Genomic DNA, 42,778 nt, shown 5'->3' with positions numbered 1-42,778 from the left:
CTACGACGCCATCATCGACGCTGCCTGCCAAGCCTGGAACAACCTCATCGACCAGCCCCAAACCATCACCTCTATAGGAATGCGCGACTGGGCGCATATCGGTCAATCATGACAGCCGTTGGTATTATACGCTGTTAAGCGCATCGACAATGCTTCTGGAACGGCAGTTGCCGTCATTGTCGTGGAAGCGCGTGATCCAGAAGCCTTTTCGGAAGACATGCTGAAGAACGAGCTTCAATTTTCGTCTGAAGATTTTGGAAAGATGGTGGACACGCTGCGGGATCACATCCCCGAACCCAGCGAAGTGGAGGGGCTTCAACTCTAATGGGCGCGCTCAGAGACATCATTGCCTATATTATTGCGAACTATCCTGAACGGCTGCATGACGAGCTATCCAACGCGCGTCTGACAAAGATGATTTATCTGGCAGATTGGCATAGCGCTATCAAATCCCGCCAACAGATTAGCCCGATCCGGTGGTATTTCGACAACTACGGACCGTTTGTTCGGGATGTCGAGAACGAAATATCGGGCGATCCCAAGACCTTTGCCGTTGTGACTGGCACAAATATGTATGGGCAGCCGAAGAAAACTTTCTCCCTGCGAAAAGGAGTTGACCGGCTCGATTTGCAACCGGAGGAAAAAGCTTCTCTAGACCACATCATTGACATCACGAAGAAGCTGTATTGGAACGACTTCATTCGTCTCGTTTATAGCACCCATCCTGTGGCCAGCTCTGAACGATACACCTACCTTAATTTGATCGAGAAAGCCCAAGAATACCAGGCTTCTCGCGAATGAGCCAAAGTCAATCTCGCCACTCGGGCCGCAGATGGTCCTTCATCCGCTCGTTGGTGACCTGCCCATAGAACTTGTGGATCATATCGGGGCTGGTGCCGGTATTCCGGGCAAGCGGAAACACATCAACGCCATGGGCCAACTGCTGGCTGATGTAATAGTGCCGGAACGAGTATGAGGTGCGGCGAACACCGCGATAATCGACCAACAGGTCACACGCCTTGAGCAACTCGGCCAGGGCCTTTTTGGTCGAACCGAGCCGCTTCCCCTCGCGTGTCGCAAAGACCGGATCGCTGTCCTTGGGCGGCTTCTCCATGTTCTTGACCCAGAAATCCCATAGCCGATCAAACCACGGCAATGCCGCTTCCTGTGGCACGAAAGTCCGGCTCTTGGCCTTGCCATGCACCCGCAATCGAATGTCGCGTTTTCCAATGGGAAGTTTGCGCCCCTCGCGATAACCCAGAACATCACCCCAGTTGAGGTTCTTCATCTCGGTTGGCCGCATACCCGTATAGGCTGCGATCATGATCTGTGAGTGCAAGATCGTGCGATCCCAGCGCAGGTGCTCGTGGATATCAGGATCGGAAAGCCGTTTCAGGCTCATGTCGATCAGCTTCTTGAATTCCTGTGGCTCGAAGCTGGGCCTGTGGTTGGGCTTGCCGGGCTTGGCAATGGCAATATCGGGCACCTGCCCGTTGTTCATATAACCCCACTTAACTGCCTGCCGGAAAAGCTGGCGTAGGGTCACAGTTTCCGATTTCTGCCTGCTGACCGTTGGCATGCGCTTTTCACCAAGCGGGCGTTTAATGGTCTTGCCTTTGCGCTCATAGGTGATGTGGCTGATTTCGGCTCCCGGTCCTGTCAGCCAATACTCCTTGCGCCATTCGAGATATTTCTCGATGTCGGCCTCGGTAATCGCGCTGATGTCCTTGGTGCCGAAATAAGGGATGAAATAGCGCTGCACGACAGGTGGAATATCGCGGGCATGATGGGCTGAACGCTCTCCGCGTTCGGCTTCGCGTTCAACCAGCGCAATGAACTCCTCGGCTACCTTGGCGAATGAGCTGGGCCTGGCCTTCAGTCCATTCTTGGCTCGGTATTGCGCCTCATACCAGATCTCATGGGCTTTATGACGTGCCTCGGCTTCATCAGCCGTTTCCAGCGAACGCCTGATCTGACCTTCACCCTTGATCGAAAACCGCACCCACCACTTGGTGGTGCCTTCCCTGCGATAGACCGAATATGGCTGTGAAAAATTTGAGTTCATGGACCCCGCACCCCTTGCATCATGGAGGTAGCCGAACCGTGCTAAGAATGTGCTACCTCGCGGTCCAGCACATCCAGAAAACTCAATGATTTCAATGAGGGGAAATGGCCTGTGCCAGACCTGTGCTAGCTTAGTTTCTGGCTGCTACCAGAGCAACACCCTTGCTAAGTCATTGATTTTAAAGGGTCAATGGTAGCGGAGGAGGGACTTGAACCCCCGACACGCGGATTATGATTCCGCTGCTCTAACCAGCTGAGCTACTCCGCCCCGAAAGGCATGGCCGCTATTTAGGGTGGAGCGGCACGGCGCTTCTTATGGAGAGCGGGCGGGTCTGTCAAGCGGAACGATGGGGCAGCGGGCCCGGAATGTGGCGTGGGGCGGTGTTCGTGGATTTTGGATAATCAATTCGCTTGGCCACGGTTTTGGTCCTTGCCCGCCGCCCCTATGTTAGAGCGTTTCCAGAATAAGTGGCTACCACTTATTCGGTTCGGAAACGCGATAAATCAAAGACTTAGAGACCCTGTTTTGATTCCATCAAAACAGGAAAGGCTCTAGACGCGAACGAACACAGCGGCAGGGCGGAGAAAGCATCACGCTTTTTTCCTCGCCTTGCCGACACATCAACCAAGGATGGGAGGCCGAAATGGCGCTCGAACTTACCGGACTGCATCACCTCACCGCCGTCACCGCCAACGCGCGCGAAAACCTGCGTTTTTATACCAAAATCCTCGGCCTGCGGCTGGTCAAGCGTACCGTCAATCAGGACGATACCACCGCCTATCATCTCTTTTATGGCGACGGCAAAGCCTCTCCCGGTTCCGACATCACCTTTTTCGACTGGCCGACTGCTCCCGAACAGCGCGGCACCCATTCGGTGGTGCGCACCGCGTTCCGCGTCGAAGGCGAATCCTCGCTCCAATGGTGGAAGTCCCATCTTGAGGCCAATGGCGTCGCCGTCTCCGAGATCGCGGAGCGGGCCGGGCACATGTCGCTCGATTTCGAGGACCCCGAAGGCCAGCGCCTGCGCCTGGTCAACGATACGCGCGCCGGCGGCGCCCACCCCTGGGCCAGGGGCCCCGTGCCCGCCGAACGCCAGATCAAGGGCCTCGGCCCCATCACCATGAGCGTTCCCGATCTGCGCCGCTCCGAACCGGTGCTGACGATCGTCATGAACATGCGCAAGGTCCGCACCCACCCGGCCACCGCCGAACAGGGTGAAATTCACGTCTTTGCCATGGGCGATGGCGGCGCCTCCGCCGAGCTTCACGTGGCGGTCGAGCCCGATCTGCCCTTTGCCCGCCCCGGCGCGGGCGGCGTCCATCACGTCGCCTTCCGCACGCCCAACAAGGACGAGCTCGACAAATGGATCGCCCGCACCATGCAGGCAGGGCTGCAAACCTCCGGCGAGGTCGAGCGCTATTATTTCACCTCGCTCTATTTCCGCGAGCCCAACGGCATCCTCTTCGAGATCGCTACCGACGACCCCGGTTTCGATGTCGATGAGCCGATGGAAACGCTCGGCGAAAGCCTCGCCCTGCCCCCGTTCCTCGAGCCCAGGCGCGCCCAGATCGAGGCAGGGCTGAAGCCCATCGATTGAAACCTCTCCTCTTGCTGTCCCGGGCTCGACCCGGGACCCACAGCGAACCATCCACTTCCGCGGATCTTCAAGCATAGACCCCGGCTCAAGGCCGGGGTAGCGAAGGGGAGAAGAGGAAGGCGTCGGAACCGACACCTTCCGCCAAAGACAATCCCGCTATTCGAGGCTCGCCGCGATATCGACCAGCCGGATGAACTCCGCCCGCCGCCCGGTCTCGTCTTCCCCTCTGCCCGACTGGGCCAGTTGCCGGATAGCGTCCCAATCCATTCCGGCCAGATAGCCCGAGCCGCGCAGCTTCTGGCCGAACGCGGCTACCGCTGTGGCAAACCGCATGTCTTCGGGCAGATCGCTCATCACCTGATATTGCCCCGCAACCGGGATAGGCGCCTCGATCAGCTCGCTTACATCGGCGCCCGGCGCCTTGTAGCGGATTTTCAGGAAACCGTATTCGGCATCGTCCCCGGGCACCGCCACCGCGTCCTCGCCATAGCGCAGCGGATCGGCCGAGCCGGGCGCGCCCACGGGCACGATCTCGTAGATCGCGGTCACTGAATGGCCCGCCCCCACATCGCCGGCATCCACCGCGTCATTGTTGAAATCCTCGCGGGCGAGCGCGCGGGTCTCGTATCCGATCAGCCGGTATTCCGAGACCGTTGCGGGGTTGAACTCCACCTGCACCTTGACGTCCTTGGCCACCGTCATGAGCGTGCCGCCCAACTCCTCGACCAGTACCTTGCGCGCTTCCGAATAGCTGTCGATATAGGCCGCGTTCCCGTTCCCCGCCTGGGCGAGAGACTGCATGACGGCATCGTTGTAATTGCCCATGCCGAACCCCAGGACCGAAAGGAAAACACCTTTTTGGCGCTCAGCCTCGATCACCCTCTCAAGGCCATCGGGATCGGAAATCCCGACATTGAAATCCCCGTCCGTGGCCAACAGCACCCGGTTGGTCCCGCCCTCGACCATTGCCTGTTCGGCAAGCCTGTAGGCCGCCTCGATCCCCTGCGCGCCCGCCGTCGAGCCGCCCGGCTGGAGGGTTTCGAGCGCCGCGAGAATCTTTGCCTTCTCGCTCCCGCTGGTCGGCTCGAGCGCCACCCCGGCGCTGCCCGCATAGGTGACGATCGAGACCGTATCGTCCGGCCCCATCTCGTTGACCAAAAGCGTGAAGGCACGCTTTAAAAGCGGCAGCTTGTCGGGCTCGTCCATCGAGCCGGACGTATCGATCAGCATCACCAGATTGGCGGGCGGCACTTCGGAGATATCGAAATTTTCCGCCTTGATCCCGATATGGACCAGCCGACTGTTGGCGTTCCAGGGCGAAGGATGCACCGCTATGGTGGGCGTGAAAGGATCGCCCCCCGCCTCCGGCGCGGCGTAATCATAGGAAAAATAATTGATCAGTTCCTCGACCCGGACCGCCTCGGCCGGCGGCACCTGCCCCATTTCGAGCGAGCGCCGCACATAGGCGTAGGATGCGGTATCAACATCGATCGAGAAGGTCGAAACGGGCTCATTTGCCGTGAACTTGACCCCGCCCTCGTCGAACGCCGTAAACCGGTCGCCGCCCGGATAGGGGCTGTACACTGCGCTCCCCATCGGCGCCCTCGCAAGCGCAGGGCTCACCGCCTGCTGCTCGAACGCCATATCCCGCATCGGCACCGGAGCGGGGGCAGGCTGTGGCGCGGCGCCAAGCTGCTCGGCCTGCCGGGTCCGGGCGTCGGCAACCTCCATTTCAGCCACCGGCGCCTCTTGCGCCTTTTCGATCGGCGGCGGGGTGGGCAGCGAAAGATCGACAGGCGTCAGCGCCGTCTGGTTCATGAAATACCAGCCCATCGGCACGACGAGAATGGCGACGAACGTGGCACCGAGGGGGATGCGGATATCCATGGTCCAATTCCTTTTCCAATCGGAAGTTATGGACCTGAGACGCTCGCCCCACCCGATACCTTGGACGGGCCGCGCATTTTTTTCGCTCTGCGTTTCCCCTTCGCCCTCGTGAACCGCATCGAACGCCGTCATTGCCGCATCGAGCGCGCGTTCCCGTGCGGCAACGGAGGGGGCCGGCGCTTCGATATTTTTCAGCGATTTCAGGAACTCGTCATTCATCGCATTTTCCTAAACCATGTCCTTGAGGGCCTTTTTGGCCTCATGCACGTACCAGGAGACGGTGCTTTCCTTCACCCCCATGATCTGGGCTGTCTCGGCGTGGCTGCGCTCCTCGGCGTAAACCAGCAGCATCGCATCGCGCTGCTTTTCCGGCAGCTGGCGCACCGCGTCCCATAGCTGGCGCTCCGCCACCGCGCTTTCCTGATCCGGCGCGACGTCCGACGCTGAAACCTCGCGCAGTGCATCGGCCTGTTTGGCCCGCCTCGCGCCCTGCCGCTGGCGGTCCCGCACGGCATTGAGCACCACGCGGTAAAGCCAGCTCGTAAAGGCCGAGCGCCCGTCAAAGCTCCCCAACGCTCTGGCAAGCCGCACGCACACATCCTGCGCCACATCCTCGGCATCGGCCCGGTTCCCGCACCATTTATAGGCGGTGCGGAACATGAAATCGTAATGCTCGCCCACCAGCGCCGCAAACGCCGCCCGGTCCCCCCCGGCTGCGCGACGCACCAGATCGTTGTTTGAAAGGGGAACGTTCACGCTGTCCTTTGCATCGGGGGTTTCGGTACTGTGACGAATGGCCCGGCGATTTCCTTGGAAATTTTCTGGACAAAATCCTATGGAGGGTCAACCGCCATGCCTGCAGCGAGAACCCGGTATGACCGAACCCGAAAAGCCCGACTGGGGCAACCGCATCATCCTCCTCATCTTCGGCGTTCTGGCGCTGATCACCATCGGCGGCACGATCATCGCCACGACCACCGAATGGGACGCCGGCAATTTCCGCTCCGATCAGGAAGCAGCCGAACGCGCGCACGACGCGTCCTCGCCCCCGGCAACCGATTGAGCTGAGGCGTTCAGGTTTTGATGACCTGGCTCCGTCGCTGTCCCGGCCAAAGCCGGGACCCGTGCTCCAGTTTCAGCAACCGCGGATCAGGGTATGCAGGAACGGCCCCAGAGCAGACCAGTGTTTGACGGGATCGTCGAGGTTCCCGCGATTGCGGCGGGTCCGGTCTGGACCCCGGGAATGAATCCCGGGGCGACAGGCGGGCATGGGGCAGATATCGGCCAAAGCCACCAATGTCATTCCGGGACTTGTTCCCGGAAACCAGCGCGATCCAACCCCAACCGCCATGGCAGGCCGTTTCCGTCAAAACCTGAAACGATCTAAGCCGCCAGAACCGCCTCGGCGATGAACCCGCCCCCCAGCACCTGCGCGCCTTCGCCCGCGTCCGAATAAAGGACGCACGCCTGCCCCGGCGCGATGCCCGCCTCGCCCGAAACCAGCGTCACGAACACCTCGCCGTCGCGCATCTGGATCACCGCTTCCTGCGGCGCCCGGGTCGAGCGCACCTTGGCTTCGAGCGCGAACCCGTTGCCCGCCGCCATTTCGGCCAGCGGGCGCGGGCCGAGCCAGTTGAGATCGCGCAGGCGCACGGTATGGGTCTTGAGCGCCGATTTGGGCCCGACGATCACGCGCTGCGTTTTCGCGTCAAGCCGCACGACGTAAAGCGGCTCGCCCGAGGCGATCCCCAGCCCGCGCCGCTGCCCCACCGTATAGTGGATGATCCCCTTGTGCGTGCCCAGCACCTCGCCATCGATGCCGACGATCTCGCCGGGCACCTCGGCTTCCGGCATCAGCTTCTTGATGACATCGGCATAAGAGCCCCTCGGCACGAAACAGATGTCCTGGCTGTCCGACTTCTCAGAAATCGTCAGCCCCATCTCGCGGGCCATGGCGCGCGTTTCGTCCTTGGTCATGTTGCCCAGCGGAAAGCGCAGGAAGTCGAGCTGCCCGCCCGTGGTGGCGAACAGGAAATAGGTCTGGTCCTTGTCCCGGTCGAGCGGACGGAGCAGCACGCGCTTGCCATCCACCACCTTGGAGCGCACGTAATGGCCCGTCGCAAGGCAGTCCGCCCCCAGATCGCGCGCCACCTCCATCAGATCCACGAACTTGACCGACTGGTTGCACGCAACGCACGGGATCGGCGTCTCGCCCCTCATATAGCTCTCGGCGAACGGATCGATCACGGCCTTCCTGAACCGCTCCTCATAGTCGAGCACGTAATGGGGAATCCCCAGCGCCGCCGAGACCCGGCGCGCATCGTGGATGTCCTGTCCCGCACAGCACGAGCCCTTGCGGAACGTGGCTTCGCCATGATCGTAAAGTTGCAGGGTGACGCCGATCACCTCATAGCCCTCGCGGGCCAGCAATCCGGCAACCACCGAAGAATCGACGCCGCCCGACATGGCAACGACGACGCGGGTATCGGCCGGCGCGCGGTCGAACCCTAGTGAATTCATCATCTCTTTTCTCATCCGGTTGGGGTCAAGGGCCAGCGGATGCGCTTATTTACGAGCTTTACCCAAAACCCGCAACCGCCTCTGTTCCCCTTCTCCCCTCGTGGGATTGAGGAATGTCCCGTAGGGCAAATCGCTCCAGTGGAGCGATTTGAATGACGAAAGTGGCCGGAGCGTAGCGAAAGGTCGGATGAGGGGGCGCGATATCACAACCGGCTCCGGGCGGCACTTATTGCCGCTCCGATGGAGCATCTTGCCGTGTCCCACAGGTCCAAAGGCTTTACCCGTCATATCAATCCACTGAAATATAACGATATTCCCACCATCCGCCAACTTGGCAAGCCGCTTGCATCAAGGACGGTGAAGACGTCTGTCCAGTATCGAGTGATTTGCCGTGACAAACCCGATTTCCGTCGGCCCCGCCATCGCCAGCCCATCCGCTCCGGCCATCGCGCTGGAAAAATCGGGCGCATCCGGTGCGTCCGGGTTCGCCGTCCTGCTTGAAGGCGCGTCATCGCCGGCCCAGCCCAGCGCGGCCAAAATCATCGGCAAGACGCCCGCCGCCGAAACGCCGCTGCCCGATGCGCAGGCCATCGATCTCGAAGCCCTGTCCGACGCCCTCGGCGAGCTTCTTGGCCAGCTTGCCGGTCTCGAACGGGACATAGAGGACGAACTGCCCATCGAGGGCGGTGCGCTCGAAACCCTTGCAGGTCTTATTGAAACCGTCACCGATCTGCTCGACACCGGCGCCATCATCGACCCCGACTCCCCGCTCCTCGCCCAACTCCGCGATATCGCCAAAACGCTGGGGCTGGAGATGAAGGCCGACGCGGGCGATCCCGCTTCCGTTCTGGAAACCCTTGCGGCGCTGGCCACCCGCATCGGCGGCGAATTGCGCGAGACCGCGCCCGAGCTTGCCGCCGGGCTGACCGGCCTTGCCGCCCGCCTCGACGCCCAGGCCGCCGCCATCCAGACCGCGCTCGCCAATGCCGAGCCCGATGCGGCCACAAGGCTCAAGCTCGTCGAAAGCGAAGCCAAACCCAATCCCTCGGCCATGACCGGCGGGAACCCGGCCTCCGAAAACACCTCGGCGCCGTCCGGGAAGCCCGCAACGGATACTGGCCAGACCGGCCGCAGCCTCACCGGGGACACAGAACAGGTCTCCACCCCGGCAAGGGATGCCGCAACGCAAGGCAACGCACAGGCGGCGGCCGCCGCCACCGCGACAGGCGCTGCCAGCGCCCCCGATGCCTCCACCGAAGCGCCGGACGGCCTCACGCTGCCCACCGGCCCTGCCCAGCCATCGCCTCAAGCGCACGGCGCGGCGCGGCCCGAAGCTGCCGCCTATACCCGGCCCGAGCCGCGCATCAACGTGCCCCACATCGCCGTGGAAATCGCCCGCTCGATCCAGAATGGCGTCTCGCGCTTCGAGATCAGGCTCAATCCGCCCGAGCTTGGCCGGGTGGACGTGCGCATCGAGATGGACAATTCGGGCAATGTCGTCGCCCGCCTCGCGGTGGAAAGAAGCGAGACGCTGGACCTGCTCCAGCGCGACCAGCGGGCGCTGGAACGCGCGCTTCTTGATGCCGGGCTCGACGGCGGCAAGACCGATCTCGAATTTTCACTGCAGCAGGACAATGGCGGCCACGACCAGCCCGATGAACGCAACCGCTGGATGGCAAGCGTCGCCGCGGACCCCGGCACCGCCGAACCGTCCATTCCTTCACCTGGCACGATGCGCGGCTATGCCCGTCTCGACGCCGTCAACCTCTGGGTCTAGGGGAAGAGCGCCATGTCCGATGTTTCCGGCATTTCAGGCACCGGTGGGGGGCTCGATACCCAGCGCCGCACCATCGCCGACAATTTCGACACCTTCCTTGAGCTTCTCATCACCCAGCTCAAGAACCAGAATCCGCTCGAACCCATGGACACCAATCAGTTCACCCAGCAACTGGTCCAGTTCACCTCCGTCGAACAGCAGCTAAAGACCAACGAGTTCCTGCAGGCCATGCTGCAATCGACCCAGAACGCCACCAATTCCAACGCCGTCACCTATGTCGGCAAGACGGTGACCGCTTCCGGCGCCACCACCGAATTGCGCGATGGCAAGGCCAACTGGATCTTCAAGCTCGACAAGCCCGCCGAAAACTCGACCGTGACCATCAAGGACCAGAACGGCAACGTCGTTTACACCGAGAAGCTCGCGCTCAAGGCCGGTACGGACGAACTGGTCTGGGACGGCACCAGGAGCGATGGCAACAAGCTCACCAGCGGCCAGTTCACCATCACCATCGACGCCCGCGATTCAAATGGCACCTATATCCCCGCGACCACCGAACTGATGGGCGTGGTGGAGGCTGTCGACCTCTCCGGGCCCGAACCCCAGCTCATCATCGCCGGGCTGCGCATACCGCTTTCTGGCATAACCTCGGTCGGCGGCGAAATGCCGGCAGGGGATGCCCCTGAAGACGAAGCCGCCTGAGTTTTTTTCCTGAAGCATTTCAGGTTTTGACGGAATCAAGAAGGTCCGCGTCCGCGGAGGCACCCTTCTGGTCCCCGGCAATAAATGCCGGGATGACATTGGAGGGAGGGAGAGCTGGCAGAAAACACCACTGTCATTCCGGCATTTATTGCCGGAATCTAGCGCAATTCCTCCAGGATGGTGGAAGCCGGGTGTTTCCGTCAAAATCTGAAACGAGCTAAGAGCGAGGTTATGCTGCTCTTCCTCTCTCCCCGTCATTGCCCGGCCCCGTCCGGGCAGTCCAGTCCTGACGTTGAAATGACCCAGGCTTCCCCTCCCCACCCCCGCATTTTGTCAATTTGCAAGAAGACTTTAACCACCTGTAAGTTTCCCTTTAGCCAAATTTTAAGCCAGCCGCATTAGTGTGGATATTGGTTATGGTCAGGTTGAGTAGAGAGTAAAATGACCGTCCAAATGCGTCCGCGCGTGAAATACGTGATCGGTCCCGATGGCAGCCCGCTGACCATCGCCGATCTGCCGCCCAGCAATACCAAGCGATGGGTCATTCGCCGCAAGGCGGAAGTCGTCGCTGCGGTGCGTGGTGGCCTGCTGAGTCTGGAAGAGGCTTGTGAGCGCTACACCTTGAGCGTTGACGAGTTTCTCAACTGGCAGGCAGCCATCGACAAGCACGGCCTGGCCGGTCTGCGTACCACCTGGATTCAGCACTACCGCGAGGGTTGATCCCTCCGGCGCCGGACCCGGAACGCGCATCCAACTCCAAAGCCCGCCACGATCCTTCGCGGCGGGCTTTGTGTTGTGCCCGCCTCCCCGATCGCGCCTATCCTGCCCTGATGGAACCGCAACCTCCTTCCTCGCTGTCCCGGCGAAAGCCGGGACCCAGGCTCGGCCTCGACAACCATGAATGGCGCGACATGGACTCCGGCTTTCGCCGGAGAAGCGGAACAAGGAAGAGGCAGTGTCGGCAGAGCATGAATTTTGCTCCCCCCAAAAAAATAACTGAACGAATTGAACGCAATCCGTCCAATCCGTTCAATTAAGAGCGCCTTAGGGCACGCGGCTTGGCATTTCCTTCACCATTCGGCCCCTCCCGAGCGGCAAAATCTGCCCATTTTCGCAAACTGCGAGAGTTGGTTAACACCTTGTTTACCATCCGCTAGGCATATTTTGCCCACTGACGCGGCTGCTTCGGCTGACCCGCGCCGGGTATCGGGCTTTTGGGGTGCTGCGTGAATAATCTGGGGGAATTGCTGCAAAAGCTCGGGGTCGCCCGCATCTCCGCCATGGCGGTTGTTGCGGTCATGCTGGTGGGGTTCTTCGCATTCATCATCATCCGGTCCACCACCCCCCAGCTCGCGCCGCTCTATACCAATCTCGAGTTCGAGGATTCCGCCGCCATCATCGCCGAGTTGAGCGCGATGGGCACGCCGCACGAATTGCGCGCCGAGGGCGCCACCATCCTCGTGCCGCGCGACCAGATCACCGCCATCCGCATGAGCCTTGCCGAAAGCGGCCTGCCCCGGCGCGGGCAGGTAGGCTACGAGATCTTCGACCAGCAGTCGACACTCGGCGCCACGAGCTTCGTCCAAAACGTCAACCATATCCGCGCGCTCGAAGGCGAGCTTGCCCGTACCATTTCGGCCCTCGCCCGCGTCCAGAGCGCCCGCGTCCATCTGGTGCTGCCCGAGCGCGAACTGTTCCGCCGCGACGTCAAGGAGCCCTCCGCCTCCATCGTCCTCACCGTGCGCGGCCAGCTCTCGAGCGGAGAAATCCGCGCCATCCAGCATCTCGTCGCCTCGGCCATCGAAGGGCTCGTGCCCAACGCCGTCTCGATCGTCGACAGCTCCGGGACCCTGCTCGCCTCGGGGACCGGTTCCGACGAGATGAGCGTCACCGCCCAGGCCATCGAGGAACGCACGCTGGGGGTTGAAAACCGCCTGCGCACCCGGCTCGAGGAATTGCTCTCGAGCATCGTGGGTGCGGGCCGCGCCCGCGTGCAGGTCTCCGCCGAACTCGATCTCGACCGCCAGACCCGCACCTCGGAGGTCTTCGATCCCGAAAGCCAGGTCGTGCGCTCCGCCCAGACCCGGGAGACCGGCGACCAGTCGCAGGGACCCGGCAACCTCGGTGAAGTAACCGTTGCCAACGAACTTCCCGGCGCCTCCGAACAGGGCACCGAGGGCGCGGGCGGCACCTCGCATACGTCCTCGACGCTCGAGGAAACCTTCAACTACGAAATCTCGCGCACCACCGAAACCACCGTCACCGAGGCCGGGGCCGTAAAACGCCTTTCGGTCGCGGTGGTGGTCGATGGCATCTATACATACGACGCGGCGGGCAATGCCGATTACGCCCCGCGCAGCCAGGCCGAACTCGACCAGATCAACGCGCTCGTGCGTTCCGCCATGGGCTTTGATGCCGAACGCGGCGATCAGGTGGAAGTGGTCAACATGCAGTTCGCCCAGCGCCCCGACGTGACCGCTGGCACCGAGGCGCCGGGCCTGTTCGACTTCACCCGCGAAGACCTGATGCGCTTTGTCGAAATGGCTGTGACCCTGCTTATCGGGCTGGCGCTGGTGCTTTTTGTGATGCGCCCGCTGGTGAGAAAAGTGCTGGCCCCCGAAAGCCAGCCGCTGGCCCTGCCCCCGGCTGCCGCCGTTCCCGCCACCGAACTCGAAGACGATGCCGAATCCGACGCGGTCGCCGCCGCCAAGGCGCGCGAGGCGATGACCGAAGCCTGGCTCGAACAGGCCAAGACGCTGGGCGAATCCCAGGTCAAAACGCTCAGGATGGTCGGCGATCTGGTCGAGGAGAATCCCAAGCAGGCTTCGATGATCATCCGCGACTGGCTCAGTGAGGCCGCATGACCATGTCCCTGCCCGCGCCCGCCATGCTCGCCGAACCCGAAGGGCTTGCCAAAGGACTCCAGATCGGGGACCAGACCAACCAGCGCACCATGTCGGGCGACGAAAAGGCCGCCGCGCTTCTGCTTGCGCTCGGCCCCGATTTCGGCCGCCCGATCCTTGAGGAGCTCGACGAGGTGGAGATCCGCCAGCTCTCGCGCGCCATGGTTCGGCTCGGTCCGATCACCCAGGAGATGCTCGACGAACTGCTTGCCGATTTCGTCATGCACGTGTCCTCGACAGGCGCCATGGCAGGCAATTCCGACACCACCGAGCGCCTGCTGCTCTCCTTCCTGCCGCCCGACCGGGTGGACCAGATCATGGAGGAAATCCGCGGACCGGCGGGCCGCAACATCTGGGAAAAGCTCTCAAACGTTCAGGAAGACATCCTCGCAAGCTACCTGAAGAACGAATATCCCCAGACTATTGCCGTGGTCCTCACCAAGATTTCGCCCGACCACGCCAGCCGCGTTCTCTCCGTGCTCCCCGAGGAACTGGCCTTGGATGTCGTCCAGCGCATGCTTTCGATCGACCCGGTGCAAAAGGAAATCCTTGAAAAGATCGAGGCCACCCTCAGGACCGAATTCATGTCGACGCTCAGCCACACCCAGCGCCGCGACAGCCACGAGCAGATGGCTGACATCTTCAATGCCTTTGACCGCCAGACCGAAGCCCGCTTCATGACCGCGCTCGAAGAGATCAGCCGCGACAGCGCCGAGCGCATCAAGAACCTGATGTTCACCTTCGATGACCTGACACGCCTCGAATCCGCCGCCATCCAGACCCTGCTCCAGAACTTCGACCGCAAGGAACTGTCGCTGGCTCTGAAAGGCGCTTCGGACGCGGCCAAGGAATTTTTCTTTTCCAACATGTCGACCCGCGCCGCCAACATGATGCGCGACGACATGGAAGCGATGGGCGCGGTAAGGCTCAAGGACGTCGACGAGGCACAGGGTCGCATGGTCAATACCGCCAAGGACCTTGCCGCGCGCGGCGAGATTGTCATCACCAAGGGCAAGGCCGATGAGGAGATGATCCTGTGACCCCCGCCCCCGCACGTTTCAATTTCGACCTCGACCTCGCCGCCCCGGTCCGCAAGACCCGCATGGTACCCGAGGACACCCTTGAGGCCGCCATTGCCCAGGCGCGTCAGGAGGGGTTCGAGGAGGGTTTTGCAAAGGCGCGTGAAAGCGCGGGGGTCAAGTCCGCCGACGCCCTTGCCCGCGCCGCCGAAGCCCTTGCGGCGCAGGCGGCGAACGCCCTGTCGCTGGTCGCTGAAATGCAAGAGCTGCATCTTGGCGAGGCCGTATCGCTTGCCGGAACCATCGCCAAAAAACTTGCCGCCCATCTCATCGCCCGTCATCCCGAGGCCGAACTGGCCGCGCTGGTCGAGGAAAACCTTGCCTCGCTCGAAACCGCGCCGCACCTCGTCGTGCGCTGCCACCCCGATCTTTGCGATGCGCTCCGCGACGCCGCCGAAGGCCGCATGAAGACCTCGGGCTTTGCCGGCCGGCTGATCGTCATGGGCGACCCCGAAATCCGGCTGGGCGACGGCCGCATCGAATGGGCCGACGGCGGGCTGGTGCGCGACATCGGCGCCATTTCCGGCGATATCGACAAGCGCATTTCCGCCTATCTCACGGCGCGCAGCGCCAACACGCATAACGGAGGCTGACCATGGCCGATCCAGAAGACGGCGACGTCCAGACCCAGGGCGAAGGCATAACCTTCGAGGAAATGCTGGCCGGTGAACGCGGCGAAGAAACGGCGAGCGGCGAACGTACCGCCAGCGACCTTGAAGCCGTGTTCGATGTGCCCGTGCGCCTCTCGGTTGTCCTTGGGCGCACGCGGATGCCCGTCGCCAAGCTGCTCAAGATGGATGTCGGCTCCGTCGTGGAGCTCGACCGTCAGGTGGGCGAAGCCATCGACATCTACGTCAACGACCGGCTCGTTGCCCGTGGAGAAATCGTATTGGTCGAAGGTCGGCTCGGCGTCACCATGACCGAAATCGTCAAGGCCGCCTGAGGGAGAACGAGCTATGCGTCTGTTGATAATCGGGTCCCTTGAAGGGCAGTTGAGCGAAGCCAGCAAGATGGCCATGGATGGCGGGGCCAAGGTCGCCCACGCCGGAGGTATCGAGATCGCGCTGGCCGAGTTGCGCGCGGGTAAGGGCGCGGACCTGCTTTTGGTCGATGTCATGGTCGACATCCCCGCGCTGATCGCCGCGCTCGAGGCCGAGCGCATCCATATCCCGGTGGTCGCCTGCGGCACCGAGACCAACGCCGCCGCCGCGGTCAACGCCATTCGCGCCGGGGCCAAGGAATATATTCCGCTCCCCCCCGATGCCGAGCTGATCGCCGCCGTCATCGCCGCCGTCGCGCGCGAAAATTCCGATTTCCTCTTCCGCGACCCGGCCATGGCCAGGGTCGTCAAGCTCGCCGATCAGATCGCATCGTCCGATGCCTCGATATTGATCACCGGCGAGAGCGGCACCGGCAAAGAGGTGATGGCCAAATACCTCCACGCCCGCTCGCGCCGCGCTTCGCGCCCCTTCATCTCGATCAACTGCGCCGCCATCCCCGAGCACCTTCTGGAATCCGAACTGTTCGGCCACGAAAAGGGGGCCTTCACCGGCGCAGTCGCCCGCCGGATCGGCAAATTCGAGGAAGCCAATGGCGGCACGCTCCTGCTCGATGAAATCTCGGAAATGGACTTCCGGTTGCAGGCCAAGCTGTTGCGCGCCGTTCAGGAGCGCGTCATCGACCGCGTGGGCGGGACCAAACCCGTCCCGGTCGATATCCGCATCCTCGCCACCTCCAACCGGGACCTCGCGCTCGAAGTCGCCGAGGGCCGGTTCCGCGAGGACCTGTTGTTCCGCCTGAACGTCGTCAATCTCAAGCTCCCGCCCCTGCGCGAGCGCCCCGGCGACATCGTGGCGCTGGCCGAGCATTTCGTCGCGCGCTATTCGGCGGCCAACGGGCTCACCCAACGCGTCCTCTCCCAGAGCGCCCGCGACGAACTGGTCAAGGCCCCCTGGCAGGGCAACGTCCGCGAGCTTGAAAATACCCTCCACCGCGCCGTGCTGCTCTCGCAAGGCAACGTCATCGAACCCGACGCCATCCGCATGCCGGACGGGACCGAGCTGACCGAGGCGGTGCGCCACAACGCGCTCGCAGCCCACGCCGCCCAGACCGCCGACGCCGTCACCCGCGCCATGGTCGGGCGCACCGTTGCCGATGTCGAACGCGAACTGATCCTCGATACGCTCGATCATTGCCTGGGCAACCGTACCCATGCCGCCAACATCCTCGGCATCTCCATCCGGACGCTGCGGAACAAGCTCAATCAATACGCCGAGGAAGGAGTGCCCATCCCCGCCCCCGGCGAACACAGATTTAGCGTCGCATGACCATCGCGGCGCCCCTCGCACCCCCACCGCCCGCGACGCCCGGGTCGCGGGGTGTGAGTGCGGGCGCCGCAACCAGACCGCCCACGCCTCCCGGAACAGCACCCAATACAATGACGCAATCAACAGCAAGCGCCCCCCGGACAGGCAGTCTCGGCAAGATCGGCGAAATCATCGAGATTGTCCGTCAGTCCAATGCCGGGCTGGCGATCGGCGTCGTTGCCATCATCGCGGTTCTGGTCCTGCCCATGCCCGCGATCCTGCTCGACATGCTGCTGGCGCTGAGCTTCGTGTTTTCGGTAATGATCCTGATGACGGCGCTGTTCATCCAGACGCCGCTTGAATTTTCCTCCTTCCCGACCGTATTGCTGGTCGCGACCATGTTCCGCTTGGCGCTCAACCTTGCCTCGACCCGCCTGATCCTGGGCGACGGACACACCGGCACCGCCGCTGCCGGCCAGGTCATCGAGGCGTTCGGCAATTTCGTCACGCGCGGCAATTTCATCATCGGGATGATCGTCTTTTCGATCATCCTGATCGTCAATTTCATCGTCATCACCAAAGGGTCGGGCCGCATCGCGGAAGTGGCGGCGCGCTTCAACCTCGACGCCATGCCCGGCAAGCAGATGGCCATCGACGCCGATCTTTCCGCCGGGCTGATCGACGAGACCGAAGCCAAGACCCGCCGCAAGACGCTCGAAGACGAAAGCGCCTTTTTCGGCGCCATGGACGGCGCTTCCAAATTCGTACGCGGCGAGGCCATCGCCTCGCTGCTCATCACCTTCATCAACATCATCGCCGGCATCATCATCGGCACCATGCAGATGGGCATGGAACTTGGCCAGGCGAGCACCCAGTATACCCTCCTCACCATCGGCGACGGGCTCGTCGGCCAGATCCCGGCGGTCATCGTCTCGATTTCGGCGGGTATGCTGGTTTCCAAAGCCGGCGTCACCGGTTCGGCCAACCGGGCGCTTGCCACCCAGTTCACCGGCTACCCCGCCGCGCTCGGCATGTCCTCGGGCGTCATGTTCCTGATGGCCATGGTTCCCGGGATGCCGCTCATTCCCTTTGCGCTGCTCGGCGGGGCCACCGGCTATCTGGCATGGACCTCCCGCAAGCAGAAGGAAGCGCAAAGGCAGGAGACTGAACGGGCCGCGGCGGTCGAGCACGCCGCCATTGCCGCCGCCCCGGCCGAACCGCCCATCACCGATGCCCTCAAGATGGATGAATTGAAGCTCGAACTGGGCTATGGCCTGCTCGGCCTCGTCAAGGAGGACGATACCGGCACCGACCGCCTGACCGAGCAGATCAAGGCCCTGCGCCGCCAACTCGCCGTCGAACTGGGTTTCGTGATGCCTGCCGTACGCATCCTCGACAACATGCAACTCGAACCCAATGTCTACAAGGTCAAGATCAAGGAGGTCGAGGCCGGGCACGGCGAGGTTCATGCCAACCAGTTGATGGTCATGGACCCGATGGGCAACCCCATCGCCCTCCCCGGCCAGCACACGGTCGAGCCCACCTTTGGCCTGCCCGCCACATGGATCGATGCGGCCTTGCGCGACGAGGCGGAAGTGGCCGGGCTCACCATCGTCGATCCATCGACGGTGATCTCCACCCATCTCACCGAAGTCTTGAAGGCCAATACCGCCGACCTTTTGAGCTACGCCAACGTCCAGTCCCTCTTGACGGGCATCTCCAAGGACCAGCAAAAGCTCGTCGAGGATATCGTGCCCTCGCTCATCACCGTCTCGGGCATCCAGCGCGTATTGCAGGGTCTTCTGGCCGAGCGCGTCTCGATCCGCGATCTGTCGACCATCCTCGAGGGGATCGCGGAAGTCGCGGGCTCGGCGCGCAATACTGGCCAGATCATCGAGCACGTCCGTGCCCGTCTCGCCCGCCAGATCTGCGCGGCCAATCTCGCCCATGACGGCACCCTGCCGCTTCTGACCCTCTCGCCCAACTGGGAGCGCGATTTCGCCGAAGCCATGGTGGGCGACGGCGAGGACCGCCACCTCGCCATGGCACCCTCAAAACTCCAGCAGTTCATCGTCGGCATCCAGGGCGCCTTTGAAAGCGCCGCGCAAATGGGCGAAATCCCCGTCCTCATCACCTCCCCCCACATCCGCCCCCACATCCGCGCCATCATCGAACGCTTCCGCCCGCAAACCGTGGTGCTCAGCCAGAACGAAGTGCACCCACGCATCAAGCTGCGCACGGTGGGGAGTGTGTAACTCTCCCTCGCTGTCCCGGCGAAAGCCGGGATCCACAACGCGGCATCCGCAACCCTTGATGGTGGAGCTTGGACCCCGGCTTTCGCCGGGGAAGCGATGGGAAAATCGCGGCCGCCCTACCGCCCCTGCATATCCCTCAGCGCCGCCATGCGCTCGCTGACCGGGCCGGGCAGAGCGGCACCCGCCTCTTCAAAATCCTCGCCGGCGAATTTGCGGATACGGTCGAACAGGCTTTCCTCCGCATCGTCCTTCGCATCGGAATCCCCCGCATAAACGATTTCAGCGACGTCCGATGCGATCGCCTCGAGCCGGGCCCGCAATCCTCCGGCATCCTGCCGCCCGTTGCGCCAGTCGCGTACCGCGCTTTCCTGAAGGGCGAGGACATTGGCCTTGAGCGTTTCGAGCTGATCCTCATCCCACAACGTATCGGCCAGAAGCTGTGGCGCGGTCTCGGTGCTTTCGATCTGGGATTCCGCCAGAAGCGCGCTCAGCCGGCTTTCGGCGCCCGCGATTCGCGCTTCGGCCTTGCGCAACTCCACCCGCGCCTCGCTGTCGGGATCGTCCTTGGCCGAGAGCGTATCGCGCAACATGGCGATTGCGTTGTCCTTGAGCCCGCGCTTTTGCTTCTCGATCCGCCTGAGCAGCATCCGCGCCTGTTCCTCGAGATAGGAATTGCGCTGGCGTTCGATATTGAGCGCAGTCAGAAGGTCCTCGACATCGGCCCGATAATCGCCCGAAAGCGTATCCGCGCCGACCGGATCGGGCCGCTCGGGCACCAGCGCCTCATCGATATCGGAGAGGTCGACATCGGCCTGCCGCAACCGCGCCGCCAGCGCCGCGCCGTCGCGTTCGAGATCGCGGATGCGCACGATCAGTTCCTGCTCGCGCACCTTGTAGGATTCGATGGTCGAAAACTGCTCGTCGCGCTCGGTACGCAAGGCCCGCAATTCGGTCGCCGCCGCGTCGAGCGCCACGATCTGCTGGGCCATGCGCTCGCGCAAGCCGGCCACCCGCATTTCGAGCCGCCGCACCGCAATCGCGTGCTCGGCACGCAGGCGATCCTTGTCGGCCCGGAACTCGCTCAGGGTTACAGGAGTCGCCGCCTCGATACGGCGGCGCGTCAGCCGGACGGCGCGATTCCATATGGCGGGCCCGATCGCAAGGGCGATGAGCCCGGCGGCCAGGAATCCCAACACGAAATACATGATGTATTCGATGATCATATGACCGTCTATCCGCTCACCGGAGGTGCGTTTAACACCAGTTTCCGTGCCCGCGGCAACAGGCACCGGTTGAAAAAACACCTTAAAGGAAGCGGCGCGTGTCGTCACGCATGGCTTGCGGTAACGTTACTGGCCTCAACGGATCGTGCTCAGAACGGGTTCCAGGTCGGCTCGCGGGTGAAGTTGAGATAGCCCACAGAGACACCCGCCCTAATCCCGATGCCCGAGCTGATCGGCACGACATAGACATTGTCGCGCCTCAACGCGGTCATGCCGAGCCCGCCCACCGCATAGATGGAGCCATCCACGCCCGGATAGCGGTCGAACACCGCATCGACCGAGGGCAGGTTGTAAACCAGCATCATCACTCGGCTGCCATCCGCACCCACATCGAGCCCCAGGCTTGGCCCCTGCCAGAAAATATTGTGGGTGCCCGCATTGCGGGTGTACATCGTGCCGTCGCCATAGCGCGCGCCGATAAACAGCGCCCCGCCGCCCTCCTGCCCCAGAATATAGGCGTTGGGCTGGCCGTATTCGTTGAAGGCCCGCTCGACCAGCGAGGCGAGCCCCTGAGCGACCGAGCCGAAGAACTGGTGGCCCGCCGACATGATTTCGTCGGACGTATAGGTTTCCGACAACGAGCCCTGCTGGGCCTGTGCGGACACGGTGAAGCCAAGGCTGGCCAAGACAACGACCATTGCCATCAAGAGGCGATTGAACATGATTCCTGCTGCTCCCACTACGCGCTTTGCAATTGCCCCCGCAAAGTGTGCCCGGTTAACCGGGAGCACACGTCCTTGGGTTAGTCTCCAAAGCCGTCCGCCCCCAGACGTTTATCGGTTCACTAAGGCGATCATGCGGCAAATAGGTAAACAAATCTTAACCCTTACAAAACGTTACGCGGTTTTGTTGTGCCTGGTTCTCGCCGCCGCGGCCACCGCTCCGGCCGCCGCGCAGAGCAAGGGCACGGTGGTCGATTTCCTGACCGGGGTGGCGATCTCGGGTTACGATCCGGTCTCCTATTTCACCGAGCCCGAACCTTTGCTCGGCAGCGCGCTCTATGAATACGAGTGGAACGGCGTGCCCTGGTATTTCGCGACCCAGGCCAACCGCGATATCTTCATCGACGCGCCCGAAGTCTATGCCCCGCTGTTCGGCGGGCATTGCGCCATGTCGATGGCGCGGGGCTTTCTCTCCGACAGCAATCCCACGATCTATCGCATCGTCGAGGACCGGCTGGTGTTGTTTTATTCGGTGGGCAACCGCGAAGCCTTCGACATCGCCCGTCCCACCATGTTCACCCGCGCGGTGACGAACTGGCAGGCGCTGCCCGACCATCCCGCGCGCGCCGAAAACTGATCATAAGACCGTCCGGCCCTCACCTCGGCGTTGTCTGGACGCGGCCGGAATGTAAAGTGCCCTATTATTGATTCGCAAAAACCGCCCGGCGGGAGGCAAAAGACCCATGAGCACCATCGTTGAACTGCAGGCGGCCGACCTGGCCGCGCTCTTGTGCTCGCGCGTCTGCCACGACCTCATCAACCCGGTCGGCGCCATCGGCAACGGGCTTGAGGTGCTCGCCGATCCCAGCCAGACCGATATGCAGGCCTTCGCCAAGGAGTTGATCGAGAACTCCACCCGACAGGCCCGCGCCAAGCTCGAATTTGCCCGCCTCGCCTTTGGCGCTTCCTCCACGGCGGGCACCGACATCGACACGCGCGAAGCCGAGCGCGTGGCCAGCCTTTACATGAGCGCGGTCGAAAAAGCTCAACTCGAATGGAAGATCGCGCCCATGTTCCTGCCCAAGAACAAGGCCAAGATGCTGCTCAACATGCTGCTGATCGCCGTAGGCGGCGTGCCGCGCGGGGGCAATGTCGCCGTCGAGATCGAGGGCGAACCGGGCCGCGAACGCATCACCATCACGGCTACCGGCCCCAAGGTGCTGATCCCCAACGGCGTCCCCGCGCTTCTCGCCGGCACCCCCGAGGACGGCAATGTCGACGCCCGCGCCATCCAGCCCTTTTACACCGGCCTCCTGGCCCGCCTCACCCACATGGGCATCAACATCGCCCTCGATGGCGAAGTCCTGCGCTTCACCGCCGACCCGCTGCCGAGGGATATTGATTAGGCCGTATCGATATTTAGCTTCTTTGGCTGACATCGCAGCACCCCTCACCCCCAGCCCCTCTCCCTCAAGGGGAGAGGGGGGCTCAAGAGCCGATACATCCAAGGAGTCCCCTTCTCCCCTTGAGGGAGAAGGTGGGCTTTCGCGCAAGCGAAAGGTCGGATGAGGGGTGCGCGGTGCAAACCACAAGCATGGAATATCCGGGCAGCTTGGAGGCGCTAAACCTTCGCTAACCTATCCCCTATAGGCTTTCTCCATACCGTCACCCCGGGGAGAAAAGCGATGAAATCGTGCCTGATCGTTGATGACTCGAGCGTCATCCGCAAGGTCGCGCGCCGCATTCTCGAGGATATGGATTTTATCGTGGACGAGGCCGAAGACGGTCAGGAAGCCTATGACAAATGCACCCGCGAGATGCCCGACGTCATCCTGCTCGACTGGCAGATGCCCGTAATGGGCGGACTCGAATTTTTGAAGGCGCTGCGCGGCTACAATGGCGGCGATCGTCCCAGGGTCGTTTATTGCCTCACCGAACGCGACATCGGCCAGATCGCCATGGCCCGCAAGGCCGGGGCCGATGACCACATGCTCAAGCCTTTCGACCAGGCAATGCTGGAGGAAAAGTTCCAGCCCTACGCCTGAATGATGCGCCCGGACTGACGGTCCTTGAGATTGGCCAGCATCCGCCACACGATCAGCTTGTGGAACGGATAGACGGCAACAAGATAAAGCCGCCCCAGCCAGTTGTGCGGATGCACCCATGTGGTGATCGCCGCATGGTCCCTGGGCTCGCGCGTCCTGATCACCGACACCCGGAAGTTGAGATGCACGTCATCGGTGCCGAAGGTAATTTCTTCCTCGGAGACGAAATCGATGGCGAACACGCCCTCATAGCGTCCCGAAACCAGATCCTCCCGCGTCGGTGGCGCATATCCGTGCGCCTCCCCGGTGTTGATCCCGAAAGGCCGGACCAGCGCATTGCGCATCCACAAGAGCGCCAGCACCCATTTGGGCATGGTGAAAAAGGTGATGATCGCAATATCGGCGGCCTGAAGCGAGCCATCGGCAACGGGCGCGATCTGGCTGTCGAGGAAATCGCCTTCCTGGAAATGACGCATCAACGCGCCGGTCTGGGGATACCGAAATCGCCGGGCCACGTCACACGGCTCCTCAACTGCTGCACCGACAGAACCCTACCCTCAGACGATGCATCAGGCATCTGACCCGATGTCGCAGCCGCATGTGAGGGAAACGATAACCGACTGACCTATAAATGAAATTCTTCTTCATTGTGCGAAATCGTCGCAATCATCGTTATGTCCCATTCAGCGCAAATCTGCGTGAAACGGGGCGCGGAACCACCCTGGGCATGCTATCGTTTACCCAATTGCCGCTTCCATCGCCGGGAGGACAGCATGGCATTCACCTCAACCGAACACATTAAAACCACCCCAATTCCCGCCGATACGGTCCGGCATATAACGCTGGCCGATGTCGGGGAGGCATTGGGCAAGGGCGTGAGCGATTTCTGGGACAAGCCGTCCCACTATCTATTTCTCGTTCTCATCTATCCCATCGTGGGGATCGTGCTCACCGTTTGGACAACGGGGGGCGATCTGTTTCGGCTGCTCTATCCCCTGGCGACAGGTTTCGCGCTGCTCGGACCGCTCGCCGGTCTGGGGCTCTATGAGATCAGCCGCAGGCGCGAACAGAGCCTTGAGAGCCATGGCGCTTACGCCTTCCTTGTGCTCAGATCGCCCGCGCTCGGTTCGATCGTCGTGCTGGGGCTGATGCTGGCGGCGTGCTTCGTCCTCTGGCTCATGGCGGCCAACGCGCTCTACCTGTTTTATTTCCGCACCGACCCACCCGCAACGCTCATCGCGCTCGTCGGGGAAACACTTACCACCCCGCGCGGTTGGGGCCTGTTGATGTGGGGCAACCTGGCAGGCTTCTGCTTTGCCCTGTTCGTCCTGCTGACCACGGTCATCGCCTTCCCGCTGCTGCTCGACCGCGGTGGTAGCGCCTGGCGCGGCATCGAAACCTCAATCCGTGCCTTCACGGCCAGTCCCCTCCAGTTTCTGGCGTGGGGTCTCGTCGTCGCGGTCCTGCTGTTCGTCGGCTCGCTGCCCTTCTTTGTCGGGCTTGCCATCGTCCTGCCCGTTCTCGGACACGCGACATGGCATCTTTACCGCAAGGCGGTGGTGTAGGGGGCGTCTGCCGCTGGCATCGCAGCCCCCTCATCCGACCTTTCGCTCGCGCGAAAGCCCACCTTCTCCCACGAGGGGAGAAGGATATTCCGTGGATATTTCGGCTCTTGAGCCCCCTCTCCCCTCGTGGGAGAGGGGCCGGGGGTGAGGGGGCAGCGATGCTGCCTCAAGCGCTGAAGCTCAAACAAAAAGCCCCGCGCGGGAGGATCGCGCGGGGCTTTTTGCCAGAACTTTTAGTAAAGCGTCAGGCGCTTTCGGCCATATCGTTGTCTTCGGGCTCGCGCAGCACATAGCCGCGGCCCCAGACGGTCTCGATGTAATTCTTGCCGGCTGTCGCCACCGAGAGCTTCTTTCTGAGCTTGCAGATGAAGACGTCGATGATCTTGAGTTCGGGCTCGTCCATACCGCCATAAAGGTGGTTGAGGAACATTTCCTTGGTGAGCGTTGTGCCCTTGCGCAGCGAGAGCAGCTCCAGCATCTGGTATTCTTTGCCCGTCAGGTGTACGCGCTGCCCGCCGACTTCGACCGTCTTGGTGTCGAGGTTGACCGAAAGATCGCCGGTGTTGATGACCGACTGGGCGTGGCCCTTGGAGCGGCGCACGATGGCGTGGATGCGGGCGACCAGTTCGTCCTTGTGGAAGGGCTTGGTCATGTAGTCGTCGGCGCCGAAGCCGAGACCGCGCACCTTGTCCTCGATGCCCGCAAGGCCCGAAAGGATGAGGATGGGGGTCTGAACCTTCGCAACCCTTAAGGTGCGCAGCACTTCATACCCGCTCATGTCGGGAAGATTGAGGTCAAGCAAAATGATGTCGTAATCATAGAGCTTGCCAAGATCGACACCTTCCTCGCCGAGATCCGTGGTGTACACGTTGAAACTCTCGGATTTGAGCATCAACTCGATGCTCTGCGCCGTTGCGCTGTCGTCCTCTATCAAGAGCACACGCATGCCAATCCCCTTAACCTTAGGTTCCTACTGGAACCGGGTGCCGCCGTCCGTGGCCCGCAACCCTTAACCAAACCCTACTGGGTACGATTCGAACCTACCGGCAATTAGTTAACAGAATCTGATTCAGACGGGCAATATGCGAGGGATATTAACACAAAAATGAACTAACCATTTGAAATTAAATAAAAAACAGTAATAAATTTTCTTAATGTATAGCCTTAAGAAATCCCTAGAACCGACTCTAGGGACTCGGCGAACGACCAACCATGGCAGGAAAAGGCGCAAAGCGGGCGCGGCGAGAAAAAATTTACTCAACATCGCACAATATCGCGCCAGCCTTAACAATGGGTTACCAATGTCGCGTAAACAGGGATGCGAATCGTTCCATCCCCGGAGAATCGCCGGTGCGTTCGCTGATCGCCGATATCGACGCCATAGACGAAATCGAAGTCTTTGGCCGGGTCAAGACCGTCCAGGGCCTGCTCATCGAAGTGGTTGGCCCGGTGCGTGAATTGCGCGTGGGCGGCCGCGTCTTCATCGAAAGCCAGAACGGGACGACGCTCACCTGCGAAATCATCGGGTTCCGCGACGGCCTGGCGCTGTGCCTGCCCTTTGGCCCCGTCGAGGGCATACGGCTGGGCTGCAAGGCGGTGTTCGCCGGCCATGACGGGGCCGTTTATCCCGATGAAAGCTGGCTGGGCCGCGTCATCAACGCCGAAGCCGAACCCATCGATGGCGGCCCGGCGCTGCTGCGCGGCGCCCAACCCTATGGGCTGCGCAGCACCCCCCTGCCCGCCCACGAACGCGCCCGCGTGGGCAACCCGATCGATCTGGGCGTGCGGTGCCTCAATACCTTCACCACGTGTTGCGAAGGCCAGCGCATGGGCATTTTTGCCGGTTCGGGCGTAGGCAAATCGGTGCTCATGTCGATGCTCACCCGCAACACCGACGTCGATGTCGCCATTGTCGGGCTGATCGGCGAGCGCGGACGCGAGGTGCAGGAATTCATCACCGAATATCTGGGCGAAGCCGGCATCAAGCGCGCCATCGTCATCGTCGCGACCTCCGACGAACCCGCGCTGATGCGCCGCCAGGCCGCTTATCTCACCATGACGCTGGCCGAATATTTCCGCGACCGGGGCAAGCGCGTCCTGTGCATGATGGACAGCCTCACCCGTTTTGCCATGGCCCAGCGCGAGATCGGGCTGGCCACCGGCGAGCCGCCCACCGCCAAGGGCTACCCCCCGACCGTCTTCACCGAGTTGCCGCGCCTGCTCGAGCGCGCCGGACCCGGATTGGTTAATTCAGGCTCCGTTACCGGTCTATTTACCGTTTTGGTGGAAGGTGATGATCACAACGAGCCCATCGCGGATGCCGTCCGGGGCATTCTTGATGGACACATTGTCATGGAACGGGCCATTGCCGAGCGGGGACGTTATCCCGCGATCAATGTGCTGCGCTCCGTCTCGCGGACCATGCCGGGCTGCGTGCCGGAAGATTTCCGGCCCACACTCGCAAAGGCACGCGAACTGATGTCGGTTTTCGCCGACATGGAGGAACTGATCCGGCTGGGGGCATACCGGAAAGGATCGGATCCCAAGGTTGACCGCGCCATCGCGCTCAACCCCGCGCTGGAGGCGTTTTTGAGCCAGAGCGGGGATGAACGCACCTCTATCGCCGACGGCTACAATCTGCTGGCGGCCATATTGGAGACCGGTGGCGGGGGAGACTCGGCTTGATGTGTAAGGAGTACAAGTCATGAAGTCGAAGAGCGCGAGCCTGATCCGTCTCAAGAAGTTCCAGGTGGACGAGAAGCGCCGCCAGGTGCTGCAGATCGAAACCATGGTCGCCGATTTCGAGCGCATGGCCGCCGAACTGGACCAGCAGATCGAGATCGAGCATCAGAAAACCGGCATCTCCGATGTCGCGCACTTCGCCTATTCGACCTTCGCCAAGGCCGCCATCACCCGCCGGGACAATCTGGTCAACTCCGCCAACGACATGCGCGGCAAACTCGAAGCAGCCCAGGACGAACTGGCCGAAGCGATCGAGGACCTGAAGAAAGTCGAACTGCTCGACGCGCGCGAAACCGCCCGCGAGGAAGCCGAGCAACTCAAGCGCGAGCAGGCCGAATACGACGAGATCGGTCGCCTGCGCTATCGCCGCTGAGCCCAGGCCAACCGCATGCCCCTCAAAAAACACGGGCGAAGGGCAGGACAGCGCATCAGGCGTTAGAACATTTTTGCTCAAACCTGCCACCATTGCCTTCCACACGCGAAAAACCGGTTTTTGACGATCGAGATCGCGCCATCCGCGATTGACGGGCGCAAACTTGTTCTATTCCCTATCGTTGAAACACCCGCGTTGATGGAGCGTCTGGCGCCATGTTCGTTTCGGTCTTCGATGTCTTCAAGATCGGCGTGGGCCCCTCATCGTCCCATACGATGGGACCGATGTTGGCGGCTGCCCGCTTTCTTGAGCGCCTGCGCGATATCGAACCCCGGCCCGGCACGCGCCTCGAGGCGACCCTTTACGGCTCGCTGGCCTATACCGGCATCGGCCACGGCACCGTCGATGCCGTCCTTGCCGGCTGCCTGGGGTTCACCCCGGAAGACTACGACAAGGAACGCGCGCAGGCCGCCATTGCCGATCTTTATGCGCGCAAGGCGATTGCCCCCGGCCATGGCTGGCGCATTGCCCTTGATCCGGAAACCGGTCTCGTGCTCGAAAAAAAGGTGCGGCTCGACGCCCATCCTAACGGCATGCGCTTTGCGCTGGTCGACGAAAGCGGCGCGCCGGTCATCGAGGAAACCTATTTTTCCATAGGCGGCGGCTTCATCAACACCGCCGCCGAAATGGAAGCGGGCGAGGGGCCCGCTTCGCCATCCATGTCGGTCCCCTACCCTTTTGCCAACGCCGCCGAAATGCTGCTCATGGGCAGCGAATCCGGCCTCACGGTCGCCCGGATGAAGCACGCTAACGAGCAGGCCCATCTTGAGCGCGACGCCTTTTCAGCACGGCTCCTCAACATCTGGGCGGTGATGAACCGCTGCATCGACCGTGGCCTTGCAGCCGAGGGCGAGTTGCCGGGCGGCTTGCGCGTCAAGCGCCGGGCCCGCGCGCTTTATAACAACCTCACCAGCCATGCAGGACGCAACGACGTGCCGCTCCATTCGGCCATTGACTGGCTTTCGGCCTATGCCATGGCGGTCAACGAGGAGAACGCAGCGGGCGGGCAGGTCGTCACCGCCCCCACCAACGGCGCGGCGGGCGTCATCCCGGCGGTCATCCGCTATTATATCGACCACGTTCCCGGCGCGCGCGAGGACAAGATCCCCGACATGCTGCTGACCGCCGCCGCCATCGGCGGGCTCATCAAGTACAACGCCTCCATTTCCGGAGCCGAAGTGGGCTGTCAGGGCGAAGTTGGCTCGGCCTCAGCCATGGCCGCCGCCGCGCTTTGCGCCGCGCTCGGCGGCACCAACGCCCAGATCGAAAACGCCGCCGAAATCGCCCTCGAACACCATCTGGGCATGACCTGCGACCCCATCAGGGGGCTCGTGCAGATCCCTTGCATCGAGCGCAACGGCATGGGCGCGGTCAAGGCTGTCGCCGCCGCATCGCTGGCCATGCAGGGCGACGGCACCCACATCGTCTCTCTCGATGCCTGCATCGAAACCATGCGCCAGACCGGCCGCGACATGGACGAGCGCTACAAGGAAACCTCGCTGGGCGGGCTGAGCGTTGCGGTGCCAGACTGCTGAGGGACAGGAAAAGTTGCAGACTTTTCCGGTTCGACCGCACGACAAACAACAGGTTAGGGCATGATCCAGAGACGTTCGGGTTCTGGCGGAATAGCTGAACACCCCGTGTTTGCAGAAGCATTGGTCTGGACCCCGGTAATGAATACCGGGGTGACGTTGGAGCAAGGGTGATCTTTGCCAAAAACTCCATTGTCATTCCGGGACTCGTTCCCGGAATTCAGCGCGATCCCGCCACAACCGCCAGACTGTCGAACTGCCCTATTCCGCTACCACCGCAATCCCGCTCACGATCTCGCCGCTTTCTCCATCATAAAGGCGGATCATGGTTTCCTCACCCAGCCGGTAGGCCACCATCACAAGCCCATCCTGCGCCATGGCGGAAATCACCTCGGCGCCCGCCGGCACGCTGACGCTTTCCAGCGCAAAGGCCGCGCCCGGATTTGAGGTCATCGTCGAGAGCCGATAGACAACCACCCCCGCAATCGTCATAAAGCCCATCAACAAGATGAGCATCGAGATCGCCGCGCGGCGGCGGGCTCGATTGATGAGAGCGAGCGCCTCGCCCTCGAGCGGGGCCTCGGTCTCCTCGGAATTGAAAGTCTGGTTCATGGCCGGCAATCCGATCGGAAATCAGGAACTGAGCACGATTGTCGCCGAGGACGAGTCCGGCACAAGGCTCGATGCGTTTCTGGCGTCCCGCTTTCCGCAATTTTCGCGCAACCGCATCAAGGACATGGTCCTTGATGGCGCGGTCAGCGTCAACGGCACGCCCAATGTGACGCCGAAATATCGCGTCAAACCCGCCGAGTCCATCACCCTTGCGGCGCCCGAGCCGGTCGATCCCGAACCGCAGGGCGAAAATATCGCACTCGATATCCTTTTCGAGGACGAGCATCTCATCGTCATCAACAAGCCCGCCGGTCTCGTTGTCCATCCCGCCCCGGGCAATGAGGACGGCACGCTCGTCAACGCGCTCATCCACCATTGCGGGAACTCCTTGCGCGGCATCGGTGGGGTCAGACGCCCCGGCATCGTCCACCGGCTCGACAAGGACACCTCAGGCGTGATCGTCGTCGCCAAGACCGAAACCGCCCATAACGGGCTTGCCGCCCAATTTGCCGACCACGGGCGCACCGGCCCGCTCGAACGCGAATATACCGCGTTCGTCTGGGGCATTCCCAACCCGCTCAGGGGCACGGTCGAAACGCTGATCGGCCGCGATCCGGGCAATCGCCTCAAGCAGGCCGTCCTGAAAACCGGCGGGCGCGAAGCGATCACCCACTATCGTGTAACGCACAAGTTCGGCGGCGATGACTTCGCCGTCGCCGAACTCGCTTGCGCACTCGAAACCGGTCGCACCCATCAGATCCGCGTCCACATAGCCCATATCGGCCACCCGCTTCTGGGCGATGCCCTTTATGGCGCAGGCTTTGCCACCAAGATCAACACACTGCCCGATTCGGCACAGACGGCTCTCCGGGTGCTGGACCGGCAGGCGCTGCATGCCGCCGTTCTCGGTTTTGCACATCCGGCAAGCGGCGAAGTAATGCGCTTCGAGGCCCCACTCCCCACCGGTATGGCCACCCTGCGCGCTGTACTCGCAACCAACGGATAGGGGCGGGGCAACGCCCGCCCCTTTCTCACGCTCAATCGAGATAGCGGTTTGTGTAATAGGTGGAAAAATCAGGCTTTTTCGCCAGCGGAACGCCATCGGCACCGATCATCGCGCCGGCCTCGAAGAGGAAATTGCCCAGTTCGATCATGAGGCTGTCGTCGAACGCCCCGATCGTCCCATCCTCCCGCGCCAGATAATTGCCCTCGATCATCACCTCCATCGATCGGCGCACCAGATCGGCCTGTTCGGCAAGTTCGGGGGCCGCCTCGATCAGCATTTCCACCGCCGCTTCGGAGTTTTCGACCGCATGGGCGTAGCCTTCCCGCGTCGCCGCGATGAACGCCTGCGCAACCTCCGGGCGCCCCTCGAGGAACGCTTCGTCGGCAGCAAGGATGATGGTATGCTGGTCGGGTACGCCGTAGTCGGCATAACGAAACGTCTCGATCTGGTGGCCCGCAAGTTCGTTCTCGACGCCCTGCCAGGTCACCACTTCGAGCGTGAAATCGATCTCGCCTGACCGCAGCGCATCATAGACCGAGCCATCGAGTGTCACGCTCTCATAGACCGGCTCGCCCTTATCATGAGCGATCATCGTGTCGATGATCGCCTTCTCCCATGTCGTGCCAAAGCCGCCATACACCCCTCCCGCGAGATCGCGCGGGCTGGAGATCGCGTCGCTACTGTAGGCGAGACGGCCGGTTTCGGTCTGGATGACGGCGAAAACGCCCACCGCGTCATGTCCCGCCGCTTTCGCGGTATAGAAATCGAGCACGCCGTACATGGCAAAATCACCAGCCTCCTGCCCGAAGGCGAAGGGCGTGATCTCGACATCCAGCCCGACCGCCTCGTAAAGCCCCAGCGCTTGCGCGACATAAAGCCCGACGAAATTGGTGTTCGGCGTCCAGTCGAGGGTCACCGAAACGGGCTCGGCCGCAAGGGCTGGAGCGGAGACGAGCGCCAGCACTGCAGCCGCGGCTGAAAGGTTCAAAACGGTCATGGGAAGGATCCTGTTGAAGGTCTGCTGCGGTTCGATCCGGACCAGTGGGACCGCCACGCGTCAAGTTTTTGCGGCAAACCGCAGGGCGATCGACCGGGCATGACGGGACAGGGTTATGCGCTGGCATTGATAAAAACCATCTCGCTCCGCTGGTATTATCCAGATCAGCTTGAGGGTTCACGGCCTGCGCCGCATCTCAGCCCCTTGCCCGGAGCACCCCTGTGGACGTCCACGCTCTAGCACCCCCGCCACGTCTGTGCAACCACGGGCAATGGTCACGCGTTGATCCTTACGGCGGAATGGATTTCGCCTCTGCAACTTATCTGCCGACAGGGGATGAAATTGCCAAATTCCGCCCTATATATACTGAGTATTGTGCCCTGCCGCATGCCGGGGGAATCGGGTGTGGCGGGCAAAAGGCGTGCCGGACAAGCTGGGCGCCGCATTTACCGAGGGGGTGCATGAATGGCCCAATCCAATCTACCGGTTCTTTCCTCCGAAAGCGGTCTTAACCGCTATCTGCAGGAAATCCGCAAATTTCCGATGCTCCACGCCGATGAGGAGTTCATGCTGGCCAAGCGCTATCAGGAACATTCCGATCCCGAGGCGGCGCAAAAGCTCATCACGTCCCATCTGCGGCTCGTGGCCAAGATCGCCATGGGCTATCGCGGCTATGGCTTGCCCATTTCCGAAGTGATTTCGGAGGGCAATGTGGGACTGATGCAGGCGGTCAAGCGCTTCGAGCCCGACAAGGGCTTCCGGCTCGCAACCTATGCCATGTGGTGGATTCGCGCCTCGATCCAGGAATATGTCCTGCGCTCGTGGTCGCTGGTCAAGATCGGCACAACCGCCGCCCAGAAACGCCTGTTCTTCAACCTGCGCCGTCTCAAGGGCCAGATCGCCGCGCTCGACGACGGCAATCTCCATCCCGATCAGGTTAAGCAGATCGCAACGACCCTCAATGTTTCCGAGGATGACGTGCTCTCGATGAATCAGCGCCTGACCGGCGACGCCTCGCTCAACGCGCCCATGCGGGCCGATGAGGGCGCAAGCCAATGGCAGGACTGGCTGGTGGACGATACGCCCGATCAGGAAGAAGTGCTCGGCGAAAGCCAGGAATTCGACGAGCGCATGAGCCTGCTCGAAGGCGCAATGGATGTGCTCAACGACCGCGAGCGCGCCATCTTCAAGGCCCGCCGCCTGCAGGAAAACCCTTCCACGCTCGAAGAGCTGGCCCAGGTTTACGACGTGAGCCGCGAGCGCATCCGCCAGATCGAGGTCCGCGCCTTTGAAAAGGTGCAGGATGCGGTGAAGCAAGCCGCGCGCGAGCAGGCGGCGCATTGATTTTTTGCGCCGTCACCGCCATGGTGCGGCTTCCCGATACTTGAAAAGGTGAAAATCGGGTCCGCCGCACCGCGGACGGCCCCGTCGTAAATGATAGAGATCGCTATCGTCGCAGGGCTGATCCTGCTCAACGGCGTGTTCGCCATGTCCGAACTCGCCATCGTCTCTTCCCGCAAGGCCCTCCTGAGAGCCATGGCCGAAAAAGGCCAGCGCGGCGCGTCATCCGCGCTCGCGCTCACCGAGAACCCCGGCAAGTTTCTCTCGACCGTGCAGATCGGCATCACGCTGGTGGGCATCGTCGCGGGCGCTTTTTCGGGCGCGACACTGGGCGGCATGCTCCGGGACGGGCTGCTCGAAGCCGGGCTGCCGCTCGCAGCCGCCCAGCCGCTCGGCTACGGTGGCGTCGTCGCCGTCATCACCTACCTTTCGGTGGTGGTGGGCGAGCTGGTGCCCAAGCAATTCGCCCTGCGCAATTCCGAAACCATCGCCTGCCTCATCGCCCCGCCCATGACCATGCTCTCGGTCATGGCCGCTCCGGTGGTCTGGCTGCTCGATGCGTCCACACGCCTCATTTTCCGCCTGTTCGGCCTCTCCGAAGTCGCCGAGAACATGGTCACCGAGGAGGAGATCAAGTCCATGGTCGCCGAAGCCGCCGAAACCGGGGTGATCGAGCGCGACGAAAAGATGATGATCGCCAGTGTCCTGCGCCTCTCCGATGGCAACGCCCGTGCCCTGATGACCCCGCGCACCGATGTGGAATGGATCGATATCGAGGATACCCCGAAGGCCATCAAGGCAGTCCTCGACAGCACGCGCCATTCGCGGCTCCCGGTGGCCGAGGGCCATCCGGACAACATCATCGGCATCGTTATCGTGCGCGATTATTTTGCCGCCGGCTCGCCAGAACCCGTGCCCGCCCTGCGCAAGCTCATCCGCACGGCCCCGGTCGTCCCCGATACGCTCGGCGCGCTCCAGGTTCTCGACCGCCTGCGCGAATCCGACGAACCCATTGTGCTGGTGCATGACGAATACGGGCATTTCGAGGGGATCGTCACCCCTGCGGACCTGCTCGAAGCCATCGCCGGGGTGTTCCGGTCCGATATCGAGGTGGGCGAGGAAGACGACGTGATCCAGCGTGAAGATGGCTCCTGGCTGCTCGCGGGCAGTCTTCCCGCCCCCCGGCTCACCGACATCCTGGATATCCCTGTCCCCCTCAAACGCGACTACGAAACCGCCGCCGGCTTCCTGCTCGAAGCACTCCAGCATCTGCCACGTACCGGCGAAAGCATCACGATCGAGGGCTGGAAACTCGAAGTCGTGGACATGGACGGCCGCCGCATCGACAAGATCCTGGCAAGCCGGATTGCAAGCGGCAATTAGGGCATTTCAGGTTTTGACGGAATCAAGAAGGTCCGTGTCCGCCGAGGCACTCTTCTGGTCCCCGGTAATAAATACCGGGGTGACATTGGAGGGAGGGCGCCAGCAGAAAACACCATTGTCATTCCGGCATTTATTGCCGGAATCCAGCGCAATGCAACTCCAAGAGGGCGGAAGCTGGGTGTTTCCATCAAAATCTGAAACGAGCTAGTCCGCCCCAATCGTCTCCATTCCCCTCCGTCGTCACCCGGTTCATCCGGGTGATCCAGCCTCCAATTTAAAGAAAAACCGGCAGCTTCCCGCGATCGAGGATGAGCAGCCATGGGCTTTGCGTGCCCGGTGCGACCTCGATCCTGATCTCATCGGCCACGGCGCTGTTGGAGGTTCCGATCTTCTGGCCCTGTTCCATTTCAAGCCCATCGAGCGGGTAGAACAGCCCTTCAGAGCCCGCAAACGCCGTCCGCCCCAGCGGATAGATCGATACCCGCGCGCCGCGGCCCACGCCAAGCCGGATCGATCCAGAAACCCCGACCGCCAGATCGTGTTCGTCGACAAGGATGATCCGGCGCGTCGCGGCGGCCTTGGTCACCGCGTGCAGCGCGGCGAGCGTGTGGTCGAACCGCCCCCCGGTCATCCCGAGCGCCAGCGTCAGCGGCGCGGCGGTCATCAAAAGCGCCTTCTCGAAATCGGTGGTTTCCTGATCGGTGACCGTTATCACCCGTGTCGCCCGTGGCAGTGCTGAAAGGTCGCGCACCGAATCCATGTCCCCGATCACCGCATCGGGCACCAGCCCCGTCTCGACGATCCGGTCGGCACCCGCATCGGCGCCCACAAGGCCCGCCGCGTGGCCCGCAAGTTTGCGCAACAGGGCATGCTCCACCGTACCGCCCCCGACAATGAGGAGCGGGCCATCGAACCGAAGCGGAAGATCGGCAGGTCCGGGCGCCTCTTGCGCCTGTGCGTGGGGAGCTATAGTGTTGCCTCGTCTCGCTGGGGTGTTCCGGAAAACCGGAGCTGAGAAAAACCCATTGAACCTGAACCAGGTCATGCTGGCGGAGGAAGTTCGAGATGGCAAGCGTCATTGCGCGCCCATTGCCATTTGCTGTTTCCCCTTGTTCCAGAACTGACCGCATCGCTGGCCCACCGGAGATGTCTCCGGCCATCTGAAGAGGGATGACCCATGATCCGTTTTGAGAAAATGAGCCTTGTTGCGGTTGCGCTGGGGGCGCTTGCCCTTCCCACGCACGCACAGACGCCGACGCTCACCGTTTACACCTACGACGCGTTTGCCGCCGAATGGGGGCCCGGTCCCCAGCTCAAGGAAGGTTTTGAGGCCCATTGCGGCTGCACCATCGATTTCGTTGCCGCCGATTCTTCGATCGGCGCGCTGCGCCGCGCCCAGCTCGAAGGCGACGCCACCCAGGCCGACATCGTGCTCGGGCTCGACACGGCAACCATCGGAGAGGGCCGCGCCAGCGGACTTTTCACCGAGCACGGGCTGACGCTCGATGATCTCGACATCCCGCTCGACTGGGCCGATCCCGCCTTCGCGCCGTTCGACTACGGCTATTTCGCCTTTGTCTACAACACCGAAGAACTGCGCGACCCGCCAGCGAGCTTTGAGGACCTGGTCGCCCTGCCGTCCGATTTCAAGATCGTCATCCAGGACCCGCGCGCCTCGACCACCGGGCTGGGGCTGGTCCTGTGGATCAAGGCGGTTTACGGCGAGCGCGCCCCGGAAATCTGGGAAGGCCTTGCGCCCAACATCCTGACCATCACCAATGGCTGGTCGGAATCCTACGATCTGTTCCTTGCCGGCGAGGCGGACATGGTCCTCTCCTACACCACCTCCCCCGCCTATCACATCGTCGCCGAGGACGATCATCGCTATGCAGCGGCCAAGTTCGAAGAAGGCCACTACACCCAGATCGAAGTCGCGGGCATTCTTGCGTCTAGCCCCAATATCGAACTGGCGCAGGAATTTCTCGACTGGCTTGTCACCCCCGAGGCGCAGGCCATCATCCCCACGACCAACTGGATGTATCCTGTCATCGAGCCCGAAGGCGGGATCGAGGAAGGCTTTAACGCCATGATCGACCCCTCCCCCGCCCTGCTGCTCGACGCCGACGAGGTGACCGCCAACACCCGCGCATGGATCGACGAGGCGTTCTCGGCGTTGCGTTGACAGGCCGGACAATGACAGGGGAGTAGGAAGAAGGGCTACCGCAAATGGATTTGCCTTTGTGGCTTCACCCCTCCCCAACCCTCCCCATCAAGGGGAGGGTGCTTCCTTTTCCTGGGCACGTCCAAACGCACAAGGCCAGCACCTCCCCCCTTGTGGAGGAGGTTGGGAGGGGGGGCGGCGTTAGCCGAACAGTTAGCGAAGCGCTCCAAGGCAGAGCATAAATCGAAAGCCCCGCCCCTCAAAAAAAGACCATGATGTGATGAACAAGAGAACGGACGATATCGGTGGTTCCCCACGTCCCTGGCGGCAGGGGCGGCGTATGGCCGGGCGGGTCATTGCCCTTTGCGTTGCGCTTCTGATCGCGGCCCTGCTCCTGGCGCTTGCTGTTGCGGGGCAACGCTTTGCTTCTACCGGGTCGGCCGCCACCGACATTGCCCATCTCGTGCGCATGTCGGTCATTCAGGCCGGGCTTTCGACGCTGCTTTCCCTTCTTGCCGGCGCGCTCACCGCATGGTCGCTCGATCGCCTGCGCTTTGCCGGACGCGGCTTTGTGGTCGGGCTTTTATCGACGGCGCTGGTACTGCCCTCGCTGGTCATCATATCCGGCCTCATCGCCGTCTGGGGCCGCAATGGCTGGATCAATGTCCTGCTTAATCCTCTGGGACTCTCATCAGGTTCGGTCATCTTCGGTCTGGAGGGAATCCTCGCCGCCCATGTGCTGCTCAACGGCGCCCTGGCCGCGCGTGTCTTTCTCGACCGGCTCGAAGCCACCCCCCCCGAAAAGCTCAAGCTGGGCCGAAGCCTCGGACTTTCCCCGCTTCGCCGTTTTGCGATCATCGACCTCCCCGCCCTTGCCGGCTCTGCGCCGGGCGTTAGCGCGACCATATTCCTCTTGTGCTTTACGAGCTTTCCCATCGTTCTCGTCCTCGGCGGCGGGCCGGCCAACCAGACGCTGGAAGTCGCCATCTATGAATCGGTGCGGCTCGATTTCGATCTGGGCAAGGCGGTGGGGCTCGCCCTTGTCCAGCTTGCCGCCTGCGCGGCCATCATCATTCCCGCCTCGCGCTTTGCCCCTGTTTCGACGCTTTTCGGGCGCCGCAGCCTCATGCACTGGCCCGATGGGGGCGTCGTGGCCGTGGTTCAGACCGTGATACTGACGATCCTGCTCGCCATGTTCATCATGCCGCTCCTTGCCGTCCTGATACGTGGCGCAGGCCCGGCGTTAATCCCGGTCCTGCAACAGCCCGCCTTCTGGGCCGCATTCCGCACCAGCCTCGTTCTGGGGACCCTCAGCGCCGGACTTGCCGTATCATTGGCCATCGGGCTAGGCATGTCGCGCGCGCTCGAAGCCCCAAATGCGGCTGCCAGAACCCTTTTGGGGCTTCCCGTTTTCGCTTACCTGGCGGTCCCCGCCGTGGTGCTCGCCCTGGGCTTTTTCCTCCTGGCAAGGCTGCTGGGCATCTCCACCGGCCTTGCCGCGCCCGTTGTCCTCGTCCTTGCCAATGCGCTGATCGCCCTGCCCTTTGCCTTCGCCATATTGAGCCCTCCGCTGGAGGCGCTGGCAAAACAGCACGAAAAGCTCATCCGCTCGCTCGGCCTGTCGGGCGCCGGCCAATGGTTGCGGATCGAATGGCCGCTGCTGGGGCGTGCCACCGGTTACGCGCTCGCGGTGTCTTTCGTCTTTTCGCTTGGCGACCTTGGCGTCATCTCGCTGTTCGGCACCGCCGATTTTTCCACCCTGCCCTGGTACATGTATCGCGCCTTTGGCGCCTACCGCACGCAGGACGCCGAAGCGATTGCCGCACTGCTGCTGGCGCTGAGCCTTGCCGCCTTTCTTCTCATCCCCAAAATGCTCGAAGTCCTGATCCATGCTCGAAATCGCTAGCCTTACCTTCCGCCACAAGGGTGGCGACACGACCTACCATTTCGATATGAGCGTCCGCGCGGGGGAAATCGTCGGGCTCACGGGCCCCTCGGGGTCCGGCAAGTCGACCCTTCTCGATCTCATCGCGGGCTTTCTCATTCCCGCAAGCGGCGATATCCGGCTATCGGGCCGTTCGATCCTTCCCCTTGCGCCGGAAGACCGGCCGGTCTCGATCCTTTTCCAGCACGACAATCTTTTCGAGCACCTCTCCGCCGGCGCCAATGTCGCACTCGGGCTTGGAAAGCGCGCGCGTGCCACCGATCCCGTCGTCGTCGAGGGCCTCGACCGCATGGGGCTGGAGGGTTATGCGAAGCGTCGGGCCGGAACGCTGTCAGGCGGACAAAAACAGCGCGTCGCGCTGGCGCGCACCTTGCTGCGCAACCGCCCCATCCTGCTGCTCGATGAACCGTTCACCGGGCTGGACGAGGCAACCGCTGGCCCGGTCCGCGCCATGCTGTCCGACCTCGTGCGGACCCAGCAATGGCACGCAATCCTCGTTTCCCACCAGCGCGAGGACATCCAGGCGCTGGCCGCCCGGACCTACGCCATCGCCGATGGAAAGGCGCGGCCCGCCTGAACTGAGCGCTATTCGGCCTCGGTCTCCGCCTCGGCGGCGCTTTCCGCGTCAAGCGCGTCCCAGGCCGCCATCACCTCGTCGAAGATCGCCGCGCCCTCCTCGCTCTTTTCAAGCGTGAGAATGGCGCGCCGCCCCGTGCCATAGACCATCGCAAGGTCTATCCAGCTCCGGTCGCGCAACAGCGCCACATTGGCCTCGACGTCACGCTCGGACGCGCTCGACAGCGCAAAGAGGAACGAGTTGCCCACGATGCGTGCCGACGCGCCGGTCAGGGGCTGGCCCTGCACCAGTTCCTCGTCCTTGAGCAGGACGCCCGGAAGGTTGGCGATCGAGCCGCCAACGAAGCTCTCGGCGAGCTTGAAATTGACTTCCATCAGATGGCTGGCGGGCAGGTTGGTATCGGCATTGCGCCTTATCAGCAGGTCGAGATCGAGATTGCGCGCCGGGATCGTCGCATGCGCGGTGATCGTGGGATGACCCAACTCGTCCGACCCGCGCGCCCATTCGACCGACCCCGAATAGGGCACGGCCCCCACGGCCCCGCTCGCCTGCTCCTCGAGCAGCAGCGATTGCGGCCCGGCGGCGGCGGCTTCGATAGCCTCCTCGGAAATGGTTTCCTCGGCGCCATTGAGGCTTTCTTCCGCCTCGGCGGGCAAGCGGTCTTCAAAGGCGATTTCGGGTTCGCCTCCCGCCTGCCCCGGCGTTTCGGTTTCAACGAAGGGCAGTTCTTCGCCCGGCATGGCTTCGCCGTTGACGCCGGGCGTTTCGGGCACTTCCGGCGTGGTATTGCCCGCAGGCTCCGGCACCGCCTCAAGCTGGGTGCCATCGACTTCGGCGACGTCATTGGAAGGCTCGGCCGGGCTGCTCTGGGCAAAGATCGCGTTCAGATCGATCGACCCCTGCTGCCAGGCCCAGAAGCCCACGGCACCGCCCCCGCCGAGCAAAAGCACGGCGATGAGCAGGAAAACCGTCAGCGCGCCCACACCGCGCGGCGTCCCATCCGCGGCCTCGTCAGTTGCCCTGTCCTCCTCTTCGGGCAAGGGGACATCGGATGCGGGCGTTGCGTCCTTCTCATCCGGCGTCTCGCCGCGCGCCTCCCGGTCGAGCGCGGCAATCGCGCGATCTATCGCCACCTGCGCGTCCGAAACCTCGGCATCGAAGCGCGGCGCGGGCTCAAGCTCGACCTCGCGCACGCTCGACATGGCGGCGGCGATCACCGCCTCAGGTTCGGCTGTGCTGTCCTTGCCACGCGCCAAAGGCCGTCCGTGCAGGTCGACAAGCGGGGTTGCGACGCGCGGTTCAACCTCGCGCGGCGAAGCGATGAAATGGTGTTCGGGTTCAGGCGCGACGTCCGGCCCGGGCGCGGGATCGTCCAATAAGGGTGGCGCGTCATCGAAGGCGGGCTCGGGCACCACCGCTTCCTCGGCGGCATCCTGAGGTTCCTCGACCGTTGCGGCCTCCGCCTCGGCGATGATGTCCTCGATCGAAGACGAACTCGCGACGGTGAACGATTGGGCGGGCTCGGACGCCGGAACCAGCACCGGTTCCTCGAACCGGTCGCTCTCGCCGTCATCGCCTGCGTCCGGCTCGATATCCTCGACGGTATCGTCGAACACAGGCTCCGGCTCGACCGCCTCCGCTTCCTCGTATTGCGGTTCTTCCTCCGCTACCGGTTCCTCGTCAACGATCGGTTCTTCAGCCTCGATCATTTCGGGTTCGGCCGGGACCGGCGCGGGCGGTTCGTCCTCGACCTCCCGCAAGCGGCCAAGCAGCCTGTCGGTCGCTTCCTGCTCGACCTGGCGGATGCAGTCTTCCAGATTAAGGCGATGTGTCGTGATTTCGCGCGCCGGAAGGGGCGGCTCGATCGCCCGCAATTGGGTCACCAATGCCCCCCGCGCCTTTTCATAAACGGCGCGGCGATTGGCGCCGGTATTTTCCGGCAGGGCATCGATCGCCCTGCGCAAGAGTTCACGATAATCGGCCATTATCTACTCAACATTCACTTTTCGCCGATGGTTCTAACAAAAATGTTTGACTCAAGGAAACTCAATCTTGGAACGGGTCCTGGACCAGTATTGTGTCTTCCCGTTCGGGGCTCGTCGACAATAGTGCGACCGGCGCGCCGATGAGTTCTTCCACATGCCGCACATATTTGACCGCCTGGGCCGGCAATTCGGCCCAACTGCGCGCGCCCGCGGTCGTTTCCTTCCATCCCTCCAGCGTCTCGTATATCGGCTTGACTCGGCTTTGTGCCCCCATTGAGGCGGGTAGGTAATCGATGCGTTCGCCATCGAGTTCGTAGCCGACGCAGATCTTGATCTCGTCCAGCCCGTCGAGCACGTCGAGCTTGGTGAGCGCGATCCCGTGGATACCCGAGGTTCTGACCGTCTGGCGCACGATCACCGCGTCGAACCAGCCGCAGCGCCGCTTGCGCCCCGTGACGACGCCGAACTCGCGGCCCTTTTCGCCAAGGAACTGCCCGATCTCGTTTTCCTGTTCGGTCGGGAACGGACCTTCCCCCACCCGCGTCGTATAGGCCTTGGTGATCCCCAGCACATAATCGACCGCCGCCGGCCCCAGCCCGGAACCGGTCGCGGCCTGCCCGGCCACCGTGTTGGAGGAGGTGACGAACGGATAGGTTCCGTGGTCGTTGTCGAGCAACGCCCCCTGCGCACCCTCGAAAAGAATGCGCTCGCCCCGGCGGCGGCGTTCATCGAGGTGCTCCCACACCCGGTCCATGAAGGGCAGGATCCTGTCCTTGACGCTCGACAATTCCTCATGGATCGCCTGCGCGCCGATTTCCGGTGCGCCCATGCCACGCCGCAGCGCATTATGGTGGACGAGCAGGCGATCGATCTTGGCCATCAAGGTTTCGGGTTCGGCAAGATCGCACAGCCGGATCGCCCGGCGCCCCACCTTGTCCTCATAGGCCGGGCCGATCCCGCGCCGCGTCGTGCCGATCTTGAGCCCGGAATTGGAATCCTCGCGCAACGCGTCGAGTTCGCGATGCAGCGACAGGATGAGCGGCGCATTCTCGGCGATCCGCAGCACTTCGGGGGTGACCGGTATGCCCTGCCCCTCGATTTTTTCCACCTCGGCGACGAAATGGTGCGGATCGACCACCACCCCATTCCCGATCACCGAAAACTTGCCGCGCACCAGCCCCGAGGGCAGCAGCGAGAGCTTGTAGCTCACCCCGTCGATGACCAGCGTATGGCCCGCATTATGGCCGCCCTGATAGCGCACCACCACATCGGCGCGCTCGGAAAGCCAGTCGACGATCTTGCCCTTGCCCTCGTCGCCCCACTGCGAGCCGACCACAACCACATTCGCCATTTGCGCGCCTTGTCTCTTCGGTTAGTTCTGACCGCCCCAAATATCCATGCTATGTGGGACGAAACGC

At 62.6% G+C, this 42,778-nt stretch carries 39 protein-coding genes, 1 tRNA gene and 2 riboswitches; of the genes, 26 read left to right on the top strand and 14 right to left on the bottom strand.

Annotation, left to right across the window (positions count from 1 at the left end; translation table 11 throughout):
• Positions 1 to 118 precede the first annotated feature (118 nt).
• The gene (locus DQG18_RS16190) at positions 119 to 325 is read left to right on the top strand and encodes a hypothetical protein (protein ID WP_157970168.1); all 207 of its coding nucleotides are present in this window, start codon (positions 119 to 121) and stop codon (positions 323 to 325) included.
• Positions 325 to 801: a Panacea domain-containing protein gene (locus DQG18_RS13670; RefSeq protein ID WP_116654798.1), complete on the top strand. Its 477-nt coding sequence runs from the start codon at positions 325 to 327 to the stop codon at positions 799 to 801. Before DQG18_RS16190 ends, DQG18_RS13670 begins: the two co-directional genes overlap by 1 nt.
• A 7-nt stretch (positions 802 to 808) precedes the next feature.
• On the opposite strand, the gene DQG18_RS13665 is transcribed toward DQG18_RS13670, so the two are convergent.
• The gene (locus DQG18_RS13665) at positions 809 to 2,065 is read right to left on the bottom strand and encodes a tyrosine-type recombinase/integrase (RefSeq protein ID WP_116654797.1); all 1,257 of its coding nucleotides are present in this window, start codon (positions 2,063 to 2,065) and stop codon (positions 809 to 811) included.
• 190 nt (positions 2,066 to 2,255) lie between these two features.
• Positions 2,256 to 2,332 (bottom strand) — tRNA-Met (locus tag DQG18_RS13660).
• 376 nt (positions 2,333 to 2,708) lie between these two features.
• On the opposite strand from DQG18_RS13660, the gene DQG18_RS13655 reads away from it, so the two are divergent.
• The gene (locus tag DQG18_RS13655; RefSeq protein ID WP_116654796.1) at positions 2,709 to 3,662 is read left to right on the top strand and encodes a ring-cleaving dioxygenase; all 954 of its coding nucleotides are present in this window, start codon (positions 2,709 to 2,711) and stop codon (positions 3,660 to 3,662) included.
• Positions 3,663 to 3,818: 156 nt separating this feature from the next.
• Here DQG18_RS13655 and DQG18_RS13650 read toward each other — a convergent pair whose 3' ends face one another.
• Both DQG18_RS13650 and DQG18_RS13645 read right to left on the bottom strand, forming a co-directional pair.
• Positions 3,819 to 5,768 carry a vWA domain-containing protein gene (locus DQG18_RS13650; protein ID WP_116654795.1) on the bottom strand — a complete coding sequence of 650 codons (1,950 nt, stop codon included), beginning with the start codon at positions 5,766 to 5,768 and terminating at the stop codon, positions 3,819 to 3,821.
• A 9-nt stretch (positions 5,769 to 5,777) separates the two neighbouring features.
• Complete coding sequence (locus DQG18_RS13645; protein WP_116654794.1) at positions 5,778 to 6,305, bottom strand: RNA polymerase sigma factor; 528 nt, start codon at positions 6,303 to 6,305, stop codon at positions 5,778 to 5,780.
• 118 nt (positions 6,306 to 6,423) lie between these two features.
• Here DQG18_RS13645 and DQG18_RS13640 point away from each other — a divergent pair, with 118 nt between their 5' ends.
• Positions 6,424 to 6,612, top strand: coding sequence for a hypothetical protein (locus DQG18_RS13640; protein WP_116654793.1), 189 nt, complete (start codon positions 6,424 to 6,426; stop codon positions 6,610 to 6,612).
• Between the two features lie 320 nt (positions 6,613 to 6,932).
• Here the strand turns inward: DQG18_RS13640 and mnmA are convergent, their stop codons facing one another.
• The gene (gene mnmA / locus DQG18_RS13635) at positions 6,933 to 8,069 is read right to left on the bottom strand and encodes a tRNA 2-thiouridine(34) synthase MnmA (protein WP_198669776.1); all 1,137 of its coding nucleotides are present in this window, start codon (positions 8,067 to 8,069) and stop codon (positions 6,933 to 6,935) included.
• Positions 8,070 to 8,460: 391 nt separating this feature from the next.
• Here mnmA and DQG18_RS13630 point away from each other — a divergent pair, with 391 nt between their 5' ends.
• The 9 genes from DQG18_RS13630 (at position 8,461) to flhA (ending at position 19,091) form a co-directional block, all read left to right on the top strand.
• Positions 8,461 to 9,846 (top strand): flagellar hook-length control protein FliK, encoded by a 1,386-nt coding sequence (locus tag DQG18_RS13630; RefSeq protein WP_116654791.1) that lies wholly within the window; start codon positions 8,461 to 8,463, stop codon positions 9,844 to 9,846.
• 12 nt (positions 9,847 to 9,858) lie between these two features.
• Positions 9,859 to 10,548 carry a flagellar hook assembly protein FlgD gene (locus tag DQG18_RS13625; RefSeq protein ID WP_116654790.1) on the top strand — a complete coding sequence of 230 codons (690 nt, stop codon included), beginning with the start codon at positions 9,859 to 9,861 and terminating at the stop codon, positions 10,546 to 10,548.
• A 441-nt stretch (positions 10,549 to 10,989) separates the two neighbouring features.
• Positions 10,990 to 11,268 (top strand): CtrA inhibitor SciP, encoded by a 279-nt coding sequence (sciP, locus tag DQG18_RS13620; RefSeq protein ID WP_116654789.1) that lies wholly within the window; start codon positions 10,990 to 10,992, stop codon positions 11,266 to 11,268.
• Between the two features lie 506 nt (positions 11,269 to 11,774).
• Positions 11,775 to 13,412, top strand: coding sequence for a flagellar basal-body MS-ring/collar protein FliF (fliF, locus tag DQG18_RS13615; RefSeq protein ID WP_116654788.1), 1,638 nt, complete (start codon positions 11,775 to 11,777; stop codon positions 13,410 to 13,412).
• The gene (fliG, locus tag DQG18_RS13610) at positions 13,409 to 14,491 is read left to right on the top strand and encodes a flagellar motor switch protein FliG (protein ID WP_198669774.1); all 1,083 of its coding nucleotides are present in this window, start codon (positions 13,409 to 13,411) and stop codon (positions 14,489 to 14,491) included. The genes fliF and fliG overlap by 4 nt, the downstream gene beginning before the upstream one ends.
• The gene (locus DQG18_RS13605) at positions 14,488 to 15,123 is read left to right on the top strand and encodes a FliH/SctL family protein (protein ID WP_116654787.1); all 636 of its coding nucleotides are present in this window, start codon (positions 14,488 to 14,490) and stop codon (positions 15,121 to 15,123) included. Before fliG ends, DQG18_RS13605 begins: the two co-directional genes overlap by 4 nt.
• Before the next feature lie 62 nt (positions 15,124 to 15,185).
• The gene (gene fliN / locus DQG18_RS13600; RefSeq protein ID WP_116654813.1) at positions 15,186 to 15,473 is read left to right on the top strand and encodes a flagellar motor switch protein FliN; all 288 of its coding nucleotides are present in this window, start codon (positions 15,186 to 15,188) and stop codon (positions 15,471 to 15,473) included.
• 13 nt (positions 15,474 to 15,486) lie between these two features.
• Positions 15,487 to 16,857 carry a sigma-54-dependent transcriptional regulator FlbD gene (flbD, locus tag DQG18_RS13595; RefSeq protein WP_116654786.1) on the top strand — a complete coding sequence of 457 codons (1,371 nt, stop codon included), beginning with the start codon at positions 15,487 to 15,489 and terminating at the stop codon, positions 16,855 to 16,857.
• A 110-nt stretch (positions 16,858 to 16,967) separates the two neighbouring features.
• Positions 16,968 to 19,091 (top strand): flagellar biosynthesis protein FlhA, encoded by a 2,124-nt coding sequence (gene flhA, locus DQG18_RS13590; RefSeq protein WP_116654785.1) that lies wholly within the window; start codon positions 16,968 to 16,970, stop codon positions 19,089 to 19,091.
• A 116-nt stretch (positions 19,092 to 19,207) separates the two neighbouring features.
• Here the strand turns inward: flhA and DQG18_RS13585 are convergent, their stop codons facing one another.
• Complete coding sequence (locus DQG18_RS13585) at positions 19,208 to 20,314, bottom strand: coiled-coil domain-containing protein (protein WP_116654784.1); 1,107 nt, start codon at positions 20,312 to 20,314, stop codon at positions 19,208 to 19,210.
• Positions 20,315 to 20,463: 149 nt separating this feature from the next.
• A complete protein-coding gene (locus tag DQG18_RS13580; RefSeq protein ID WP_116654783.1) occupies positions 20,464 to 21,036 on the bottom strand; it encodes a DUF1134 domain-containing protein in 573 nt (190 codons plus the stop codon).
• A 187-nt stretch (positions 21,037 to 21,223) separates the two neighbouring features.
• Between DQG18_RS13580 and DQG18_RS13575 the strand changes: the two genes are divergently transcribed.
• The 3 genes from DQG18_RS13575 (at position 21,224) to DQG18_RS13565 (ending at position 23,081) form a co-directional block, all read left to right on the top strand.
• Positions 21,224 to 21,673, top strand: coding sequence for a YHS domain-containing (seleno)protein (locus tag DQG18_RS13575; protein WP_116654782.1), 450 nt, complete (start codon positions 21,224 to 21,226; stop codon positions 21,671 to 21,673).
• Between the two features lie 106 nt (positions 21,674 to 21,779).
• A complete protein-coding gene (gene chpT, locus DQG18_RS13570; protein WP_116654781.1) occupies positions 21,780 to 22,442 on the top strand; it encodes a histidine phosphotransferase ChpT in 663 nt (220 codons plus the stop codon).
• 279 nt (positions 22,443 to 22,721) lie between these two features.
• Positions 22,722 to 23,081, top strand: coding sequence for a response regulator (locus tag DQG18_RS13565; protein WP_116654780.1), 360 nt, complete (start codon positions 22,722 to 22,724; stop codon positions 23,079 to 23,081).
• Here the strand turns inward: DQG18_RS13565 and DQG18_RS13560 are convergent.
• Positions 23,072 to 23,596: a DUF2867 domain-containing protein gene (locus DQG18_RS13560; RefSeq protein ID WP_157970167.1), complete on the bottom strand. Its 525-nt coding sequence runs from the start codon at positions 23,594 to 23,596 to the stop codon at positions 23,072 to 23,074. The genes DQG18_RS13565 and DQG18_RS13560 overlap by 10 nt on opposite strands.
• A gap of 258 nt (positions 23,597 to 23,854) precedes the next feature.
• On the opposite strand from DQG18_RS13560, the gene DQG18_RS13555 reads away from it, so the two are divergent.
• On the top strand, positions 23,855 to 24,646 hold the full coding sequence (locus DQG18_RS13555; RefSeq protein WP_116654778.1) for a DUF2189 domain-containing protein: 792 nt from the start codon (positions 23,855 to 23,857) through the stop codon (positions 24,644 to 24,646).
• Between the two features lie 244 nt (positions 24,647 to 24,890).
• On the opposite strand, the gene ctrA is transcribed toward DQG18_RS13555, so the two are convergent.
• On the bottom strand, positions 24,891 to 25,592 hold the full coding sequence (gene ctrA, locus DQG18_RS13550; protein WP_116654777.1) for a response regulator transcription factor CtrA: 702 nt from the start codon (positions 25,590 to 25,592) through the stop codon (positions 24,891 to 24,893).
• Between the two features lie 404 nt (positions 25,593 to 25,996).
• Here ctrA and fliI point away from each other — a divergent pair, with 404 nt between their 5' ends.
• The 3 genes from fliI (at position 25,997) to DQG18_RS13535 (ending at position 29,356) form a co-directional block, all read left to right on the top strand.
• Entirely contained in the window at positions 25,997 to 27,331 is a 1,335-nt protein-coding gene (fliI, locus tag DQG18_RS13545; RefSeq protein WP_116654776.1) for a flagellar protein export ATPase FliI, read from the top strand.
• A 19-nt stretch (positions 27,332 to 27,350) separates the two neighbouring features.
• A complete protein-coding gene (gene fliJ, locus DQG18_RS13540; RefSeq protein WP_116654775.1) occupies positions 27,351 to 27,761 on the top strand; it encodes a flagellar export protein FliJ in 411 nt (136 codons plus the stop codon).
• 215 nt (positions 27,762 to 27,976) lie between these two features.
• Positions 27,977 to 29,356 (top strand): L-serine ammonia-lyase, encoded by a 1,380-nt coding sequence (locus tag DQG18_RS13535; RefSeq protein WP_116654774.1) that lies wholly within the window; start codon positions 27,977 to 27,979, stop codon positions 29,354 to 29,356.
• Between the two features lie 258 nt (positions 29,357 to 29,614).
• On the opposite strand, the gene DQG18_RS13530 is transcribed toward DQG18_RS13535, so the two are convergent.
• Complete coding sequence (locus DQG18_RS13530) at positions 29,615 to 29,965, bottom strand: hypothetical protein (RefSeq protein ID WP_116654773.1); 351 nt, start codon at positions 29,963 to 29,965, stop codon at positions 29,615 to 29,617.
• Between DQG18_RS13530 and DQG18_RS13525 the strand changes: the two genes are divergently transcribed.
• The gene (locus DQG18_RS13525; protein ID WP_116654772.1) at positions 29,964 to 30,971 is read left to right on the top strand and encodes an RluA family pseudouridine synthase; all 1,008 of its coding nucleotides are present in this window, start codon (positions 29,964 to 29,966) and stop codon (positions 30,969 to 30,971) included. The two genes, DQG18_RS13530 and DQG18_RS13525, sit on opposite strands and share 2 nt — an antisense overlap.
• Before the next feature lie 31 nt (positions 30,972 to 31,002).
• Here the strand turns inward: DQG18_RS13525 and DQG18_RS13520 are convergent, their stop codons facing one another.
• A complete protein-coding gene (locus tag DQG18_RS13520; protein WP_157970166.1) occupies positions 31,003 to 31,968 on the bottom strand; it encodes an ABC transporter substrate-binding protein in 966 nt (321 codons plus the stop codon).
• Between the two features lie 124 nt (positions 31,969 to 32,092).
• Positions 32,093 to 32,199, bottom strand: a riboswitch (TPP riboswitch).
• A gap of 234 nt (positions 32,200 to 32,433) precedes the next feature.
• Here DQG18_RS13520 and rpoH point away from each other — a divergent pair.
• The gene (rpoH, locus tag DQG18_RS13515; RefSeq protein ID WP_116654770.1) at positions 32,434 to 33,312 is read left to right on the top strand and encodes an RNA polymerase sigma factor RpoH; all 879 of its coding nucleotides are present in this window, start codon (positions 32,434 to 32,436) and stop codon (positions 33,310 to 33,312) included.
• Between the two features lie 90 nt (positions 33,313 to 33,402).
• Entirely contained in the window at positions 33,403 to 34,692 is a 1,290-nt protein-coding gene (locus tag DQG18_RS13510) for a hemolysin family protein (protein WP_116654769.1), read from the top strand.
• Positions 34,693 to 34,966: 274 nt separating this feature from the next.
• On the opposite strand, the gene DQG18_RS13505 is transcribed toward DQG18_RS13510, so the two are convergent.
• A complete protein-coding gene (locus DQG18_RS13505; RefSeq protein ID WP_281270420.1) occupies positions 34,967 to 35,587 on the bottom strand; it encodes a thiamine diphosphokinase in 621 nt (206 codons plus the stop codon).
• Positions 35,588 to 35,670: 83 nt separating this feature from the next.
• A riboswitch (TPP riboswitch) is annotated at positions 35,671 to 35,767 on the top strand.
• 102 nt (positions 35,768 to 35,869) lie between these two features.
• Between DQG18_RS13505 and thiB the strand changes: the two genes are divergently transcribed.
• The 3 genes from thiB to DQG18_RS13490 all read left to right on the top strand — a co-directional run bounded on the left by thiB (position 35,870) and on the right by DQG18_RS13490 (position 39,375).
• Positions 35,870 to 36,874: a thiamine ABC transporter substrate binding subunit gene (gene thiB / locus DQG18_RS13500; protein WP_116654768.1), complete on the top strand. Its 1,005-nt coding sequence runs from the start codon at positions 35,870 to 35,872 to the stop codon at positions 36,872 to 36,874.
• A gap of 259 nt (positions 36,875 to 37,133) precedes the next feature.
• Positions 37,134 to 38,759, top strand: a complete 1,626-nt coding sequence (locus DQG18_RS13495) for an ABC transporter permease family protein (RefSeq protein ID WP_157970164.1) — start codon at positions 37,134 to 37,136, stop codon at positions 38,757 to 38,759.
• Positions 38,743 to 39,375: an ATP-binding cassette domain-containing protein gene (locus DQG18_RS13490; protein ID WP_116654766.1), complete on the top strand. Its 633-nt coding sequence runs from the start codon at positions 38,743 to 38,745 to the stop codon at positions 39,373 to 39,375. Before DQG18_RS13495 ends, DQG18_RS13490 begins: the two co-directional genes overlap by 17 nt.
• Before the next feature lie 8 nt (positions 39,376 to 39,383).
• On the opposite strand, the gene DQG18_RS13485 is transcribed toward DQG18_RS13490, so the two are convergent.
• The gene (locus DQG18_RS13485) at positions 39,384 to 41,360 is read right to left on the bottom strand and encodes a hypothetical protein (RefSeq protein ID WP_116654765.1); all 1,977 of its coding nucleotides are present in this window, start codon (positions 41,358 to 41,360) and stop codon (positions 39,384 to 39,386) included.
• Between the two features lie 61 nt (positions 41,361 to 41,421).
• Entirely contained in the window at positions 41,422 to 42,711 is a 1,290-nt protein-coding gene (locus tag DQG18_RS13480; RefSeq protein ID WP_116654764.1) for an adenylosuccinate synthase, read from the bottom strand.
• Between the last annotated feature and the right edge of the window lie 67 nt (positions 42,712 to 42,778).

Origin of the sequence: Pelagibacterium sediminicola (genome assembly GCF_003390885.1) — a bacterium.
In the GTDB taxonomy this organism is placed as follows: domain Bacteria; phylum Pseudomonadota; class Alphaproteobacteria; order Rhizobiales; family Devosiaceae; genus Pelagibacterium; species Pelagibacterium sediminicola.
The sequence above is the reverse complement of the archived record's forward strand: the minus strand, read 5'-3'. Positions and strand labels throughout refer to the sequence as shown.

What these genes read in the sequence shown, in the direction of transcription:
- DQG18_RS13585 (WP_116654784.1), bottom strand. Translation starts at nt 20,314, where the DNA reads ATGATCATCGAATACATCATGTATTTCGTGTTGGGATTCCTGGCCGCC.
- thiB (WP_116654768.1), top strand. Translation starts at nt 35,870, where the DNA reads ATGATCCGTTTTGAGAAAATGAGCCTTGTTGCGGTTGCGCTGGGGGCG.
- DQG18_RS13625 (WP_116654790.1), top strand. Translation starts at nt 9,859, where the DNA reads ATGTCCGATGTTTCCGGCATTTCAGGCACCGGTGGGGGGCTCGATACC.
- DQG18_RS13580 (WP_116654783.1), bottom strand. Translation starts at nt 21,036, where the DNA reads ATGTTCAATCGCCTCTTGATGGCAATGGTCGTTGTCTTGGCCAGCCTT.
- DQG18_RS13640 (WP_116654793.1), top strand. Translation starts at nt 6,424, where the DNA reads ATGACCGAACCCGAAAAGCCCGACTGGGGCAACCGCATCATCCTCCTC.
- DQG18_RS13530 (WP_116654773.1), bottom strand. Translation starts at nt 29,965, where the DNA reads ATGAACCAGACTTTCAATTCCGAGGAGACCGAGGCCCCGCTCGAGGGC.
- DQG18_RS13655 (WP_116654796.1), top strand. Translation starts at nt 2,709, where the DNA reads ATGGCGCTCGAACTTACCGGACTGCATCACCTCACCGCCGTCACCGCC.
- DQG18_RS13525 (WP_116654772.1), top strand. Translation starts at nt 29,964, where the DNA reads ATGGCCGGCAATCCGATCGGAAATCAGGAACTGAGCACGATTGTCGCC.
- DQG18_RS13670 (WP_116654798.1), top strand. Translation starts at nt 325, where the DNA reads ATGGGCGCGCTCAGAGACATCATTGCCTATATTATTGCGAACTATCCT.
- flhA (WP_116654785.1), top strand. Translation starts at nt 16,968, where the DNA reads ATGACGCAATCAACAGCAAGCGCCCCCCGGACAGGCAGTCTCGGCAAG.
- mnmA (WP_198669776.1), bottom strand. Translation starts at nt 8,069, where the DNA reads ATGAATTCACTAGGGTTCGACCGCGCGCCGGCCGATACCCGCGTCGTC.
- flbD (WP_116654786.1), top strand. Translation starts at nt 15,487, where the DNA reads ATGCGTCTGTTGATAATCGGGTCCCTTGAAGGGCAGTTGAGCGAAGCC.
- DQG18_RS13485 (WP_116654765.1), bottom strand. Translation starts at nt 41,360, where the DNA reads ATGGCCGATTATCGTGAACTCTTGCGCAGGGCGATCGATGCCCTGCCG.
- sciP (WP_116654789.1), top strand. Translation starts at nt 10,990, where the DNA reads ATGACCGTCCAAATGCGTCCGCGCGTGAAATACGTGATCGGTCCCGAT.
- DQG18_RS13480 (WP_116654764.1), bottom strand. Translation starts at nt 42,711, where the DNA reads ATGGCGAATGTGGTTGTGGTCGGCTCGCAGTGGGGCGACGAGGGCAAG.
- DQG18_RS13495 (WP_157970164.1), top strand. Translation starts at nt 37,134, where the DNA reads ATGAACAAGAGAACGGACGATATCGGTGGTTCCCCACGTCCCTGGCGG.
- fliJ (WP_116654775.1), top strand. Translation starts at nt 27,351, where the DNA reads ATGAAGTCGAAGAGCGCGAGCCTGATCCGTCTCAAGAAGTTCCAGGTG.
- fliN (WP_116654813.1), top strand. Translation starts at nt 15,186, where the DNA reads ATGCTGGCCGGTGAACGCGGCGAAGAAACGGCGAGCGGCGAACGTACC.
- rpoH (WP_116654770.1), top strand. Translation starts at nt 32,434, where the DNA reads ATGGCCCAATCCAATCTACCGGTTCTTTCCTCCGAAAGCGGTCTTAAC.
- ctrA (WP_116654777.1), bottom strand. Translation starts at nt 25,592, where the DNA reads ATGCGTGTGCTCTTGATAGAGGACGACAGCGCAACGGCGCAGAGCATC.
- DQG18_RS13490 (WP_116654766.1), top strand. Translation starts at nt 38,743, where the DNA reads ATGCTCGAAATCGCTAGCCTTACCTTCCGCCACAAGGGTGGCGACACG.
- DQG18_RS13510 (WP_116654769.1), top strand. Translation starts at nt 33,403, where the DNA reads ATGATAGAGATCGCTATCGTCGCAGGGCTGATCCTGCTCAACGGCGTG.
- DQG18_RS13665 (WP_116654797.1), bottom strand. Translation starts at nt 2,065, where the DNA reads ATGAACTCAAATTTTTCACAGCCATATTCGGTCTATCGCAGGGAAGGC.
- DQG18_RS13535 (WP_116654774.1), top strand. Translation starts at nt 27,977, where the DNA reads ATGTTCGTTTCGGTCTTCGATGTCTTCAAGATCGGCGTGGGCCCCTCA.
- DQG18_RS13555 (WP_116654778.1), top strand. Translation starts at nt 23,855, where the DNA reads ATGGCATTCACCTCAACCGAACACATTAAAACCACCCCAATTCCCGCC.
- DQG18_RS13565 (WP_116654780.1), top strand. Translation starts at nt 22,722, where the DNA reads ATGAAATCGTGCCTGATCGTTGATGACTCGAGCGTCATCCGCAAGGTC.
- DQG18_RS13650 (WP_116654795.1), bottom strand. Translation starts at nt 5,768, where the DNA reads ATGAATGACGAGTTCCTGAAATCGCTGAAAAATATCGAAGCGCCGGCC.
- DQG18_RS13520 (WP_157970166.1), bottom strand. Translation starts at nt 31,968, where the DNA reads ATGACCGTTTTGAACCTTTCAGCCGCGGCTGCAGTGCTGGCGCTCGTC.
- chpT (WP_116654781.1), top strand. Translation starts at nt 21,780, where the DNA reads ATGAGCACCATCGTTGAACTGCAGGCGGCCGACCTGGCCGCGCTCTTG.
- fliG (WP_198669774.1), top strand. Translation starts at nt 13,409, where the DNA reads ATGACCATGTCCCTGCCCGCGCCCGCCATGCTCGCCGAACCCGAAGGG.